This is a genomic window from Bacillus sp. JZ39, from assembly GCF_053903145.1.
The window spans coordinates 1,022,747-1,079,933 of record NZ_CP096389.1 but is presented as its reverse complement, the minus strand read 5'-3'; the positions used below and the strand labels follow the sequence as shown (position 1 = coordinate 1,079,933).

Below are 57,187 nucleotides of genomic sequence, written 5' to 3'. Positions count from 1 at the left end.
ATGAAGCGAAAAGACGGCCAGACTGTCAATATGCTGTTGCAGCCATCGGAAGCGGCGGCGGAATCGGACTGGCTTTATTATTTGAAGTTCTTGCATAGGCTTTTTCATAGGACACACGCTTTCGATTTAGTATAATAGCGATATGAATAAAGTCAGGAAGGGGATTTTATGACAGCCGTTTGTTTAGTAAGACATGGAGAAACCGATTGGAACCTGCAGCAAAAATGCCAAGGCAAAACCGATATCCCGCTAAACGCAACAGGTGAACGCCAAGCAAGAGAAACCGGAGAATATGTAAAGGACTTTTCTTGGGATATTATTGTGACGAGCCCGCTGAAAAGAGCGAAAAGAACCGCGGAAATTATTAATGAATATCTGCATCTTCCGATAGTCGAGATGGATGATTTTAAGGAACGCGATTACGGCGACGCGGAGGGCATGCCGCTGGAGGAACGGACAAAGCGCTATCCAGATAACATCTATCCGAATATGGAAACCTTAGAAGAACTCACTGACAGGCTGATGGGCGGTTTGGCAAAAGTGAACCAGGCGTATCCAAACAAGAAGGTGCTGATCGTGGCGCACGGTGCGGCAATTCACGCCCTGCTGACAGAAATATCCGGCGGTGACCCGGAGCTTCAAAGCACCCGTCTCGTCAACGCCTGCCTCAGCAACATTGAATTTGCAGAAGAAAAATGGCGGATAAAAGACTATAATATCAACAGCCACTTATCCGGCTTTATCAAATAAGAAAAAGACAGGCGTTTGCCTGTCTTTTCTTTTATTTCTTAGCAGCCGGCATCTCTTTTTGAAGCTCGTCCAAAATGGCATTCGCCCCGTCTACACTGCGGCGCAGAGACCACACCGCACGGTCCACGTGGTATACATGCCCGTTTTTCACTGCCTTCAGTTTTTTCCAAAGGACATTCTTTTCGATCGGGCGTTTACCGTCGGCGTCGAGGTCATCTGTTTTTCCTGTCATCAGGATGATCACATCCGGATCTGTTTTCAGCAGCTGCTCCAGTGTCATTTTCATATTCACAGAGTCGCCGCCATTGCTTGAATCGCTATTGCCTGACGTACTGATTGCATATCGATAGCCGACCTGTGTTAAAAGTCTCGATGTAAAGAAGTTTTCATCCCTGGCCATAATGGTATCATTTGTATTTCCGATCAAAAGCACGGACTGGCTGTTCGCGCTGATTTTCTGCTTTGTCTCGCTAAGCTTTTCTTCATGCGCCGTCAGCTTTTTCTCCATTTTCTTCTCCTTGCCGACTGCTTTTGCAATTGTAAGCGAAGCGTCAATTGTATCCTGATAATCAGCATTTAAATTATTAAGTGCAATCGTCGGCGCTATTTTTTTCAGCTGATCGTACACCTTCTTATGTCGGGTCGTGTCAGCAATAATTAAATCGGGTTTTAATGAAGCGATTTTTTCCATGCTTGGCTGTGAGCGAGTGCCGACAGATGTGTAGCCGTCAATTTTCTTCAGCACATCCTTGTTGATCAGCTGCTTCGCTTTGTTGTCATCGGCAACCCCGACAGGCGTAATGCCGAGATCAAGCAGTGTATCAATAAAACCTAGCTCAAGAACAACAACCCGCTCCGGATGCTCAGGTACATTTGTCTTCCCTAAATCATGTGTTACCGCCACTTTATGGTCTTTACTGTTTTGATTGCCGCTTGAAGACGAGCAAGCAGCCGTTAAGACAGAAAGAAGTAAAACTGTAAGAATAATCAGTGTTTTTTTCATATGTTCCAGTCTCTCCTGTTGGTAGTTTCTATGGTTAAGATGTCCAAGAGTAGTATAACACGGAATGAGAATCATTATCACCAATTATTTTTTAAATGAGAAGAGAAAGTTCGGCTTACAGGAAAATCTTGTTTCACGACACAGCAGTTCAGCAGCTGATCATCCTGTCCACAAAAAAGCTTGCAGAAAAATAACATTCTCTGCAAGCTGATCCTGTTAAAGCTTCACAATCACTCTTCCTTGAATGCGATTTTGCAAAATATCTTTTAACGCACCCGGCGTTTCTTCCAATGATACTTCCCTGTCCACGATGGTCAGCAGCTGATCAGGCTTGAGATCAGAAGACATGCGCTCCCAAACAGCGGCTCTGACGTCCATCGGACAGTATACTGAATCGATTCCGAGCAGGCTTACTCCGCGAAGAATAAAAGGATACACCGTTGCCGGAACTTCTCCTCCGCCGGTTAAGCCGCTCACTGCGACAGATCCGCCGTATTGAATTTTGCTTAAAAGCGAGGCAAGCTGTTTTCCGCCGACTGGATCAACCGCCCCCTGCCATTGCTGCTTGGACAGCGCCTTAAGCGTTCCGTCATAGACATCTTCCCTGCTGATTACTTCGCTTGCACCGAGCTGTTTCAAATAATCAGCCGCCTCCCGATTTCCGGTACTTGCCACCACATCATAGCCCCGCTTGTTCAGCATCGATACCGCAATTCCGCCGACACCGCCAGTTGCTCCTGTGACTAGCACGCTGCCTTTTTCCGGAGACAGACCGTTCTGTTCAAGCCGATGCACTGATAACGCCGCAGTAAATCCCGCCGTTCCGTACACCATCGCTTCTTTTAACGAAAGATTCTGTGGCAAAGGCACCAGCCAGTCACCAGGCACCGAAGCGTATTCACTTAATCCACCATCACGGGAGACACCGAGCTCATAGCTTGTCGCGATCACCTCATCCCCCTCCGCAAAACGCGGATCATTGGAAGAGACGACCGTACCCGCAGCATCAATGCCTAAAATAAGCGGATACTCTCTGACGATATTGCCTCCTGCTTTTCCGGCCAGACCATCTTTGTAATTGATGCCGGAATAAGCAACTTTAATCAGGACACCATCCTTCGGCAAATCCTCTGTTGATATGGTGTTCACATGGACTGAAACATCATCGGCATTTTTTTCTGCCTGCAATGCTTGAAATAACGTTGACATTCGGCACACTCCTTTTCATTTATATCGTAACCGAAGAACGTTCAAAAAACCAAATCATCAAGCCGCCATTTTCACTTCGCCGGCACATTGAGAGAATAATGGACAAATCCGGTATCCTCTTCATAGCCGTTTTGCTCATACAAGCTTCTTGCCTTCCGGTTGTGGTGCTCAGTCTGAAGTGTTAAACATTTTGCCCCGTTTTCCTCTGCATAATCCTTTGCGGCAGAAAGCAGCCGGCCGCCGGCTCCCTTTGTACGCGCATGAGGAACGACAAATAAGTCATTTAATATGTAGATCCTTTTCATTGACACAGAAGAAAACGTTGGATAGAGCTGGGTAAAGCCTATGAATTCTCCATTTTCTTCTGCTATCAAAATAACAGACTCGTGATTTTCCAAACGAGCTTTCAAAAAAGCCTCTGCCCCTTGCAAATCGGATGCCTGTCTATAAAATTCCCGATATTGGTTAAACAACGGCGCAATGGCGGCCGCATCTGATGTCTTTGCTTGGCGAATGTTCATCTTATTTCTTCCTCCCTCTCAATAATTTTTTCATTCTATACCTTTTCTGTAAAGTTTATTTTTCAGAATACTTTTATCATCATGCTTTGAAAAAATATCACGATAATATCCATTGTTCTCACGGAAGCACACGCAGGTCATTTGAACGAATTTTTTCGACAGAAATTTGCCGGGACTCAGGAGCATTTAACCTAAAAAAGCATGACATTTCAGCATAATGAACATTTACTCATGTCTATTTTCGTTCTTTTCTGTATGAAAATAGTTATTTCGAGTCTCTACGGAAATAGCGAGAGATGATATACCTAAATAGAGATAAAATCATCTCAAAAAAATGGGTCTACTAAAATATTATTCCATCTATTACAATAAATTCACAGAATAGTCTTTTAAGTAAGTCTACTCTGAATTTTTTAAAAGGAGAGGGTAAAGAGTGAGAAGCAAAAAATTGTGGATCAGCTTGTTGTTTGCGTTAACATTAATCTTTACGATGGCGTTCAGCAACATGTCTGCGCAGGCTGCCGGAAAAAGCAGTACAGAAAAGAAATACATTGTTGGATTTAAACAGACAATGAGTGCCATGAGTTCCGCCAAGAAAAAGGATGTTATTTCTGAAAAAGGCGGAAAGGTTCAAAAGCAATTTAAGTATGTTAACGCGGCCGCAGCAACATTGGATGAAAAAGCTGTAAAAGAATTGAAAAAAGATCCGAGCGTTGCATATGTGGAAGAAGATCATATTGCACATGAATATGCGCAATCTGTTCCTTATGGCATTTCTCAAATTAAAGCGCCGGCTCTTCACTCTCAAGGCTACACAGGCTCTAACGTAAAAGTAGCTGTTATTGACAGCGGAATTGACTCTTCTCATCCTGACTTAAACGTCAGAGGCGGAGCAAGCTTCGTACCTTCTGAAACAGACCCATACCAGGACGGCAGTTCTCACGGTACGCATGTAGCCGGTACGATTGCCGCTCTTAATAACTCAATCGGTGTTCTGGGCGTAGCGCCAAGCGCATCATTATATGCAGTAAAAGTGCTTGATTCAACAGGAAGCGGCCAATATAGCTGGATTATTAACGGCATTGAGTGGGCCATTTCCAACAATATGGATGTTATCAACATGAGCCTTGGCGGACCTACTGGTTCTACAGCGCTGAAAACAGTCGTTGATAAAGCCGTTTCCAGCGGTATCGTCGTTGCTGCCGCTGCCGGAAACGAAGGTTCGTCCGGAAGCTCAAGCACAGTCGGCTACCCTGCAAAATATCCTTCCACTATTGCGGTAGGTGCGGTAAACAGCAGCAACCAAAGAGCTTCATTCTCAAGCGCAGGTTCTGAGCTTGATGTGATGGCTCCTGGCGTATCCATCCAAAGCACACTTCCTGGTGGCACTTACGGTGCTTACAACGGAACATCCATGGCGACTCCTCACGTTGCCGGAGCAGCAGCATTAATTCTTTCTAAGCACCCGACTTGGACAAACGCGCAAGTCCGTGATCGTTTAGAAAGCACTGCAACATATCTTGGAAACTCTTTCTACTATGGAAAAGGGTTAATCAACGTACAAGCAGCTGCACAATAATAGTAAAAAGAAGCAGGTTCCTCCATACCTGCTTCTTTTTATTTGTCAGCATCCTGATGTTCCGGCGCATTCTCTTCTTTCTCCGCATGTTGAATCCGTTCCATGATCGAAGGATGGCTGCCTCTGAAAATCTTCACAAGCACCGGAGGATCAACCTGGCTCAGCCCCGTCACGGCCAAATCCTGAAACGTTTTAACAGCGGCTTCTCTGTTCTCTGTCAACTCGATCCCATACTGGTCAGCCTTATTCTCCTGATAACGCGAGACAGCATTAGAAAAAGGCGTCACCGCAAAGCTCAAAACGGAAAACAAAAGCAATAACAGCGGAAGTGCCGCAAGATCATGCCGCCCTTCTAAATGAAACATGCTGCGGGTTAGGCGAACCGCCCGCTTGTAAAGCTTATCAATGACATAAAATCCGGCGAGCGACACGAGCAAATAACCAGCCAGACCGATGTAAACGTGCTTCATGACATAATGGCCCATTTCGTGGCCCATAATAAACAGAATTTCTGAATCGTCAAGTTTGTTCAGTGTCGTATCCCACAATACAATCCGTTTATTGGCCCCAATACCTGTAACATAGGCATTCAGCGCATTTGTTTTTTCTGACATGTTCACTTCATATACATGATCAGCCGGAATATTGGCTTCATCCGCCAGCTCTAAAATTTTGCTTTCAAGCTCTTTGTTTTTCAGCGGATAAAATTCATTGTATAAAGGATCGATAATGACCGGCTGAATAAAAAACAGAAAAAGCGAAAACGGCACTGTTAACAACCAGGCGTATAACCACCATTTTTTTTCATGCCTTTTGATCAGCCAATAAAAAACGAGAACGCAAAGCGCAAAGATTGGGAAACTGATCCAAAAGCTGATAACCTGATCCTTAGCCCAGCTGGCCGTTGTCTGTGTGGAAATGTTATAGTCAAGCGATACTTGATAGCCTATCCAATCTAAAGGCAGCGTCACCAATGTTGTAATCAGCGAAAGCACAAACACAAAACCTACAGTCTGCAAAAACCGAAAAGGCACGGCCGCTTCCATCCATTTCTTGATTTTCTTTGAAACACCGCTGACCAGCAGAACAAAAAACAGAAACCAATCAAGTGGTACCCCGATAAAAAATAAAAAATTCTTGACGTTCGAATACTGCTCGGCCACTGCCAGCTCAGACGGCTTCATGAAAGAAGCCGGATCAGCCTGCGTCCCTTTCACGGTTTCCGGTATTGCAGAATCACCCGACAGGAAAAAATACCAATAAAAAAACAGCCCGTACAGCACGTAAGCAAGTCCTGCTGCCGCAATCCACTTGCGCATAACGCCTCACTCCTCACATCAACCCGTTACTTCTATTGTAATCATAAATTCAAATTCTTAGAACCAAGCTGTGTTCCGCACTTTTCCACCCTTTTAAGCATGGAAAGCCCGAACGCTGGGAAAACTAACAATGTTTGGAGTGATGCAAATGAAAAAAATAGTGGCAGCCATCGTGGTAATCGGTCTTGTGTTTATAGCATTTTTTTATCTTTACAGCCGATCAGGCGATGTGTATCAATCGGTAGACGCGGATTTGATCACACTGTCTTCAAGCGGCCAGGAAGATATCGAGATTGAAAAAAGACAGCACGTCAAAGATATGCTGGATATTATGAATCAGGGAAAACAGGTGAAGACAGAAAAAACATCAGCCCCTGATTACGAAGGGACAATCAAGTTTCATAAAGACCGGTATGACTCATTCAGACTATGGATTGACGGCAGCCAGCAAGCCGTTTTTTCGAAGGATGGCACATACTACAAATTGAGCAAAAATGATACAAAGGCGCTGCTAAATATTATTAAAAAAGAAGCAAAAGATTGAAAATGAAAAAGCGAAGCTAACCGCTTCGCTTTTTCATTTTATTGGGGCAAAATATCTCTCAGTGCCCGTCTGAGCATTTTCCCCGTCGCATTTTTCGGAATATCGTCAAGAAACGTAATGGCGGCAGGCCGCTTGTATTTTGCCAGATGCTTTTCGCAGTGCTGCATGATGTCCTCCTCTGTTACCCCAGAGCGTTTCGGCACCACATATCCCTTTACCGCTTCCCCGCTTTGGGGGTCCGGCACGCCGATGACAACCGCCTCCTTGACGTCCGGATGGCTGTACAGCACCTCCTCCACCTCCCGCGGATACACATTGTATCCTCCTACAATGATCATGTCTTTTTTCCGGTCAACAATGTAAAAATAGCCGTCCTCATCCCGTCTTGCCAAGTCCCCCGTATAAAGCCACCCGTCTTTTAATGCATGCTCTGTTTCCATCGGCATTTTATAATAGCCCTTCATCACATTGGGGCCTTTCACGATCAATTCGCCGACCTGGTGAGCGGGCAGCTCGCGTCCGAGCGGATCTACGACCTTGTTTTCGACATGTAAGATACTTGTCCCGATGGAGCCCGGCTTTCTGCCCCTGTCAAACGGGTTAAAGCACGTGACGGGTGATGCTTCCGAGAGCCCGTAGCCTTCCAAAATGGTAACACCGAATTTTTCTTCAAACGCCGTCAGCAACGCGACTGGCATGGCCGCGCCTCCCGAAATGCACAGCCGGATGGAAGAAAAATCATCTTTCTTTCCGTTTTCATGCTGAAACAAGTAGTTATACATTGTAGGCACACCGGCAAAAATGGTCGCCTGCTGCTGCTTGACAAGCTTAAAAACAGATGCCGGACTGAATTGAGGCTCAATCAAGACAGTTGCGCCGCTCATCAGCGGTGCATTCATACAGACGGTTAAACAAAACACGTGAAACATGGGAAGAGCGCAGACCACATTGTCCCTCTCATCCATTCCCAAATAGCCTGCAACATCGTTGGCATTGCTGTACAAATTCTGATGAGTCAGCATCGCGCCTTTCGGTTTTCCAGTCGTTCCTGACGTATATAAAATAACCGCGGTATCATCAGGGACAAGTTCTTGGTTTTGTTTAGCGGCAGATGTCGGCCGCAATATTTTTGCAAACGTTGTCATTTTCATCCTGACCTCTGGGTCCGCAGCTTCCGGCTCGGCCTCCCCCGTCTGGCATAAAATGACGAGCTCAACCTTTGGCAGCGACTCATGCATGCTCTCATAAAGCGGCAAAAGCTGGCTAACGCCCACGATTGCCTTTACATCGCCATTTGTCAGCATATAACCAATTTCTGTCGGCGTGTACAACGGATTGATGGGAACAACCACGATCCCAGCTTTTAAAGCGCCAAAAAACGCGATGATAAAATCAGGCGAATTGCCAAGCAGCAAAGCTAAATGGTCCCCTTTCTCCATACCGGCTTCCTGAAGGCCGTCCGCAAATCGCTGAATATATTCATTCAGCTCTTGATACGTCATCATGTGATCTTTAAACCTGCATGCGATGCTGTCGGGCTTCTCAGATGCTGTTTCTTCCAATTTTGAAACAAGATTCATTCTCCCACCCCTTAAAGTGAATGAATAGTCATTCATTATTGAAGCCAAGCTTTCTCCTCCATTATAGAGAAACAGAAAAAAACACTCAAGAGCAAAAAGCCCTGAGTGTCAGTACTGTCATAGTTTCTTCAATGCTTCGGCAATCGGCGTATCTCCTTCTGTCAGATCAAAGGCCCGATTTTCCGTATTCTTCTCATCTAAAGAGGCAATGACCGCTTTTGCAACGTCATCACGGGAAATAAATCCCCGCTCCAGATCCTTCGCTGCTGAAACAGTTCCCGTTCCAGGCTCATTGCGAAGGCCTCCCGGACGGATGATCGTATAGGTTAAACCGCTCGCTTCCAGAATTTTATCAGCATAATGCTTGGCCACATAATAAGGCTTGAGTGCCTCATTCCAATTTTCACGGTGATGGGCTTGCAGGGCGCTGACCATAATAAACCGTTTGATTCCGGCAATGTCCGCAGCTTCAATGGCTTTCGCCGCTCCATCGAGATCCACCAGCAGTGTTTTATCATAGCCTGTACTGCCGCCGGAACCAGCTGTGAAAATGATCGCGTCACAACCTTTTGCCGCAGCGGCGATTTCTTCCGGGCTGCCCTCCAGATTCGCAAGCACAGCTTCTGCACCGGCAGCTTCAAGAGACGCTTTCTGTTCTTCTTTTCTGACCATCGCTCTGATGGAATGATCAGGATTATCTTGGAATAAAGAGACAAGTCTTTGCCCGATTTGTCCGTTCGCTCCGATTAAAAACACTTTCATGTGAATCCCTCCTGCCTCCATTATTTCAAAAACACAACCGCTCTTTCAAACGATGTGTTTTGCCTTAATAAATCAGATCAAGGAAATCCTCTTTCGTAATGTTCCCAAAGTAATGCTTGAGATTCACACCTTCGAGCACATCAGCGATGACGCTGCGTTCGTATTGTTTTCCGACCAGCAGGTTTTCAATTTCAGATACATCACCGACACCGAAGAAATCTCCGAAGATTTTGCAGTCCTCGATTTTGCCTTTCTTGACTTCCAGGCGCAAATCGATCGATCCAACCGGATAACGCTTCGAATGATTAAGGTTAAATTTTGGTGAGCGGCCGTAGTTCCAATCCCAATTCTGATAGCGCTCTTTCGAAATTTGATGAATGGTCTCCCAATCTTTTTCCGTCAGCTTATACTCCGGCACGTTTCCAATGTCGTTTGTATTAAAAATATGGCGAAGCAAATGGCTGCGGAATGCTTCGGTGGTCATTTTATCATCGAGAAACTCACTGATGTTTGCCACTCGGCTTCTGATCGATTTGATGCCTTTTGATTCAATTTTATCCTTTTTCACCTTTAATGCTGATACAACATGATCAATGGCTGAATCAAACATGAGGGTGCCGTGGCTGAAAATACGGCCTTTCGTTGCAAACTGAGCGTTTCCGGATATTTTCCGGCCATCCACTACAATGTCGTTCCGGCCGCTTAATTCAGCTTCAACCCCAAGCTGATGTAACGCCTGAATCACCGGCTCAGTGAATTTTTTAAAGTTATGAAAGCTGTCCCCGTCATCCTTGGTAATAAAGCTGAAGTTCAAGTTCCCCAGATCATGGTACACAGCGCCCCCGCCTGATAAACGGCGGACGACGATAATCCCGTTTTCCTCAACATATTTTGTATTGATTTCTTCTATTGTATTTTGGTTTTTTCCAATGATAATAGACGGTTGATTCACATAAAAGAGCAAATATTGCTGTTCAGGGTCTAAATGCTTTACACAGTACTCCTCAATAGCAAGATTGATCCGCGGATCATTGATATTTTGATTGTCTATAAATAACATGGTGCTCCTCCTTTATCCTTCCCACACAAAACCTGATTTCGCAATATTCACTTCTCCGTTAAAAACGGTTTTCGCTTCTTTGCGAAGGTTGTCATGCACGCCAAAATGCGGCAAATGGGTCAGCAGCAGTTCTCCCGCTCCCGCTTCTTTTGCAATGCGCCCGGCTTCCAGGCTGTTCATATGGCCTGCACTTGTTCCGTCTTGATCGGCATAAAAATTGCATTCTGAGATCAATAAATCAGCATCTTTCGAAAACGGTATAAATGAATCCTGATAGCTGGAATCAGCAGTATAAACGACAGTGTGGCTGCCGTCAGTAATCCGCATGGCATAGCACGTCACCGGGTGAATCGTTTTTAAAAAGGTGATCGTAAACGGACCGGCAGTCAACGGCTGATCCGGCTGATAGGCGATCCCTTTTGTATGTGTTTTATATGTAAGCTTTTGAAACTGTTCTATATCAGCATCATGTCCGTAAATCGGAAGCGTATGCTCTCCTTTGCCGAGAAACGAACCGACTTGCTTGGCAAATTGCAGCGGTCCGATATCAGCGATATGGTCATGGTGATAATGAGACAGAACGACCGCATCCAGCTTTTCCGCCGGCACATATCCGAACAGCTTAGACAAAACGGCACTGCCGCAATCAACAAGCAGAGAGTAATCACCTGACTGAAACAAATAGCCTGACGTCGCTTCATTTGCGGCCGGAAAACCGCCATAGCATCCGATAACTGTAACTTTCATAATGTCCTCCTATCTTTTCAAAAAAATTGATCCTCCTTCAATATACCCATTTTTCTTGAAAAAAGCATGTTTTAAACATTGTATCAAAACAGTTATTGATTTTTGTAATCTGTTATATTACAATGAAATCACTACAAAGGGGAAAGAGGGATTGGTTATGCTGGGGAAAATCACAGAATTTTTTAGAAACCTGCCTTCGAAAAAGTGTGCGGAATGCGGAAAAAAGATAGAAGAGCAGCATGAGTGTTATGGTAATATCTGCAATGACTGTATAAAAGTAAACGATTTGTAATGAGCGAAAATCCCGCGCCTTATGCGTGGGATTTTCTTATTTTTTCACATATCTCTTAATTTTGAAATAATAGTCAGGTTAGGTCAAAGCTCACCTGTTTTTAGATAATTCTGGTGATTATCATAATGTCATTGAATATTCTTTATTTTCGAAATATAATTTACTATAGACGAATTGATTTCTTATCTATTATAATTTGATCTAATAGTGAGATTAAATATATGTCTATTCATGATATATGTTGATACTTTGTTTTTTGGGAGGTAATCTATGAAAAGAATTAAGTTTGGATTAGCCACACAAATATTCGTTGGACTTATTCTAGGTGTCATTGTTGGCGTCATTTGGTATGGCAACCCAGCATTGCCTACTTACCTGCAGCCAATCGGGGATCTCTTTTTACGCTTAATCAAAATGATAGTGATTCCTATTGTTGTCTCCAGCTTAATCATCGGTGTAGCCGGTGCAGGAAATGGAAAGCAAGTCGGTAAATTAGGCTTCAGAACGATTCTGTACTTCGAGATCATCACGACTTTTGCCATTATTCTCGGACTAGCCCTTGCAAACATCTTCCATCCGGGTACAGGAGTTAATATACACGAAGCTCAAAAATCGGACATCAGTCAATATGTTGAAACTGAAAAAGAACAAAGTAATAAATCAGTGGCAGAAACGTTCCTCCATATTGTGCCGACAAACTTCTTCCAGTCATTGGTCGAAGGGGATCTTCTAGCCATCATCTGCTTTACAGTACTATTTGCATTGGGTATTTCCGCAATCGGTGAAAGAGGCAAGCCTGTATTAGCCTTTTTTGAAGGTGTATCCCATGCCATGTTCCACGTTGTAAACCTTGTGATGAAAGTGGCGCCATTCGGCGTTTTCGCTCTTATCGGAGTGACTGTGTCTAAATTCGGACTCGGTTCTCTTATCTCTCTCGGAAAGCTCGTCGGATTGGTTTATGTCGCGCTTGCTTTCTTCTTAATTGTTATTTTCGGGATTGTCGCAAAAATTGCCGGCATCAGCATCTTCAAGTTCCTTGCTTACATGAAGGACGAAATCTTACTGGCGTTCAGTACGTCCAGCTCTGAAACGGTTCTTCCGCGTATCATGGAAAAAATGGAGAAAATCGGATGTCCAAAAGGCATTGTTTCATTTGTCATTCCGATCGGTTACACGTTTAACTTAGACGGTTCCGTTCTCTATCAATCTATTGCCGCACTCTTTTTAGCACAGGTATATGGCATTGATTTGACGATTTGGCACCAAATTACGCTTGTGCTCGTCTTAATGGTGACATCCAAAGGGATGGCTGCCGTGCCTGGTACTTCTTTTGTTGTCTTGCTTGCAACGCTTGGCACCATCGGCGTTCCGGCTGAAGGACTTGCCTTTATTGCCGGCGTAGACCGCATCATGGATATGGCACGTACAGTTGTCAACCTGACTGGTAACGCGCTTGCTGCCGTTGTGATGTCTAAATGGGAAGGCATGTTTAATCCTGCGAAAGCAGAAACTGTTATGTCCCAATCGAAAACAGAACAAAACGCAACCATTTCTGGTTAATGAAAAGCCTGCGGGGTTCTTGCCCCGCAGGCTTTTTTTAATCTTTAACAAGCACAAACAGTTCTGTAATCAAAACAGTATCCTCATTCAGCTCCAGTTCACCGCTTTTGATCAGTTCCGCCCATGCCATCCGATGATCCTCTTGAAACTCCTCAATTCGGTCTCCATTGCCCTCTCCTTTGACTAACCTCATATCAGGCGCACCAAAGGTGGTTTCAAAGACATCTGTCACTTTTATATTGCATCTTGGATTGTCATGTTTATCATAAACGGTAACAAGCTGACCCGCTGTTTGATAAACGTCCCTCAATTCATCTTTTGAATACAATGATTTCGGCGCGCACGTGGCGGTTTTTTCTCCGGCAAGGATCTGCTGAATCAGCTGTTCTCCCAACCCGTCATCACCTTCCCAGCCGAATGTGCTTTTCAGCTTATAAATCTTCATTGGTCCTCCCCCTTATACCATTGGTGACTGTACATAGTAATACAGAAGCTTAGCGGTATGGCGAAGAGATGATTTATGGGTGCGTTCAAATGCATGGGAAGCGTCAATTCCCGGCCCTATGAGGCCATGCACAATATCATGCCCGGATTTGATCGCTGCTGATGCATCAGATCCGTAGTACGGATATATATCAAGCTTATAGTCAATATGATGCTTCTCGGCTAATTGAACTAAATGCTTTCTGAGCTGATAATGATACGGCCCGCTCGCATCCTTCACACAGATTGATACTGAATATTCATCTGTCGCCTGCCCGTCACCGATAGCGCCCATATCAACCGCCAAATATTCAACTGTTTCAGGAGGAATATTCGAATTCCCGCCGTAACCGATTTCTTCATTATTGGAAATAAGAAAATGGGTTGTATACGGCAGCTCAATGTCTTCTGTTTGAATTTCATGAATTAAGCGGAGCAATAAGGCGACGCTTGCTTTGTCATCCAAATGGCGCGATTTAATAAATCCGCTTGATGTGATCTCGACACGTGGATCAAACGACACAAAGTCTCCGACGCCAATGCCAAGCTCCTCCGTATCTTTCCGGCAGTGAACAGGTTCATCTAGGCGGATCTCCATATTCTCTTGATTCCGCTCAGCCTTTCCCGCGTCTTTGTATACGTGCACAGACGTTTGATGCATTAAGATTGTGCCTGTGTACGTTTTTCCTGAGGCGGTTTCAATTTGGCAATACTCCCCCTCAATCGAGTTGTAGCGGAACCCGCCGATTAAATCGATTTTCAGCCGGCCGTCCGCTTTAATTTCCTTTACCATAGCGCCGAGGGTGTCAACGTGCGCAGTCAGCATGCGATGCCGGGATGTGTCGCGTCCTGGAAGCGTTGCAATTAAGCCGCCCTTGTGGTTCCGAACCGTTTCTACCTTCCATTCTTTTAAAAGGCTTTCAATATAATTGATCACCTCATATGTATTTCCGGTCGGGCTTGGGATCGATACCAGTTCTTTAATGAGCTCCATCGTTTTACGTACAGACGTCATAGGGCATTCCTCCTTTTATTTTCTACTTAAAATATACTCTTTTCCCGAGGGACCCGTCCAATCTTTTCCTATCAATCTCTCATATGCTGTAGAGAGCATGGGAAGAGGAGGGATTTCTATGTGCTGTCGTCATTCACATGAACAGAAATGTCGTTGTCACAATTGGTTCGATGATTTTTGGTTCTTTGACGAGTGGTTCGATAAAGATTTCCACGACCATTGCAAGAAAAAGAAAGAATGCCATGACCCTTGCGAGAAGAAGAAAAAGAAACACCATTGTTTCTCTTGTAAAAAACACAGACATTCTTGCTGTCATTGTAAAGACTGAATCAGAAATATTCTGATGACCCATGCTTAATGAATATTTCCATTCACATTTTTCCAAGCGGGCATTGCTGCTGCTTGGACCTTTTATTGAAACACCCTTTTTGCTTTTACAATCCAATAAACTGATAAAGCCGCTATAAGAGCAATAATGATTTCAACAGCTGCAGCATGCTCTATGATTCCTCTCTGATATAAAACCGCCGGTACATTAAACAGTGCATGTAAAAGAATAGAATACAACAAAAACAGCGGCCGGCGGCTTTTAACCGCGTACAAAACAAGCAGAGACAGCCCAATTTGGACGGCAATGGCACTGACTCTTTCTATTCCGCCCAGCATCCATTCATACGAAGGAGTATGCAGCAGCTGCTCCTGTATCGGCAAAAGCGCCTGTTTGACGTCGCCATTGACCAAAAGCTGTTCAAACGTCCCGCTATTGATTGCAAATGCGTATACAATAAGTGAGATAGAGGACAAGCCTGTAATCAGGATGGCTTCAAGCCCGCCATGGCCTGCCCCGAAAGCCAGACCATCCGCCCAAGTATGATGGCGCTTCATAAAAAATCGCATCATCATATACCTTCCGCACTCCTCAAAAATTCCGGCCATCAAGCAGCCGTAAATGCCATACCATAATGGATGTTGCATCGCTTCTTTCGTCATTTCATTCACTTGCAGTACATAAACATGAACGCCGCCTTCCAGCAGCTGAGCGAAGACAAAAAACGTGAGAGCGCCAATAAAAAACACTTTAAGCGAGGCGCCATACTTTCGCTTAAACCATACAATCAGCCCGATTGGCAACAGAAACGCAATAGCCCCGGATAATGCCAAAAAGACTACTGCTTCTTGACTGACCATTTTTCAGCCTCCTTTTTCTTTTTCATAGATTCCCTATTCTACACTTCTCTTTTTTTGTAAAAAAACCTTCTTTTTAGTACCAGATACTAATATCTAGTGTTATAATCTGACCATAAGGAGTGATTCATATGTCAAAAGCAAAAATTACAGCTATCGGCACCTATGCGCCGAGCAGACGTTTAACCAATGCAGATTTAGAAAAGATCGTTGATACCTCTGATGAATGGATCGTTCAGCGCACAGGAATGAGAGAACGCCGGATTGCAGATGAACATCAATTTACCTCTGATTTATGCATAGAAGCGGTGAAGAATCTCAAGAGCCGTTATAAAGGAACACTTGATGATGTCGATATGATCCTCGTTGCCACAACCACATCCGATTACGCCTTTCCGAGTACGGCATGCCGCGTACAGGAATATTTCGGCTGGGAAAGCACCGGCGCGCTGGATATTAATGCGACATGCGCCGGGCTGACTTACGGCCTCCATTTGGCAAATGGATTGATCACATCTGGCCTTCATCAAAAAATTCTCGTGATCGCCGGAGAGACGTTATCAAAGGTAACGGATTATACCGATCGAACGACATGCGTTCTGTTCGGCGATGCCGCTGGTGCGCTGTTAGTGGAACGAGATGAAGAGACGCCGGGATTTCTTGCGTCTGTACAAGGAACAAGCGGGAACGGCGGCGATATTTTGTATCGTGCCGGACTGCGAAATGAAATAAACGGTGTGCAGCTTGTCGGTTCTGGAAAAATGGTGCAAAACGGACGCGAGGTATATAAATGGGCCGCAAGAACCGTCCCTGGCGAATTTGAACGGCTTTTACATAAAGCAGGACTCAGCTCTGATGATCTCGATTGGTTTGTTCCTCACAGCGCCAACTTGCGCATGATCGAGTCAATTTGTGAAAAAACACCGTTCCCGATTGAAAAAACGCTCACTAGTGTTGAGCATTACGGAAACACGTCTTCGGTTTCAATTGTTTTGGCGCTCGATCTCGCAGTGAAAGCCGGGAAGCTGCAAAAAGATCAAATCGTTTTGCTTTTCGGGTTTGGCGGCGGATTAACCTATACAGGATTGATAATTAAATGGGGAATGTAACAAAAAAAGAACTTGTTTCCAAGGAAACAAGTTCTTTTTCTTTATGAAGCCGGCTGTTCTTCTGATGATTCTTCCTTCCGGCTTAACATTGTAAAGTAAGTAATGCTTAGTGCAATCATGACGAGGGCGATGCCGATTAAGACGCCGGCCATCTGCCACATGTAGTCAAAGTCACCGTTTGAAATGACCGCTCTGAATCCGTTAATGCTGTAGGTCATCGGCAATGCGCCGTGGATGACCTGATAGAAATTCGGAAGCAATTCAAGCGGGAAGGTTCCTCCGCTCGCTCCCAGCTGCAGCACTAAAATAATGACTGCGATAAAACGTCCAGGGTTGCCCATCGTTGTAGCCAAAAATTGAATCATCGCCAGGAAAGCGAGACTCGTAATGATCGTAAACACGTAAAATCTCCACGTGCTCTCTACCTCGAGACCAATTCCCAATAGAAGAACCGTCGCCACAATCAATGATTGAATGATTCCTACAAGCATCATGACATTGAATTTGCTGAAGAACCACTCAAAACCGTTTCTCGGACGTCCTGACGCTTCCTTCAGCGGGAAGACAACCGTCAGCATGATGCCGCCGACATACAAGCCCATTGACAGGATATAAGGTGTCAGCCCTGTTCCATAGTTAGGAACGGAATGAATGGCATCATCTTTGGTTTTAACCGGATCCGCAAACATGCCGTATGTTTGATCATCAGCATCGATATCTCCTGTTTGATCAGCCGCATCCTTCAGCTTACTAGACAGCTCTCCTGTGCCGTCCAATAGCTTGCCTAAACCTGTATCAAGTGATGCAGATCCGTCTGCAAGTTTTGATGATCCGCTTTGGACCTGTTTAGACCCGTCTAACAGCTTAAACAATCCGCCGGATACTTGGCTGCTTCCTGTCACCAATTGCTCTGAGCCCGCTTTTGCCTTTGCGAACTGCTTATTATATTCACCGATGCCGGCTGTCAGTTTAGTTTGGCCATCTGTCAGCTTCTGTGAACCATTGTATATCTTATCAGCTCCCTCAGTTAATCTGTCAATCGCATCTTGGATTGTTTTTGCGCCGTTATAAAGCTTAGATGTAGCTTCCGGCATGGCTTTCACCTGCGCCACCTGCGCTTTCACGTCTTCAAGAGAGCTTTTTATCGTTGCGATGTCAGGCAGCTGATCAGCTGAAGGAAGCCCACTTAAAATTTCATCAAAATCAGGCGCATCAACTTTCGGCAGCTGCTTTTCAACAGAGCTGATCAACTGGCTTTTTTGCTCCGCTGTTAAGAAATCACTCGAATTGATGAGATTTTTGAATGCCTGATCACGGTTTTTTAAGCTGTTTTCAAAGTCAGACAGCTGTTTTTTAAATTCCTTCATCGCAGTTTCTGATTTTTCCAGATTGTTTACAGCAGTTTCAAGCTTCGTTAAATCGAGCGCATTAATGAGCTTTTCCGCTTTTGCTGCTTTCTCAGAACCTTCTTGGGCTTTACTGTTGAGCTGATCCAGCCCGTTAGTAAGATTAGGCGCACCCTTCTGCACATTTTGAAGTCCAGCAAGAAGTTCATTCATCTTGCTTGTCAGCTCGCCTGATCCTGCTGCAAGCTGACTAGATTTATCATAAATCTGGTTGCTGCTGTCCTGGAATTTACCGAGCGAGCTGTCAAGTGATTGGATGCCGCTCGTCACCTGAGCCGCTCCATCTGCAAGCTGCGCTGTTTTGTCACTGATGGTAGCGGTGCTTTCCTTCAGCTTCGCCAGATTTTCTTTCAGCTGGGCGCTTCCGTTTTTCGCATCCTTTGTGCCGTCATCAATTTTTTTCGCGCCGCTGCTCGCGTCGCTCAAACCTTTTGCGATATCTTTAAAGTTATCAAAAATAACTTTCGTATATTGCTCGGTCACTTCTTTTGAAACAGAGGCTTTCAGTTTATCAATCGCTTTTTCGCCGATCGTTGCCCCTACATAGTTAGAGCCTGCATTTGTATGGTATTTCAGATCCAATTTTTTCGGATTTTTGTCTAATACAGTGCTGGCATTCTTAGAAAAATCCTCAGGAATCTCGACAACTAAATAATATTTTTGATTCAATAAGTCCTTTAACGATTGGTCGAGATCATTGGAAAAATGCCAATCAAAGTTGTTATTATCCTTTAATTCTTTGACCAGATCATCACCGATTTGAAGTTTTTCTCCTTCATACGTTGCTCCCTTGTCTTGGTTGACGACAACGACAGGCAGCTGGTCAACTGTGCCGTACGGGTCCCAATAAGCCTTTAAGAATACGCCGCTGTAAATAAGCGGGACAAACAAAATGGCGATGATGGGAATCAATAATTTTTTACTTGTTACGATGTCTTTCCACTGACTTCGTATTGTGTTCATCCTGATGCCTCCATTCTAAAACTGACTCATCATGAAAAATGGTCATTTTCTTGCAAAGAGAAAGGATTATCTAGTTCGCTGACAATCCTTTGACAACATACAATTCAAGCAGTCCCGCAATTGTCTCTTTATCAAGCGGGGGGTGTTGTTTTTCCCAGTCAAAAATGAGCGCGATATAAAGCTTCAGCATCACAAAGGCTGTCAGTTCAGGGTCGCACGGCTTGATTGCGCCGCTTTTGATCCCGTCTTCAATCTTACTTTTGATATAAGACAGTATGGCTCGCTCCATTTTCTGGATCACTTCCTGAACTGCCATTGTACCAATCTCGGCATTCTCTTGGAAAATTTTAATCGTCAGCTGATGTGTTTTCCTGAACTCCAGAATGGCAAACAATGCTCTGTGCACATTTTCATGGAACGGAAGGTTCGGCTCCATCGCTTCATCCGCTTTTTGCTTCATTTCCTTTAATAAAGTAGTGAAAATCTCGTCAAACAGCTCTTCTTTGTTTTTGAAAAAAGTATAAATGGTTCCCTTCCCCACGTTCGCAAGTTTTGCGACAAGATCCATTGTCGTCGCTTTATACCCGAACTGCGTGAAAGACTTTGTAGCCGCCTCCAAAATGAGCTTTTTTCGATCTATTGACATTGTATTCACCTCGAAACTGACCGTTTGAACATTTTAGTCATTAAGTACATATGCAAATGTATCATAACCTGCTGTTCAATTCAATCATTTTTTTACACAATATTGCCATTGAACATCAAAAAAACCTCCGCGATAAAGCGGAGGTTTTAGCTGAATAAATAGGTAAGCGCGTCAGACACGGCAGCTTTTCCTTGATCAATGCAGTCGGGAATGCCGACACCTTCGAAAGAAGCGCCTGTCATATAAACACCCGGATACGCAGATGCAAGTGCTTCACGCAGCTCCTTGATACGCTGCTTATGGCCGACATGGTACTGCGGCATGCTTTCATGCCATCGGGTGACACATGTCATTTCCGGCTCGCCGTTTATGTTCATGACTTTCTTTAAGTCTTCTAACACAATGTTGATAATGTCATTATCTGATAGATCGACAATGGATTCGTCTCCAGCTTTTCCGACATATGCCCGAAGCAGCGTTTTGCCTTCCGGCGCTGCGTGCGGCCATTTTTTATTCGTCCACGTACAGGCTGTGATCGCAAAGTCACTGTTTCTTGAAATGACAAAACCCGTGCCCTCATGCTCCATTTGGACGGAGCCTTCAGGGAAACCTAAAGCGACGTTTGCCACGGATGTGGAGTGCATATTTTTCAAATGAGAAATGGCAGGAAGCTCAGAAAGCATTCCCGCAGCCGCTTTATGCGGAGCAGTCACAATTACTGAATCAGCATCAAGTGTGACGCCGTTATCCAGTTCGAGCGAATAGCCAGAGCCGCTATGGCTGAGTTTGGTCACTTTTGTGCCTTTATACACCTTCGTCAGCTTTAACTGCTTTTCGATCTCTTCTACAAGGGTCTGCAAACCGGTTGACAGAGTCTGGAACTGCCCTTGTTTTTTTGCCGTCAGCTGCTGGCCTGAGCCTTGAGGCCTTGTTTTTTTCATGCCGAGAATCAGGCTTCTATGCTTTTGTTCCGTCTGATAAAATTGCGGGAATGTCGACATCAGGCTGAGCTTGTCAATGTCGCCTGCGTAGATCCCTGATAGAAGCGGCTCGATTAAGTTCTCGACCACTTCATCTCCGACACGTCTGCGGAAGAATTCTCCCAATGACTGATCATCCTTTGTTTTGCTAGCAGGCAGGATGAAATCCATAGCAGCTCTCGCCTTCCCGGACAAAGAAAACAGACCCGTAGAAACAAACGGCGCAATTTTTGTCGGTATCCCCATTACAGCGCCCTTCGGCATTGGATGCAGAGTGCGGTTTACAAGCACATAGGATTGTCCGGTCGCATTGTTGACAAGCAAATGCTCAAGACCTAAGTCTTTAACAAGCTGCGGGGCGCTTTTCTTTCGTTCCAGAAATGAGTCTGGCCCTCTTTCGATGATATAGCCGTCCTTCTTGACAGTCTGGATTTTTCCGCCGACTCTCGGACTTGCCTCAACAAGCGTCAGTTCAAGCGGCAGATTCTTTTCTTTGATTTCTTTTTCCATATAGAAGGCGGCGGCTAAACCGGTAATGCCGCCGCCGATGATGACTACATGTTTTTTGCCGTCACTCATGTTCATCGCCTTCTTTAACGTCCTAATTTTTTTAATACGACTGTTGCCAAAGCATCAATAAATTCAGGCTTGGCATTTGGCATTTCCGGCCGGTAATAGCTTGCGCCGATATCGTCAGTAACCACTTTGCATTCATAATCATTATCATAAAGCACTTCTAAGTGATCCGCGACAAATCCAACAGGAACATATACAAATGCTTGATAGCCTTTTTGTTCGAATAAATCACGTGTTAAATCCTGAACATCGGGTCCGAGCCAAGGATCAGGCGTGTTCCCTTCACTTTGCCAGCCGACAGCATATTCGGAAACGCCTGCGCCTTCAGCAATTAATTTCGCCGATTCATGCAGCTGGTCCGGATACGGGTCTCCAAATTCTTTAATTTTTTCCGGCAGGCTGTGTGCGGATACGATGAGCATCGCGTTTTCTCTTTCATCCTCAGGCATTGACGCATATGTTTCCTTCACTCGGTCAACCCAATATCTCACGAACTTCGGTTCATCGTACCAGCTTTCAACTGACGTAATCGTTAAGCCGCCGAGTTTTTCAGCCTCTTCTTTGGCGCGTTTGTTGTAGGACTGAACGCTGAACGTGGAGAAATGCGGCGCCAGCACGATGCTGACTGCTTCTGTAATGCCATCCTTATGCATCTCTGCTACGGCGTCTTCAATAAACGGCTCGATATGCTTCAATCCGATATACGCTTTAAACGTAATCTCATCCTGAATTTCATTCAAGTGCTGTTCCAGATTATGCGCCTGCTCTTCTGTGATTTTGGCAAGCGGTGAAATGCCGCCAATCGCTTCGTATCTGTCTTTCAAATCTTGAAGCATTTCAGGCTCAGGCTTTCTGCCTCTTCTGATATGTGTATAATAACGTTCAATATCTTCTTCCTTATAAGGCGTGCCGTACGCCATCACGAGAAGCCCCATTTTCTTTCTACTCACTGTTTACACCCTCTTTAATGATCTGATACAAACATTTTGACAGGATATCATTAAGATACCAAAAGATATGCTTAGGAATATTGACCCATTTTTTTGTTTTGTGAATATTCATGGACAAATGCTGTCAGTTTTTTCAAAACCTCGGGACTGACATCAGGAAATACCCCATGGCCAAGATTGAAAATGAAGCCGTCTGATTTCATACCTTGATTAAGTATTTCCTTCGTTTTCTGCTCAATGACTTCCCATGGCGCAAGCAAAATGGACGGGTCCAGGTTGCCCTGCACTGTTTTAGTAATTCCTTTTGATCTGGCTTCATCAATGCCGAGTCTCCAGTCAAGCCCGACAACATCGAGAGGAAGGTCATGCCAATCACCTGCAAGATGGCTTGCGCCAACGCCAAACATGATCAGCGGCACATTCTCCTTTGCGAGCTCTGAAAAAATCCGGTTCATTACGGGTTTGATGTATGTTCTGTAATCTGCCTGATTCAATGCGCCGACCCACGAATCAAAGATTTGAATCGCTTTTGCGCCTGCCTTAATCTGCGCTTTCACGTACACGATGATCATGTCGGCAAGCTTGGACATCAGCAGATTCCATGCATCCGGCATGCTGTACATGAAGGCTTTTGTTTTATTGTAGTTTTTCGACGGGCCGCCTTCGATCATATAGCTTGCAAGCGTAAAAGGCGCACCTGAGAAACCGATGAGCGGGACGTTCAGCTGCTCATTGACAAGCAGTTTAATTGTCTCAAGCACGTACGGCACGTCCTGTTCCGGATCAATTTGGCCGAGTTTTTCAATGTCCGCCAGAGACCGGATTGGCTGATCAATCACAGGACCGATCCCGTTTTTGATTTCAACATCCACACCGATTGACGGCAGCGGCGTCATGATATCTTTATAAAGGATTGCAGCATCGACTCCGTATTGCTCAACCGGCAGTCTTGTGACATACGCACAAAGTTCGGGCTGATGGGTAATCTCAAACAATCCGTACTTTTCCTTCAGCTTGCGGTATTCCGGCTGTGAGCGCCCTGCTTGCCTCATATACCACACAGGCGTGTGATCCGCTTTTTCTCCCCGCGCAGCTTTTAAAAACGTCTCGTTAAACGTTTCTCGTTTACTCATCTGATTTCCACCTTTCATACGGCAACCATACGTTCGTATTTCTTGACTTATTACACTATACCTTGTTTTAGGCAAATGGTATAGAAATGTAGCTCAAAGTTCAAAAAATCGCCGAATTCCATTAAGAGGAAAACAATTTTGGCTGAACGTAATCGGTTCCTTCCCCTTCTCTTTTTGTCTGTGTATTATAAGGCACAATTTTATAAGACGCGCCCGAAAATAAGTTGGCATAAGGAATTTCATAGCTTCCCTTCCCTTCAACCGAATCAAGAAGCGACTCCTCGCCGTCCTTGTTTACATAAATTCTGTATACGGCCCGATCATCCTCTTGAGCGTCCCACTTTAATTCAATAGTAAAGAGCCCCGCTGCTTTAAATGTGTAATCGGCTGTGAGTGTTTTGACCGGCTTCAGCTCAATCGGGCTTTCCAGTTCTTTAATGTTTTTAGGCTTTGTGAACACATGACCGGTTTCTCCTGCCTGTGTCAAAATATCCTTAAACAGCCGCGTCGGGTATGAGCTCCCGGCTTTCAAATAATGGTTTTGATCCGTTTTGTCATAACCCATCCAGACTGCCCCGGTTATTTTCGGCGTATAGCCTGCAAACCAAGCGTCCTTTGTCGCGCCGGAGACGCCTGTATAAGATGTAGAACCTGTTTTTCCCGCCAGGTCGCCGTGATAGGTGCCGGACGTAGCCGTTCCCTTTTTGACTACCTGCTGCAGCATTCTCGTCATATTCCAAGACGTCTGCTTGCTGAAAACCCGCTTTCCTTCTTCTTTATGATCGGCTATTGTTTCTCCGTCTTCATCTATTATGCTCGAAATAAAGAAGGGTTCCGTATACGTTCCATTCGCGGCAAATGTATGAAACGCGCCGGCAAGCTGGAGCGGCGAAACGCCTTTTTCCAAGCCGCCTAGAGCGAGAGCAAGGCCTTCATCAGGGATATCAATGCCGTTTGCTTTCAAATAAGATTTTCCTGTTTCAACGCCGATCTCATTCAGCGTCCAGACAGCCGGCGCGTTTTTGCTGTACGTAATGGCGTCAGACATAGTGACTTCGCCCTCATACCGGCTGTCGTAGTTTTTCGGCGTATAATCTCCGTAGGACTGCAACTCATCCTTCAATAGAGAATATGGCTTAAATTTCTTTTCCTGCATCGCCGGTCCGTATACAGCAAGCGGCTTAAATGTGGAACCCGGCTGGCGGACAGCTGTGACACGGTTATATCCTTTGGATGTGTAATCCCTTCCGCCGATGGCCGCTTCTACACCGCCTGTCTTGTTATTAATAAAGACCGCGCTTCCCTCGGCATTCTGATCTGTTCCGGGATAATAGCTTCCCTCTTTCATCACCTGGTAAGCCGTCTTCTGCAGCTTCGAATCGAGCGGCACCTTGATCGTGTATCCGCCTTGAAGAAGCTGCTCTCCGGAAATGGAATACTTGTCTTCCGCCTCTTTAATCACAAGGTCAATGTAGCTGTCTAACCAAGGTGTTTCCGACTGTTTCTTCACGTGCAGTCCAAGCGTTCGGCCCTGTGCGGTGACAGCCTCTTTCGCACTGATATAGCCTTGGTCATTCATCATACCTAGAATTGTATCACGCCGCTCCTTATTTTTATCAGGGTGCAAAATCGGAGAGTACGTAGAAGGCGCCTTCGGAATAGCGGCCAAAACAGCGCCTTCAGATACAGTCAAATCTTTTACTTCTTTATTAAAATAATAGTGGGACGCCGCTTGTATGCCGTAAACCCCGTGTCCGAAGTAAAGCTGGTTTAAATACATTTCAAGCAGCTTGTCCTTGCTGTAATCCCGTTCAAGATTAATCGCAATGATCACTTCTTTTGTTTTTCTTAGAAACGTTTTGTCATGTGTCAGAAAAATATTTTTGGCAAGCTGCTGGGTGATCGTGCTTCCGCCTTCCACCTTTCCGCCTGCTAATATATCGCGATACACTGCTCTTCCGACAGATTTTGCATCAATGCCGTGATGCTCATAGAACCTTTTATCCTCAACAGCGATAAACGCTTCTCTGACCTGCTTAGGAATCTCATTGATCGAGACCGGCTCGCGATTTTCTGTATACAGGCTTGCAACCTCATCTCCGTTTTGATCAACAATTTTTGAAGAAGCATGAAGAATAAGCTTTTTTTCATCTATGACATAATGGCCGAGAAAAATAATTGAAATATATCCTATTAAAGCGAGAAAAGCAGTTAACACTAAAATAATGATAGGTATAAAAAGTTTCTTTTTCTTTATCTTAAACATGAACTCACCTCGCCTTTCTAAAGGTAGTATGGGAAAAATTGTTTGGAATTATGTTCGAAGCACTCGCCAATAGAAACTTATACCATTGTTTTGATATACTAGCAAGCAGGAGGTGGCTGATATGAAGGTTTATATTACATATGGGACAGCCGATTTTTTAAAAACGATCGTACAGAAGCATCCCTCAGAAAATATCCTTTTGATGCAGGGGCAGGAAAACGCCATTTTAATTCATGAAACAAACGGAGATACCGTTTTCCAGGCACCACACGCTTATGAAGTCATTGACCAAGTCGGAGAGATCAAACATCCCGGTTTTGCAGTATTGAACAATATTGCCGTTACTCAGGAAGGGCGTCCGCTGTTTGAAAACAGATTTAAAAACAGAGCGGGAAAAGTCGAAAACGAGCCTGGCTTTGAAGCAATTCGAGTGCTCCGTCCGCTTGACAGTGACACCTATGTCATTCTGACCTTGTGGGAAACGGAAAGCGCCTTTCAAGACTGGCAGCAGTCCGGTTCTTACAAAGAAGCCCACAAAAAACGCGATACATCTGCCGGAATTGACACAACGTCGATCTTCTCCCGGCCTTCCTATGTCACCACATATTTCGCTGTCGAATAGCTGCCGGCATGTCCGGCAGCTTATTTTATTGGGAGGAAAGCAAAATGAAGCATACTTGCCCAGTCTGCGGGTTTAAGGGATTGGCTGAACCGCCATATGATCATGAAGGCAATCATTCTCATGAAATCTGCCCGTGCTGCGGTTTTCAGTTCGGATTTGATGATTACGAGATGCAGCACGAGGATGATTCATATTTAGAGCCATCGGAAAGCATCATCGCCTATAGAAAAAACTGGCTTGCTGAAGGGTGCGTCATTTTTTCTCCTGAATGCTTCCCAAAACATCTGCAAAAAGCGAATAGAGTATTAAGGCATCATCTGATTGAGCAGCTGAAACAGATCAATGTTCATCTTCCATCATAACCCTCCCCTCTGTCCCGGCACCTTCCGCCCGCCTATGAATAATCTGTAAGCGGAAGGAGTGATCGATGATGGAAGTCGGGATTTTGTCTGTCCATGTTCTGTATGTGTTTTTTATCGGTGCAATTATCCTATTTATGCTGCTGAGAAAAGACACGACATTTATTTCTCTATTCGGCATTTTTATCATATCGCTATGGGCCAGCCATTCACTTTCAGCTTCTGTCAGCAGTTTATTCCACAGCTTTATCTATGCGGCCGGCGAACTGCTGCCCACGATTTTCATCATTTGCTTTATCGTTTCAATGAGTGATTTGTTAACAAAAACAGGGATAAATGAAGCGATGATTTCTCCCTTTGCAAGCCTTGTGAGAGGGCCTGTGACTGCCTATTGGCTGATTGGGGGCCTGATGTTCGCCATTTCTCTCTTCTTCTGGCCTTCTCCGGGTGTCGCTTTAATCGGCGCCGTCCTGCTCCCCGCAGCCGCACGTGCCGGTTTGACGCCTCTTGCCGCGGCCATGGCCATGAACTTATTCGGACACGGTTTTGCCCTCTCAGGAGACTTTGTCATTCAGGCGGCGCCAAAGCTGACTGCAGATGCAGCAGGCATTCCAGTCGGTGATGTCGTCTCGGCCAGCATTCCGCTTGTGCTGATTATGGGTGTGACAACAACAACAGCTGCCTTTATCATGATTCAGCGCGAACGCAAAAAACAGGAGCATCCCGCTTCTTTTTCCCCCGTTCTTTCCGGCGAACAAGACAACTCGCTGTACTTGCCAAAACGCCTGCGATCCATACTGGCTTTTTTGATTCCGCTTGCCTTTCTTGCAGATATCGCCTGCATGCTCTTGTTTAACCTACAAGGAAATGATGCCACCGCGTTAATTGGCGGGTCTGCAATCTGTATCCTCCTTACCGTTCATTTTTTCGTGTATAAGCATAAAGGGCTTGAAAAAATCACCGGCTATTTTATTGACGGATTTAAGTTCGGTTTTAAGGTTTTCGGCCCCGTCATCCCGATTGCCGCTTTCTTTTATCTTGGCGACTCAGGCTATGAAAGCATACTGGGCACTTCACTCCCTAAAGGTTCCCACGGCATTGTCAACGATCTTGGCATTGCTTTATCTCATATGATGCCTATGTCAAAGGAACTTGCCGCCGCTGCATTAACTGCCGCTGGAGCCATAACAGGCCTTGACGGCTCAGGATTTTCTGGCATTTCTCTCGCCGGCTCCATCGCAAAGCTCTTTTCGTCCGCTCTCCATGCCGATCCCGCCGTTCTGACCGCGCTCGGACAAATCTCTGCCATCTGGGTGGGCGGAGGAACACTGGTCCCATGGGCGTTGATTCCCGCGGCGGCCATTTGCAAAGTTGATCCTTTTGAGCTTGCCAGAAAAAACTTCATTCCCGTCGCGATTGGCCTTTTGGTGACAACCCTCGCAGCTGTGATGATGCTTTAAAACAGCACGAGTTGAAATATTCAGACTTTTTCTATACAATCATGGAAAACATAGAAAAGGGGGAAGCGGCTTTGTCCATATCCACACTGCAGAAAGAGATAAACAAACAGCTCGACAGCTGTTTTGAAGAAATGGTTGAGATCAGGCGCCATTTTCATATGTATCCTGAGCTTTCATTTCAAGAAGAAAAAACCGCCGCATTTATTGCTTCCTATTATGAATCGTTAGGAGTCCCAATCCGCACAAACGTTGGCGGCAGAGGGGTTTTAGCATATATAGAAGGAAGCGAACCCGGCCCTACAGTCGCTTTGAGGGCCGACTTTGACGCTCTCCCCATTCAAGATGAAAAAGATGTCCCTTACGCCTCCAAAGTGCCTGGTGTCATGCATGCATGCGGCCACGACGGCCACACCGCAGCTCTTCTCGCAGTGGCCAAGGTCCTTCACCAAAACAGACATGAACTGAAGGGAACATTTGTGATGATCCACCAGCATGCAGAAGAATATTATCCGGGAGGCGCAAAGCCAATGATTGATGACGGCTGCCTCGAAAACGCGGATGTGATATTCGGCACTCATCTTTGGGCAACTGAGCCGCTCGGAACTATTCTCTGCCGCCCCGGCGCCGTAATGGCGGCGGCGGACCGATTTACGATTAAAGTTTTCGGAAAGGGCGGCCACGGCGCTCATCCGCATGATACAAAAGACGCCGTCCTGATCGGTTCGCAAATCGTTTCCTCTTTGCAGCACATTGTCAGCCGCAAAGTCAATCCGATTCAATCCGCCGTCATTTCGACCGGCTCCTTCATCGCAGACAATCCGTTTAATGTCATCGCAGACCAAGCAGTACTCATCGGCACAGCGCGTTCTTTTGATGAAAATGTCCGGGACATTCTGGAGAAAGAAATTGAAGCGGTTGTAAAAGGAATATGCAGCATGCACGGCGCGTCCTATGAGTACACCTATGAACAGGGTTATCCGGCGGTTGTGAACCATCCTGCCGAAACGAGCCACTTGGTGAGCACCGCAAAGAATACCGAGGGCGTTCAGCAGGTCATTGACGGTGAACCGCAAATGGGCGGCGAGGATTTTGCTTATTACTTACAAAACGTGAAAGGCACTTTTTTCTTTACAGGTGCCGCTCCCGAACAGCCAGATCGAGTTTATTCCCACCACCATCCGAAATTTGATATCAACGAAAAAGCCATGCTGACAGCGGCCAAGGTCCTTGCCGGCGCTGCGATCACCTATCATCAGCTATAAAAAAACAGCCGGAGTGTTTATTCTCCGGCTGTTTCCTTTAATATCCTCAGATGAAAAACATGTCTTGCCGTTTCTCCAAGCTGAGCAAGCAGCTTATAATTGGCAATTCCGCCGACTGCCGCTCCTACGCCCGGCAAAAGCTGAAAAAGCTTCACGACGTCGATATAATCGCGATATTCCTGCTGGAACACTCTCCAGTCGATGCTCTTTTTCTCCGTCTCCCAATTTTCGATGACAGAAAAAAGCGATTTACGGCCATCATCACTCGAAAACGCAAGCTGAAACACGAGCAGCAAAAACATTCTTTCTTGTGCATCCTTGACATCAAAGCCGTAAATGGAAGACAAGGTAAATAAACACTTCATCTTAATTGAAAGCAGCAGCGGAAAATCAGCAATGCCTAAAAAAATGCCGCCCGCTCCGGTTCCGACTCCCTCAGCAGCCGCCACCTTCTGATAAGAAATAATCGTTTTTTTCGCCAATTCGTTTTTTTCACTGAGCGACAGTGCACTTGTATCCTTTTTATAAGTGATGATATTGGAGCCGGCCATTGTCGCTTCTACCATTTTTCTTACACTCTCGGTGACGACCGTATGGATTTTTTCAGGAATCCGTTCATTCACCTTCGTCTGGACACGCTTCGAAAAGCGTTCAAACATGGAATCCTTTCGCAAAAAATGCATTTTCCATTCCAAAGCTTCCTGCATCAGCAGCTGATTATCTGTCATTTGATTACCTCTTTTCAGTTCACAGCTTTCCGTGCTTTTTCAGCCTGGTTGTCATATAAGCAGGCAAAACAACAAAAATCAGAACGGCAGAACCGATTAGCGCGTACAGAAAACCGGTCAAGCCGGCTGCATAGGCAGATGCAACAGACATTAGCAGCGCTTGAATACTAAGTGCAGTTTTTAATAGAGAGAAATAGCTTTTCAGCTTTGTTTCTTTTTGCACAGGGTACAGCTCTTGAAGCGCCAGATGGTCAAAGTGGCCGAAGAGCGGCAGAAGCTGAATGCCCGTAATGAAAATGGCAAACACAGTCAAAACCGCTGCAATCAGCGGGCTAGCTGAGACATACATAATGATCAGCGCGAAAACGATCGTTAATCTGACAAGAATGCCCAAATAATCACTCGAACGCAAAAAGGCGCGGGTGAACATATAGGCAAATGTTTTGCGCTGTTCAAACGGCACAAGCCGCAGCAAAAAGTCGAGATAAGCTCTGCGTTTGGCTTGCTTTCGCAAATGCGGCACATCAGTAAACAGGTTGGCAATCCGATAGAAACGCTGCTTTCGTCTCAATTCGGACTCAATATGGCTCTCCCATTTAAATGTTTTCCGTTTTGCTGCGGAAGACATATACAGATAAAGAACAGCCATAATGACATAGACGAGAAGCGCATACATATAAACAGATTGGAAAACAAAATAAAGAACGAGTGTATTCGCCGCAAAGCGAATGATGACGTCCATCCGTTTCATGCTGCGGTCGTTTTGGAAAGTCGTTCGCCATTCCATTACCTGATTCCACGCTTTCAGCAGCAACAGTTGGACAAAGACCGCGGCATACGATACGAGCGAAGCCCCCGGTGTGACTGCGAAATAAAGCGGCATCGCAACGATGCTCAGCGCAATAAGCGGAAACAGCTGAGACACATAGCTGTAGACAAACGCCTGCTTCAAGTAAGGCTCCATTTTTGCTTCAAGAGGCAATAAGAAAACAAGGTCAGCCTCCTTCAAAAGCGTTCGCACATAAGAGCTTGTCAACACGAGCGAAAACAGCACGGCCATCACCCAAAAGGATGGAAAGTGAGCGGGAATGTCCCGTATCCATTTGCTGTACCAGCTTGCAGCGCCCGCTAGAAAAAAAATCAAAACAATGACGAGGTGATCATTGAGCATATATTTCATGTATGTTCTTGTTTCTTTGATATGCTCCTGCAGCCGCGACTGCCAAATATCAAGCATATTATTCATGGCCAGCGTCTTCCTTTGTAAGCTCAAGATACAAATCGTCCAGCGCCGCGTCCTTCATTCCAAACTGCTCTCTGAGCTCTGACAGCGTGCCGCGCGCCCGCACCTCGCCGTTATGTAAAATAATAAACGAATCGCAATAGCGTTCTGCCGTTGCCAAAATGTGCGTTGACATCAGCACGCTTGCCCCGCCTTTTTTCGCTTCATTCATCCGTTCAAGCAGCGCGTTAATGGCAAGCGGATCAAGCCCTAGAAAAGGCTCATCAATAATGTAGAGCGCAGGCTCTGCCAAAAAGGCGCACATAATCATAACCTTCTGCTTCATTCCTTTAGAAAAATGGGCCGGGAACCACTTCAGCCTCTTTTCCATTCGGAATTCCTTTAAAAGCGGAGGCAGCCTTTTCTCCATCGTTTCTTTTGACAGTCCATATGCCATGGCTGTTAGTTCAAGATGCTCCATCAGCGTCAATTCTTCGTATAAAACAGGTGTTTCAGGTATATAGGTAAATTGTGAACGGTAGCCTTCCGGATCCTCAGCAAACGTTTTACCGTTTAATTCGATTGAACCTTTATGCGGGTCCATCAGCCCGATGATATGTCTGATTGTTGTACTTTTACCAGCACCATTCAGCCCGATTAAGCCGACAATTTGATTCGGTTCAAGGGTGAATGATACGTTTTTTAAAACCGGATTCCTTGTATATCCGCCGGTTAAGTCTTTTACCGATAGCAGAGACATAGTTTCTCCCCTTATAGTGTTTTTCTTCATAGTACCAAAAACAAGGCCTGATTTGAAACAATTCCCTTTTAACAAATGATGAATTTGCTGTCATAAAGAGACAGGGTTCTGGACATCATAATAGTTGTAGAGGAAAAGCATATCAACTGAAAAATGAGGTGTTTGTCAAAGACGTCTTAGAAACAGTTGGATAGAAAATAAACATGTCCAATGCTCAAACCATTTCTCTTCACTGAATTGATGAATTCTTCATGTATGAAGCAAATTGTCAAATGAGGTGTTTATCGCAGGAATCGTTAGGCATTAAACAAGTCTTCATTTTATTGACAAATGAGGTGCTTACCAAAGGCATAACACATTTTCTTCATATAAGCTCTTCCTCTGCATTCAGGGTGAACGCTCGCCGTTCATCCTGTTTTCTATTTTCTGCATTTCTGTGGTACGATGAATGTATACATACTAAACAATTTCATAAGGAGGAACCCTCATGCATTGTGCAGAGAATTGTATCTTTTGTAAAATTATTGCCGGCGACATTCCATCCGCGAAGGTGTATGAAGATGAACATGTACTTGCCTTTCTTGATATCAGCCAAGTGACAAAAGGCCATACGCTTGTCATTCCGAAAACACATATTGAGAATGTATATGAATTTACAGATGAATTAGCAAAACAATATTTCCATGCTGTTCCGAAAATCGCCCGCGCTATCCGGGATGAATTTGAACCGATCGGCTTAAATACGCTGAACAATAACGGCGAAAAAGCTGGACAATCTGTGTTCCACTACCATATGCATATTATCCCTCGCTACGGAAAAGGAGATGGATTCGGAGCGGTTTGGAAAACGCATGCTGATGATTATAAACCGGAGGATCTGCAGAACATCTCTTCCTCTATCGCAAAACGCCTGGCCTCATCATAAGATGAGGTTATTTTATTTTGTGAACATTTCGCAAACATCCGTCAATTTCTTTTGATAATTCTAATTTTTTATCAAAAAACTGAATTTTTGTGATAGGATAATTGTATTATTTTATACATTAACGTGGAAAACAGGGAGAGATCATAATGGAACGTACAACGAATTTTAACGCAGGTCCTGCAGCGCTGCCACTGGAAGTTCTGCAAAAAGCACAGAAAGAATTTATTGATTTTAACGAATCCGGCATGTCTGTTATGGAGCTTTCCCACCGCAGCAAAGAGTATGAAGCGGTGCACCAAAAAGCGAAAAGCCTCTTAATCGAACTGATGGGCATTCCGGAAGATTACGATATCTTGTTTCTTCAAGGCGGGGCAAGCCTTCAATTCTCAATGCTTCCAATGAACTTTTTAACACCTGAAAAAACCGCACATTTTGTCATGACAGGCGCTTGGTCTGAAAAAGCACTGGCAGAAACGAAATTGTTCGGGAACACGTCTATCACCGCTACAAGTGAAACAGACAATTACAGCTATATTCCTGAGGTTGACCTTACGGATGTAAAAGACGGCGCATATTTACATATCACATCCAACAATACAATTTTCGGCACTCAGTGGCAGGAGTTTCCGAATTCTCCAATTCCGCTCGTAGCCGACATGTCCAGCGATATTTTAAGCAGAAAAATCGATGTGTCCAAATTTGATGTGATCTACGGAGGCGCCCAAAAGAACCTCGGCCCTTCCGGCGTGACTGTAGTCATCATGAAAAAAAACTGGCTGAAAAATGAAAATGCGAACGTCCCAAAAATCCTGAAATATTCCACACATGTCAAAGCGGATTCACTCTACAACACTCCGCCGACATTTGCGATTTATATGCTGAGCCTCGTTCTGGAATGGCTCAAGGAAAACGGCGGTGTGGAAGCTGTTGAACAGCGCAATGAACAAAAAGCGCAGGTTCTCTACAGCTGTATTGATGAAAGCAACGGCTTCTATAAAGGACATGCCAGAAAGGACAGCCGCTCACGCATGAATGTCACCTTCACGCTTCGGGATGACGAATTAACGAAAACATTCGTCCAGAAAGCAAAAGATGCGAAGATGATCGGCCTTGGCGGACACCGTTCGGTGGGAGGCTGCCGCGCTTCTATTTATAACGCGGTCTCTCTCGAAGACTGTGAAAAATTAGCTGCGTTCATGAAGAAATTCCAGCAGGAAAATGAGTAAAAAGTCTGGCTATGCAAACCGTCCGTTTGGTATACTGTTTGCATAACACATTCTGTAAAGCCTTCGCAATAAATGATGAGCATATTATTGGAGGGCAAAAAGCTTAGCAGAGGAGAGCATAGTTATGAAAACAAAAGAGTTAGTCATTATGGCTCTGTTTGCCGCAATCGGCGCAGCGCTTCATTCCATTATTCCGCCCTTTTTAGGCGGCATGAAACCAGATATGATGCTGATCATGATGTTCATGGGCATTCTGCTGTTCCCGCGAGTGCAAAATGTACTCGTCATCGGGATCGTGACCGGAATCATTTCTGCGCTTACAACCGCGTTTCCAGCTGGACAGATCCCTAACATCATTGATAAACCGGTATCAGCGTTTCTGTTCTTCTCCCTGTTTCTTTTGTTCAGAAAGAGCCAAAAAACAGGTGCAGCCGCTGTGCTGACAGTGATCGGGACCATCTTATCAGGAATTGTGTTTCTATCGTCAGCTTTATTGATCGTCGGTTTGCCGGGCGGTTTCGCCGCATTGTTCGCGGCTGTTGTTCTGCCGGCCGCTGTGCTGAATACAATCTCAATGATCATTATTTATCCGATTGTGCAAACCATTTTAAGACGTTCAAGCTTTATGGAAGCTGCTAAATAATTGTCACACAAAACCTCTTCCGCTTCCGGGAGAGGTTTTTTTGAACAGAGCGCTCGCAGCATGTCAGCATGTTTTAAGCGAGGAGTTTTGTGAAAAAGATAAGACATAGTGTAAAGGCGGTTCCGGTTGAACAAACAAGCGCTTTCTGCCGGATGACTTTCTTGGGCGGATAAGAAGCAGCCTGGCTGAGAAGTCTGATATAGTAAACAGCGCCTGAAGCGAAGGCAAGGGTGATGCAGGATAACACAATCAAAAAGACAGACAACCTTCTCCCTCCTTTTCACTTAAAAAATATGCTAAAATAAAGCAAGCTATGTATAGAAGTTCAGGCTTTCAACAAAAATGAAAAATGCTGAATGAATCCTATTTGAAGAAAAAGACGGGGTGATTGTAATGGCGAGCGGACGTTCTCTATTAACAGGACTATTCGTAGGCGGCATCATCGGAGGAGCAGCGGTTCTTCTTACTGCACCTTCCTCAGGAAAGCAGCTGCGTGAAAAAATGAAAACCAATTATGATTCTTTTGAAGAAACAATCAAACGCTTAAAGTCAGACGGGCTTGCATTAAAAGACCAGCTGATCAAAGCGGCAAAAGAAAGCACGGATGTTATTAAAGACGTGGGCGGCGAGCTCCAAACGTCAATTAAAAAATGGCAGGAAGAGATCAAGCCTCACCAGCAGGATTTGCAAAAAGAAATTGCCGATATCGAAGAGAAAATCAGACAGCTGGAGAAAACCTTACAAAACTAATATCCTATTCAAAAGAAAAAAATGCGGGCCAAAATTGGACCCGTATTTTTTTTGGCCGAAAAACCCTTCCGCCGCAATGGTTTGTGAATTTATTAAAAAATTCTTACATTTTCATCTTTATTAATCTTTATTTTATTGGCATAATAGAGAAAAAGAAAAAGAGAAGCAGGTGACGTAATGAATCGAGTGGAACCGCCCTATGATGTGAAAGAAGCTCTGGTCTTCACCCAGAAAATGGCTCAGCTTAGCAAGGCGCTTTGGAAATCAATCGAGAAGGATTGGCAGCAATGGCTCAAACCGTATGACCTGAATATTAATGAGCATCATATTTTATGGATTGCGTATCAATTGAATGGAGCTTCCATTTCTGAAATCGCGAAGTTCGGGGTCATGCACGTATCAACCGCATTCAACTTTTCAAAAAAGCTGGAAGAACGGGGTTATTTAAGGTTCTCCAAACGGCTGAATGATAAAAGGAACACATATGTCCAATTGACTGAGGAAGGTACCGAGGTATTCTGGAGCTTGCTTGAGGAATTTGATCCGACACGCAACGCTGTTTTTAAAGGGTCACAGCCTTTGTATCATTTATTCGGAAAATTTCCTGAAGTGGCAGAAATGATGTGTATGATACGCCATATCTACGGCGATGATTTTATGGAAATTTTCGAAACGTCACTCACCAATATTGACAATGACTTTGAAAGCGTAAACGGAAAATTGAAGAAAAAAGCAAAGGACAATGCGGCGGATGAACCGGCTGAAGAGCTCGAACCTGTAAACAGTTAATCAAAATGCTTCATGATGTCGATAAAGACTTCCATCAGCTCTTGATAAAGCCCCTGCTCATACAGGGCAAAAATCGTTTCATGAACATCTAATTTTTCATTCAGCTGTCCGGCAAAAAGCGCAAGGAGCTTATCAAAGGTTACAAATCCTTGCGCTTTTTGTGTTGCCAGCTCTTCCGACAATTCATCGCATATCCTCATAACCGCTTCCCCTTCTTCCTTGCTCAGCCCTTTGTCAATGAGAAGCGCATAGAAGGGGTACCTGTCCATATCTACTGTTTTCACTAATAATTGTATGTAATATTCTAATCGCTCAATGCGATGATCCATCGAATCCATCCACACCACTTCTTTCTATCTTTAATCTTATTTTAGCTGATAATTCACTGAGAAGAAAGTTCTAACCCCATATTTCGCAGTTTGTTTGCTTGTTTCAAAAAAATACCTGCCGGATGATATTTTTTCTTAAAAAAGCATTGATTTTTTCTCTTGGGAGGAGTAAATTATTTTGAGATTCTATTCAAGATGTATGGAAGGATGACTTTGATGAATTGCTGGAAGACCATAAATCTCATGAAGGATTATGGCGCCGTTCGCATAATATTAACTGCTGTATGTTTTATGATTTTGGTTTTTATATCTACCTTTTTAGCTTTTGAGCTGCTGCGGCCTGGCACAAGCTTAAGCGATGAATATGTATCTTTATTCGGCGGTTTGCTCGTCGTTATTTTATTTGTACATAAAGTCATCCATGTCCTGCCAATCATCTGCAAAAAAAGAAAAATAGAAAAAAAGTTTTACATATTGCGCATGCGCACATGGAAACGTATACCAAAAACAACAATGCTGATTTCACTCGTCAGCCCGTTCTTGCTGATTACACCGGTATTGTTTTACGCAGCACTGGCATTTCCGAATCACGCTCATTATTTTTGCATGATCTCGGGCATTCACGCCGGCTACTGTCTGCCTGATTTCCTGCTGGCTCTCAAGCTGATAAAAGCACCGAAAACCGCTTTTATTGATCAGGAAGCTGACGGCTTGGATATTCTTGTTGAAAAGTAGTCAAACCCTGGTGCTGGTGGCGATTTTTCAATTTGCATTCTATCTTTTTTAATAAATATTTGGTAATGTAATATGGGACAGTTCAGAGAGAGGGGGAATCTCCCATCATTTTATTCTATTTTATCGTGGCTGCCGTGTTTATTTTATATTTCATAAACAGGCTCACCAATACATTATGCCTTGTCAGAGAGATTCCTGAAGAGCGGCAAGATAAGGTATTCCGATTTATTAATGTATCTATATTAATTTTACTGATCTCTTCGTTTGTGGAGATCTCCTTTACAGTGTAAATACGAAAGAAAGCATAGCTGCTGATTAAGCAGCTATGCTTTTTTATGTTGATTAGTACAGCCAAGAAGCGCCGATGATAATCAATAAAATAAATAACACAACCAATAAAGCGAATCCGCCTGCAAATACTTCACCCATCTTAAAAAGCACCTCCTGTAATAAGCTTTATTTACCAATTACATGTTATGCAATTCATGTTTGAAACGATTAGGCGCTAGTGAAAATAAAGGATCGCTTATGTTGCAAGCGATCCTCGGTCTGCTTAGTAGATGTAAGCTGCACCTACGATGATAAGCAAAATGAACAGTACTACGAGCAACGCGAATCCGTTAGAGTATCCTCCGCTCATGTTACATACCTCCTTTTCTTGATCAATATATAAGTATGTCATCAGCAAAAGTTTGACTAGACGAATGCCCTTTATTTAAAATCTTTTTACAGAAAGCCACAATATGTTATGATACGCATAGGTAATTTAATTTGGAATGATTAGGAGTGTTTGAAAACAATGAAGAAAATCGCAATAGCAGCTATCACTGCTACAAGCATCCTCGCTCTCAGTGCATGCAGCAGCGGCGACAAAGAAGTCATCGCAAAAACTGACGCAGGCGATGTCACAAAAGGCGAGCTTTACACAAACATGAAGAAAACAGCTGGCGCAAGCGTACTGACACAGCTAGTGCAAGAAAAAGTATTGGACAAGAAGTATAAAGTTTCGGATAAAGAAATTGACAACAAGCTGAAAGAATACAAAACGCAGCTTGGCGATCAATATACTGCCCTCGAAAAGCAATATGGCAAAGATTACCTGAAAGAACAAGTAAAATATGAATTGCTGACACAAAAAGCGGCTAAAGATAACATCAAAGTAACAGACGCCGATATCAAAGAGTACTGGGAAGGCTTAAAAGGCAAAATCCGTGCAAGCCACATCCTTGTTGCTGATAAAAAGACAGCTGAAGAAGTAGAGAAAAAGCTGAAAAAAGGCGAGAAGTTTGAAGACCTTGCGAAAGAATACTCAACAGACAGCTCTGCTTCAAAAGGCGGGGATCTTGGCTGGTTCGCAAAAGAAGGCCAAATGGACGAAACATTCAGCAAAGCTGCATTCAAATTAAAAACAGGTGAAGTCAGTGACCCTGTCAAAACGCAATACGGCTACCATATCATTAAAAAGACAGAAGAACGCGGCAAATACGATGATATGAAAAAAGAACTGAAATCTGAAGTGCTTGAACAAAAATTAAATGACAACGCAGCTGTTCAGGAAGCTGTTCAAAAAGTCATGAAGAAAGCTGACATCGAAGTAAAAGATAAAGATCTGAAAGACACATTTAATACATCTTCAACAAGCAACAGCACTTCTTCGTCTTCAAGCAGTTCTAAATAATAAAAAAGCTGTGCGGCTCATTGAGCCGCACAGCTTTTTTTATGCGATGGAATGGTTTTGATTTTCTTCTTCATGCTGCTGAGAACTGCGGCGTTCTCGCTCCTTTTCCATCCTCTCCATATAAATCTGTCCTTCTTTTTCAATAAAAGCCTGGTCTACTTTTTCTTCCTCTTTGGCTGCCGCCACAAGTTTATATGCGCTGAAAATAATGCCTACAATACAAAGATACACCCACCACGGAAAAAATAACACGGGCTCCTCCCCCTTTGCATAGATTCTTTATTCTTAACCATATGCGGGAATGAGACGAGTTATGTGCGGGAAAGACGCATCAAAAAGGACTGAGCTGAATATGTCAGCATCAGTCCTTTTTACGTTATTTATGAAATGTCGGTTTATAAAAGGAACGGTTTTCCAGTGCGAATACACGTTCAGTATACTCGCCAGGCTTCACGCGCTCAAGCGCTCTGTCCATCATATTCATTTTTGCATCCAGATTGTCTATATAGTGAAGAATTTCCGCTTCTTTCACCATCGGCGGTTTCGGGCTGCCCCATTCTGCTTTGCCGTGGTGACTCAAAATCAAATGCTGAAGAATTAACACCTCTTCAGAATCGATTTGAAGCTCCTCAGCCGCTTTTGAAAGCTCTGTCACCATGATGGAAATATGGCCGAGCAAATTGCCTTCAACCGTATATGAAGTGGAAACAGGGCCGGACAGCTCCTTCACTTTTCCAAGATCATGCAGGATAACACCGGCGTAAAGCAGATCACGATCAAGAGAAGGATATAAATCTGCTATTGCCTTCGCCAGGTTCAGCATAGAGACAACATGATACGCCAAACCTGAGACAAACTCATGGTGGTTTTTCGTAGCCGCCGGATAATCCATAAACTCAGCTTCGTGTTTTTTAACCAAAAACCTTGTGATTCGCTGGATATTCGGATTTTTCATTTCAAATATATATTGAGTGATGGTATCCATCATTTCATTTTTTGGAATCGGCGCGGTTTCTAAAAAATCATCAATATTGACGTTTTCTTGCTCGCTTACCGGTCTGATATTTCTTAGCTTCAGCTGGGTGCGTCCGCGATAATGATGAACATCGCCGACGACCTTGACAATCGTCTGCGGCGCATAGGTCACTTCATCACTTTGCTTGGCATCCCACAGCTTCGCTTCAATATCGCCTGACTGGTCTTGCAGCATCAGCGTCAAAAACGGTTTTCCATTGCTTGCAATCCCTTTCGTCGAGGATTTAATCAATAGATACTGGTCCACCTGTTCGCCAACCTCATGTAGCATAATCCCTTTAGCCATTCTATTAAAGCTCCCTCCGTATCTTACATAATACCAGTATATCACATACCGATTTTCAGCTATAGAACCTCTTTTATGAGACCAAATGGATGATTTGGCTGCTATGAAATGCATCTTTTACGTGCTCATGGCATGTAAAATACAAAATCTGCCTACCGCCTTCAGATAAATCATACAGAACATGTAATACACGTTTCAGCCTTTCCTGATCAAAATGAACAAAACTGTCGTCAAGCTGGAACGGAAGCTTTGACCCACCCTGGCGCGTAACGGCCAAAGCAAATCGGATCGCTGTATACAGCTGTTCACACGTCCCTTGTGACAGCTCTTCCGCATGATAGACAGTTCCATCGCGATGCATAACCATGATCGAATCATCCGTTTCGGAAAAATAAATGGTTTGGTAGTTTCCGTCAGTCAGAGGGCGGAAGAATTCTCCTGCCGACTCTAGAAGGCGCGGAAGCTCGATTTTTTTATGCCGCTCCAATTTGTTTCTGATCACCTGTTTGACCATTTGTATCGAGGCCCATTTTTTAGCCGTTTCTTTTACACGTTCTTTTTGCATTTCGGTTTGAAGCTTGAGGTCTGAGACCAATCCCGAAGCCTCTAATTGTTCCTGTTTGACTGAGAGCAGTGCGATTTGGCTGCGGAGCTGCTCGATCTCCTCAGTCAGCCGCTCTTTTCTTTCATTCTCAACAAATTGCTTATCTTTCAATTCAGAAAGCGTATTGGAATCCGCCAGTTCAAGTTCCTCCGGGTACCCGCCTTGAAGCTGTGCGTTTACGTGATGAAGCTTGTTCTCCGTATCCTTCAATTGCCTGCTGATGTCGGCTATGGCAAAAAACGCATCTCTGTCTTTTGCAGCAGCCGCGGCAAATAACTGTTCAATCTGTGCGTGGAAATACTGTATTTCTTGCTCAAGTTCAAGCATCTGTTCCTTTGTATAATGAATATCTGTTTCAATTTCCTTTTTTTGCTTCTCAATTTCTTTTTCACGTTCAATGTTTTTCCGCAATGTGTGAAGGGCGTCCGAAATGGAGATATCCTGACTCTGATTCACGGGAAGAAGCATACTGACGCGTTCTTCGAATGTTCTCCGGTGCTTTTTCAGCCTGCCTGCTTCAATGGTCAGCTCATGCTTTTTCTTCACTTCTTTTTTAACATCCTTCATTAAGCTGTATGCATCAAGCAAAAATGATGGATCTTCCTTAAATCCGAGCTCATTCATAAAACGCTCAACCTGTGTAAAGGACGGCGCCATTTCGGCTTCCCACTGTTCAAACTGCTGGATGACCCTTTCATACGCCGCCTCCTTTTGCTGGAGCGCTGCACGCTGTGTGAGAAGGTGCTGCTTATTGCGGTCATCCTCCCATAACGCTTCTCTAAGCATTTCAGCTTCTGCTGGTGAAATATCCGTCATGGGCTGTCTTGTCTCTCGGCTGTTTCGAGAAGACGATTTTCCTGATACAAGCCAATACACAATAAGTGCAGCGCCGAAACTTATGGCGGGAATCCATTGCTGCAGCAGAGAAAAGAGTACGATGAACAACATACCAGCTGCAATGACAGTCTTTTTCTGTTTAGCCTGCTGTCTTTCAAAAAACGTTAGCTGTTCTCTGAGCTTCGCTTGCTCTTGGTGCTGCCCCTGTGTTTCATCATATGCTCTAAGAGCAGCTTCTTTATCTTTTCTTTGGCTATCTTCAAGAATCGCGGACGAAGCGGCACGAACGGCCTTTTCCGTGTCTTCCAGCTCTTGCCGGGCAAGTTCAAATGTCTCGTCAAGCTGCCGTTTTCTGTCTCTTGCCTGTACATATTGCTGCACCGCTTGCTGAAGCTGCCATTCATAATCATATGAGGTGTTCATATTCAGGAGCTCATTTTCATCCGTTTTATTGAGCTGTTCCAGCCCTGCCGCTGTCTGCGCAGACGCCTGGCGCAGCTGTGCCTGAATGGCTGCCAGCTGTTCTCCACAGGATTGGTACATATGAAACGCTGCCGAAAGCTCTTGTATCAGCGTTTCTTTCGCCAATAGTTCTTTATCGGGGATAAGCTTTTGCCTCTGTTTGTCCAACTCCGCCATCTTCACCCGAAGCGCCTCAAGCTGTGCTGATTTCGGGTGAAGATGGGATTCATATTTTTCCAGCTGATGCAGTCCGTCAGCAGGAAATTGTCCTGCATGTTCCGGAAATTCTGCAATCACCTGTTCGAGTGTCGCTTTTTCATTTAACAATGGTTTTCGCTCAATCGCTCCCTCAATCATTCGGATATGTCCCGCCGTCTCTTTCAATTCGGTTTCCGCGGCTGCAAGGCGGGCTTCAAGCATTCGTTTTTCCCCGAGAAGCTGATGATAGCCCGCTTCCTCTGCTTCAGCCTGTTTTAGCTTCACTGCCAGCTGCTTAAGCGTTTCCAGTTCCTGATTCAATTGAGGGTTTCGCCCATTTGGTTTATAGAGCCTTTCGCTTTCCTTCGTCAGCCTTGAATCAAGCTTCGATACGGCTTCAGCACCAAACAAGCTGGAAAAGAGCAAAAATTCCCCTATCTTGTCCCGATTAAAGGCGTGAATTTCCTGCAGCCCGAATACGTCGAACGAATATATGGCTTTGTACAACGACCTGTCTGTGCCCTGGAACAGCTGCTTTAAAACATCTCCCTGCTTTACTTCGCCCTTTTCTGTGTACACGCTTAGTTTTTCGGCAGTCCCTTTCGTCCGTTCGATCTTCAGCACCCCATACTCAGGATGTTCAGCTTCAAGAACACCGCCGTAGACACCGCCTGTTTTCGGTTCATATTTTTTCGTTTTCGGAAAACCGAACAGCATACTTTCAATGAATGACATCATCGTCGTTTTTCCTGCCTCATTTAATCCGTAGATGACTTGGACAGGAGAGGCGGAAAAGTGAAAGGTCCGATTGGAAAATTTTCCGTATTGGTAGATATGTAAAGATATAATTCGCAAAGCTGTCACCGCCTCATGTATCAAGCACCTTAAGCTGTCTTTTCAATAATATCTGTGCCTGCTCTTTTATTTCCTTTACCTCCTCTTGGCTAAACCGGTCCGCGTGCCTTCTATACACTGGATGCCGCTCAAGCCCTTCCAGCACGTCTGACAGATCGCTGCGATCAATGTCTTCAAATAAACCACCAAAAAAAGGATCAAGGTTTGTTAGGTTTGCTTCGTTTTCTGTCTCATCGTCCAATCTAAGAGGCCAAACGAAATGTTCCTCTTCCGCTTCTTGTTCCTGAAGAGCTTCAAGAAACTCATCCAAGGTGCCTTTTGGCGCCTCCAGCAGCCATTCCGGCGCCGTCCCTTGTAAAACAAGCCTTACACAAACAGGGCTCCCCTTTTTCCGCAGCTTCGAAAACGTGTCCTCCACCATTTGGAAGAGGGCTGTCATATTCTTTGCCTCCGTCACATCAACCGCCGCTTTTTCCCACAGGACATCATGCGCTCTCTGAAATTCATAAGATATATCTCCGTTTGTCACATGAACGAGATAATAGCCTTTATCTCCCGCCTCCTTTATATGGCGTGCTTGCGTGTTTCCCGGGTAAATGACTGCCGGATGCTCGGCAGATAGAACCTGGCGTTTATGTATATGGCCAAGCGCCCAATAATCCATCCCGCTTTTCACGAGGTCGTCATGTGTAAACGGGCAATACGGATCGTGTCCTTCAGATCCTGACAGCGTGCCGTGGAGCATGCCGATATGAAACGGTGCGTCAGTTGATCTCCGATAGCGGGCGGCTTGGTTTTCCGTCACTGCTCTGGCTTGATAGCTGAAGCCGTAAATGCTTGCTATGCGCCTGCCTTCTTTAAAAAACGATTTTTCTTCTGGAACAGCGGACGAAAAAATATGGACATTCTCAGGCCATTCAATCGGTGTCCACTCCCCGCCAAGATGATCGTGATTCCCAAAGATGACGTATACCGAAATCCCGCACTCTCTGAGTCTTTCAAACTGTTTTTTCAAAAAGAGCTGAGCCTTTAAGCTTCGATTGGCTTCATCAAACAGATCTCCCGCCAGCAAAATGAAATCAACGTGCTCTCTCACTGCGGCGTCTATCATATGTCTCACGCTTGCAAACGTGCTTTCTTTAATCCGGGCAAAAATCGGCTCCGGCAGATGCGATATCCCGTAAAACGGGCTGTCAAGATGAAGATCTGCCGCATGAATAAAGGTTAGATCAGTCAACATTCTGCTCCTTTCCAGGATGAAGTACCCTTATTTTAGCACCGAATTCTTGCGAATGCACGTTCTGTCAAAAAAGAAACAGCCTGAGAATCCCCAGGCTGTTTTCCAATCAGTTTTTCGCTAAACGTAGCGCTTGTTTGATCGCTTTGAACGCGCTTGAATTGCCGTAAATTAATACACCGCCTTTATAAATTCTGGCGCCGATAACGGCCAGTATGACAATGGTGAGCAGTGTGATTCCGATTCCGACAGCCGCCTGCCAGAACGGAATATCAAGCATGCCGACGCGCAGGAACATAATCATTGGCGTAAAGAACGGAATAAACGAAGTTACCGTAATAAATCCTGCGTCAGGCGCATTCAAACCGAACATCGCGATCATAAAACCGGCGACAACCAAAAGCGTCATCGGCGTGATCGTTTGCTGCACGTCCTCTATTCTGCTGACGACACTGCCAAGAAACGCGGCAAGTGTCGCGTACAAAAAGTATCCGAGCAAAAAGAAAATGACAGCATAGATGACAGTGGTTGCAGATACGTCGGTCAAATTAAGGAATCCGCCGACAGATGAAGCCGTTTCGCTCTTTTGGTTCAGCTTAAGCGACAGAGAGCCGGCTCCTATAATAATAGCAAGCTGTGTGATCCCGACAAGCCCAATACCAAGCAGCTTTGCAAACATTTGCTGGATCGGCGGCATACTTGAGATCAGGATTTCCATAACTCGCGAAGATTTTTCTGTAGCGACCTCCATCGCAATCATGCTGGCATACATAATCACCGAAAAATAAATGACGAACAGCATAATGTAAACAAGCCCTACCGTCTGGCCAAGCTCTTCCTCAGACTTTGCCCCTTCTTTCAGCGCCTTCTGCCCCACAGTAACGGGCGCATAAAGGCTGCTAATCGTTTCCTGCGACACGCCGAGCTCCGCTGTTCCGACAGCTGTTTTGGTTTGCGTCAGCGCCTGCTGCAGCGTTTGATACGTGCTTTCATCAGAAATCGTTAACGCTTTATATGTTCCTGAAATGGTCCCTTTTTCATCTCGTTTGATGATGAGCATGCCATCGAGTGATTCATCTTTGACTTGCTTTGTGACCTCATCCTCCGATTGCTTCGACAGCTTCACATCAAGATCGCCGTCAGTATCCACCGCTTTCAGCTGCTTTGAAAAAACCGGATATAATTCGTTTGTTTCATCAACAACGGCGATTTTTTCTTTCGCATCGTCACCTTGAAACAAAGAAATGATCGACTCCAGATTCGTTACAACTAAAACAAGCAGCACCGTGATGACAGTCGAAATAATAAAGGATTTTGCCATAATCTTATTTTTGTATGTATGAGAAAGCATGATCCAAAATTTATTCATAGACGGCCCCCACCTTTTCTATAAAAATATCATGCAGTGACGGCTCTTCAAGCTCAAACTTTCTGATAAACCCTTTTCCCTGTAGCATCGCAAAAATCTCTTGAGAAATGTCTTCATTGGCAATCTGCAGCTTGACGCCGTCGGCCGTCTCCTTCCATTGTAGAATGCCTTCATGAGACTGCAAAAAGCTTAGATCGTCATCGGAGTGAATGGTGACGTTCTTTTTGCCAAAGGAGCGCTTGATCTCCTTCAGCTTGCCTTGCACGACCGGTCTTCCTTTCTGCAATATGCAAAGGTTCTCACAAAGCTCCTCCACATGTTCCATCCGGTGGCTTGAAAATAAAATAGAAACGCCGCTGTTTTTCAGCGAGATCACAGCCTCTTTTAGCAGCTCAACATTGACAGGGTCCAGGCCGCTGAAAGGTTCATCAAGAATAAGCAGCTCCGGCTTATGCAAAACTGCCGAAATGAATTGGATTTTTTGCTGATTCCCCTTTGAAAGCTCTTCCACCTTCTTATTCTCGTAATCTGTAATATTGAAGCGTTCAAGCCATGTCCCGAGCTCTTTTACAGCCTCCCGCTTCTCCATCCCTTTTAATCTGGCGAGATAGACAAGCTGATCCTTTACCTTCATTTTCGGATAAAGGCCCCGCTCTTCCGGCAAATAACCGATTTTGTTGCTGATATGATAATTCACAGGTCGGCCCTTCCAGCTGATTGAGCCCTCCGTAATGCTTAATAATCCTAGGATCATGCGAAACGTCGTCGTTTTTCCCGCTCCATTTGCGCCTAACAGACCGAACATTTGCTGTTCCGGAATATCTAAGTCCAATCCGTCAACGGCTTTATAATCTCCAAATGTCTTCGTTACGTGATCAATTGTAAGCACTGAATCTCCTCCTTCCCTGACCCATTATATACTAATTTTGGATAAAGCATAATAAAGGATTTTGATTTCCTTTTTAGAATATAAATGAAGAAAGACTGATAAACCTTAAAATGGAGGAGAAACCTGATGGCTGATTATTTCCTTACCGTATTTGATCCTTCGGGGAACACGCTGGTAAACGAGCGATTCGAGGCAGAACATGAAGAAGCGGCAAAAACGCATGGTGAAGCCCTCTTAAAAGAAAAAGAGCTTCATAGTCATACTCATCGTTTAGTCAATGCAGCCGGAAAGCTGATTTTGTTTCACAGATGATCAGCTTTCCGGCTGATCTGTTACGCTTGAAACTTCGGCTCCCGTTTTTCTAAAAATGCACGGATTCCTTCTTGGTGATCCTTGGTCCTTCTCATTCTCTCTTGGGCGCTGCGCTCAAGGGATAGCACTTTTTTCAGTTCTTCAATCTGGAGGCTTTGAAAAATAGCTTTCGTTTCGATCATCGCCAAAAGAGGGGAGGCCAACAGGGTTTCGATAATGGGTCTTGCGCCTTCGGCAGGGTCTCCGGCAAATGTCCCATCAAGAAGCCCCATATCGGCAGCTTCTGAGGCAGATAGTTTTTTTCCGCTCCAAATCAGTTTTTTCGCTTTTGCTTCACCGATTCTTTTCTTCAGCAAATAATGTCCTCCGCCGTCCGGAACAAGCCCAATGCCGATAAAATTCATCGCGAGGACGGCGTTTTTTTCAGCGAGCACAATGTCCGCACAAAGCGCCAAACTCAGGCCCAGTCCCGCAGCAGCGCCATGAATGGCTGCAATTGTCACTTTCTTCATCTGATATAAATTCAGGGTGACAGCCTCAATCGTATCCATCAGCCGTTTAAATTGATCAGAGTCATGCTCTGATGTCATCATCCTGATATCACCGCCGGCCGAAAAGCCTTTCCCGCTTCCTCTCAGGAGAACGATGAGCGCCTCGCTTGCAGCCGCCATTTCGACTGCCTCCTTCAATTCAGACAGCATCTGTTCATTCAGGGCGTGATGGGCATCAGGCCGATTCAGGATAATCTCTGCAACAGCCCCATTACATGCATATTGAACAAACTCCATATAAAGCACCTCCATGTATGCGCTTACTTTTTTTCTTTCTCATATACATTCCCCGCCATCCTCAAATAAACCTTTTTATTTTTCAAGGTCAATAGATACTGAAAAATGCATATTGTTTGAATGGAAACATAAAGTTTTATATAGTGAAAAAGAAGGGATATCTTGATGAGAAGGGAGGAAAGGAACATGGATAAATTGCTGATCAGTTTTCTATTAAGTTTATTTATGGTGTACTTTCCCCCTTCGGACGTGGTTCTGCCTTCCCAGTTTGAAGCAAGCACTGACAGCTATGTGCCTATGACTTCATATCCGCAGGAAACACAATCGGCAAAAACGCCGTCGCCGGGCAGCATGCACCCGGCTGAGCTGATCAAAGAGTACAGCCCGCTGGCGCAGTCTGTCAGGCAGCTCTCTGTCAAACCACTTGACGAACCGCTAATAAACAGGCTGGAAAAGGCTTTGGCCGTCCCTGTCAAATACCAGTCTAATTACCTCCGAATATAATTTGCTCAAGTTTTATTTGTAACTCACCCCATACTGCCAACACTACATTCGGAGGGATTTTCATTGAATATTAAAGAAAACGATCTGCCGGGCATCGGCAAAAAGTTTGAAATCGAAACAAGAAGCCACGAAAAAATGACGATTATCATTCATGATGACGGAAGAAGGGAAATTTACCGGTTTAATGACCGGGACCCGGATGAGCTTCTTTCAAATATTTCATTGGATGATTCTGAAGCAAGGCAAATTGCAGCTATTCTCGGGGGCATGGTCTATAAACCGCAAGCTCTGGAGTCCATCGAAATGGCCTTCAGCGATCTTATTATTGAATGGTTTAAGGTCGAAAAAGGCGCCAAATCGATTGGGCGCACACTCGGAGAGCTTGATGTTCGCCAGAATTACGATGTCACTGTGATTGCCATTATCAAACACAACCAGGAAAAACTCCTAAATCCCGGAGCCGATTCGATTATTGAAGAAAATGACACCCTTGTCCTCTCAGGTGAGAGAAAGCATCTGAAGAAACTGATTCACGATTTTCTTTCTGGAGAGGGCGTGTGAGCCCCGATGGACCATCTTGTATTTGAAGTCGGAACTGCACTTGTCCTTGTAGCAATCGCCAGTGTGATCGCCAATAAAATTAAATTTTCGATTATTCCGTTTCTGATTGTGCTGGGAATGCTTGTTGGACCGCACGCGCCGAAAATGGGGATTATTGATCTAACATTTATTCAAAGCAGTGAAATCATCGAGTTTTTCGGGCGAATGGGCGTACTGTTCCTCCTCTTCTATCTCGGACTCGAATTCTCTGTCGGGAAGTTAATCAAATCAGGAAAATCAATCGCGGTCGGCGGGACGATTTATATTTTGATTAACTTCAGCCTCGGACTGCTTTACGGGTTTATCACCGGATTTTCCTTTCTGGAAGTCCTCATCCTCGCAGGAGTCATCACAATCTCGTCAAGTGCGATTGTCGCAAAAGTGCTCGTTGATTTAAAAAGGACCGCCAACCCGGAAACCGAATTGATTCTCGGCATCATCATGTTTGAAGATATTTTCCTTGCCGTATATCTGTCCGTTGTTTCCGGCCTTATACTAGGTGATGCGACATCCGTAGGGAGTGCACTCTTGTCCATTTTGATCGCCTTCGGTTATATGCTGCTGTTTTTTATCGCAGCAAGAAAACTCCCGCCGCTGTTGAACAAACTGTTGGACATTCGCTCAAACGAAGTGTTTATTATCGTCATTTTCGCAGCACTCTTTTTTATCGCCGGGTTTTCCGAGACGATTCATGTAGCAGAAGCAATCGGCGCGCTGCTGCTCGGTTTGGTCTTTTCAGAAACAGAGCATTCCGATAGGATTGAACACCTCGTTGTTCCGTTTCGCGACTTCTTCGGTGCGATGTTCTTTTTCAGCTTCGGCCTCAGTATCGATCCGTTTTCGCTTGGTGAAGCGGTTTGGCTTGCGTTGGGGGCAGTGATTTTGACCATTCTGGGAAATTTTATCGCCGGAATGGTGGCAGGACGACGCGCAGGGCTTTCTCATAAGGCTTCATCGAATATCGGGCTGACGATCGTATCGCGGGGAGAATTTTCGATTATCGTTGCGAATCTCGGAATAGCCGGCGGACTGTCAGCCACATTAAAGCCGTTTGCCGCATTATATGTCCTCATTCTGGCGATTTTGGGACCGCTTGTCACAAAGGAATCAAAACGAATTTACCGCTTGCTGAACAAGGTATTTAAATGGAAGCCTGAGGTTCAGCCCGCAAAAAAACAGGGATAAAAAAAGCAGCACTGTAATCAGTGCTGCTTTGTCGTTTTTTCAAAAATCTGCTCTAAATATTTGATTTTTTCGTCCGTGTAGTGCTCGAAGCGCTCATTGTACGATTTCGGATCTTTCGGATTCGCAAAATGCGTAATTTTCCCTGTATCCCGATCAATAAATTTACTAGCAGCGCCGCAGCCGATGCCAATAATCGTCTGCACCTCTTCCATAATCATAATGTTGTAGATGCTTTCTTGTCCCGGCAAAGAGTATCCGACGTTTTCAAGGTTTCCAAGAATGTTTTTCTGGCGGTATAAATAATAAGGCACGTACCCATGCTCTTTCGTCCAGGCTACCGCGTCTTCCATCATTTGAGAAACCTCTTCCCTGCCGGCAACTTTGTACTTATGTTTGTTTCTCGTCATTTCTGACGCCCGTTTAAATGAAAGAGTATGAACGGTAAGGGATTCCGGCATCAGTTTTTCTGTTTCTGAAAGACTGTGCCTGAACTCCTTCACGCCTTCCCCAGGCAAACCAATAATCAAGTCCATGTTGATATTATTCATGCCATGCTGGCGTGACAGATGATATTTCTCAATGGTCTCTTCAACCGTATGGTGCCGCCCGATCGCCTTTAGCGTTTCGTTTTCATAGGATTGCGGATTGATGCTGATCCGATCAATGTCATATTTGTTTAAAACGGCGAGTTTTTCTTCTGTAATCGTATCAGGACGACCGGCCTCCACCGTAATCTCACGAATGTTTTTCACATCCGGGAAGGAGCGGACCATTTCTTCATACAGCAGATCCATCTCCTCCGCTGTAATGCTTGTCGGCGTCCCGCCGCCAAAGTAAATGGTTGTAACCTTAACATCATGCTCCTTCAGCCATTCACCGATCTTCTGCATTTCGTAATGCAGTCCCCATAGGAATGAGCCGACTCTGCCTGCCTGTCCCTGGATGGCATACGCAGGGAATGTGCAATACGCGCATTTTGTCGGGCAGAACGGAATGCCGATATAAATGCTGACTTCATCCTTTACTCGGTACAAATCCGGCACTGCCGCCAGCTGACGGTCAACAATTTCCTGCATTAGCATGATTTTTTCATCATGAATTAAATAGTCTTTTTTCAACTCAGCATGCGCTTGCTCCTTGGACATTCCGCTTTGCAGTTTTTTATGAAGCAGCTTTGTGGGCCGGATTCCTGTGAGGATTCCCCACTTCTGCGTAATGCCCGTATGCGCCTGAAGAAGATTGAGATACACATAAGAAATTGTGTTTTTCACTTGCTTAAAAGCTTCTTTTTCATTCATGCCGGGAGAAAAGAATTTTGTATGCTGTTCCTTTATGCCAGTACCCTTCACTTCTCCCGAAACCGTCACATGCTCATCAGTTTGTGACAACGCTAAAGAAATGACAAAATCTGCGGGCTCCTCTCCGCCATACGCAAGCTCGCACTCTTCATAAAACAAATTTGCAATATTTTGCAGAGGCCGATGCAGGCGGTCATCATGTATGCCTTCTATTTTAATTTGCAACTTCATCACCTAATTTATCAGATTCAAAACTTTCTTTAGTGTACAGAAATAAACTGCTAAAATCAATCCGGCAAAAAAGCCGCCGCACCTGTCAGGGCGCGAGCGGCTTTTTTACACACGTTTCATGTGGAACTTATCAAGAAATCCTTTTCGCTGCTGCATTCGGAAATATTCCTTCATCATATAAGCGACACCTTGCTCGTCATTGGACCTTGTAACCCAATCTGCCTTTCTCTTAATTTCCGGAACGGCATTCCCCATCGCTACCCCAAGACCGGCAAGTTCGATCATCGGCAGATCGTCATACTGATGCCCAATGGCCACGACATCATCCATACTCAGGCCCAGCTCTGAAGCGACGAGGGCCAAACCCGCTTCCTTCGAGACACCTTTCGGGACGATATTCAGCTTCTCATCGTTTACGCGAATCACGTCCACCGCAGGGAAGGCTTTTGTAATCGTTTCTGTAATGTCATGCTGAATGTCGTGATCCGTGTACACCTCGATGACGGGTGCACTCACCGGCTCATCCATGAGGAGATCGCTTAATGATTCAACGAACTGGACCGGATAAAAGATCGGGTCAGACGGATGAATGAGTGCTTTCCCCAATAAATTCGAATTCACCTTTTTCTTGTTTCCGATGGAATACTTTTCGTGAAGAAGCCGAATATTGCATTGATAGCTCTCCAGCACTTGAACAATGTTAAAGGTATGATCATCAGAAATTCTTTTTTCAAAAAACGGGGCGTCAATTTTCTCAGCGATATATGCCCCGCTATGGGTGATCAGCTTGGCATCAAGCTTTAGCGATTTCGCTATTTTCTGTGCTGAGCGAAAATGACGGTTGGTCACAAGTGTGACGTAAATCCCTTTTTTCTTTACATATTCAATCGCGTCTTTCGTTGCCTGATGAATCTTCCCGTTCGACCGAAGCAGCGCTCCATCTATATTTAAGGCAAGCAATTGTTTTGACACAGAGATGTCCCCCTCCTTGATGACTGTACTTGTGTATAGGATATGACCCTGTCTCTGTGTTTAGAACAACCTTTTCTTAAAGCAAAAAAAGCCTGGCTCAGCAGACTTTATGTATGGCTTGTTGATAGGATACGATCGAAGCAGCCATTCTCCCTAATATCGTTATTTCGATTTACGAAAAATCATGTATCAGGAACCCCTTGTTTGACCAATGATGCGCTCCGAACACTTACTCTCTGTTGCTTATCCCCTCTATATAACGGCATGATATGCGACCGTATCCATTTGAAATAGGTAAGTGTAGGCGCTTTCAATGTTATTATCTCAGTTTTCCTTTCCGATGACAAGGGTTTTTTTAACTAAAAAAAGTAACCAACTTTTGTATATCCGTGGTAGGATCAGTTGTTAATTTTTAGGACTATACACTTGATCCAGAACGTACATTCCCATACAATATAAATAATAAACGAAAAAGCGGTGTTTATATGGCTGATTTAAAAGAAATATATAATGAAGAACTGATATCTCAGTTGATCCATCATGTAAGGTCATCCTATCCTGATTTTAACAAAAACAGATTCTTGGGTACATTACGGCTGGAGGACTGGCCTGAACTCACTTTAAAAGAGCGGATGCGCCGCGTGACAGTTTCTTTATACGAAACTTTGCCAAAACAATACGTTGAAGCGCTCACAATTTTACGGGATACAGCCCCTCATTTTAAAGGACTCAGCGGAATTTTATTTCCAGATTATGTGGAACAGTACGGGTTAGCGCATTGGGAAGAATCAATAAAGGCATTGGAATACTTTACGCAATATTCGACCTCAGAATTTGCTGTAAGGCCTTTTTTGCTGTTAGATCAAGAAAAGATGATTGCACAATTGCTTGCATGGTCTGAGCATAAAAATGAACACGTGAGAAGACTTGCGAGCGAAGGCAGCAGGCCCCGCCTGCCATGGGGAAAATCGATACCGGCTTTGAAATCGGACCCTTCCCCTGTATTGCCGATCCTTGAGAAGCTGATGCAGGACGAGTCCTTATATGTAAGGAAAAGCGTGGCCAACAACCTTAATGATATATCAAAAACGCATCCTCATTTACTGAGAAAAGTCGCAGATCAATGGTACGGAACACATCCCCATACAGACTGGATTATCAAACACGCCTATCGGACCTTATTAAAAAAGGGTGATAAACAGGCCTTAGCGCTTTTTGGTTATGAAAATGCTGATTCGATACAACTACATGATTTAACATGCCAGCCCAAACGTATAGTTATTGGCGAAAGCCTTGAATTTTCTTTCTATATTCATTCAGACAGGGATCAAAAAGTAAGAATTGAGTACGCAATTGATTTTGTAAAAGCAAGAGGCCAGCGTCATCAGAAAGTATTTAAAATAACAGAAACAAATATACGAAAAAACGAAACGAAGTCATACACAAGAATCCAATCCTTTAAGGATTTAACCACCAGAAAGCATTACAAAGGAATTCATACATTATCAGTCATCATCAATGGAGAGGTAAAAGATTCATTGGATTTCCAAGTTTGCTGAATGAATAAAAAATCCCTTCTTATCCAAGAAGGGATTTTGCTTATTAGCCTTCAACACTGCCGTAAAGCTCTTCTAAAGGCTTCATAATGATTTTGTTCAATTCACCAATCAGCATGCTCATGCGCTGCTCCGCTTCCATCAGCTGAGAAATTTTTTCGTGCTGCTGTACAAGCGCAACTGTTTTTTGAGCCTGCGTCACTTCTTCTTGTGTAATCTCTTCTCCTGCCATTTGTTTTTGCTGGAGTCTAAGCTGTACATCACGGAAGTTTTCGAACATGCGCTTCGCTGATTCATCTGCGTTAACTTCGTCGTAAAGGTTTTTTAAACGGGTGAACTCTTCGCTCCCGCGTAATGCATTTTCCAGATCATACGCTACATCATAAAAATTAACAGCCATTGTAAATAGCTCCTTTCATCATTGCCGTTTGACATACCACTCCACTATAACAGACTATGGAGATCCTTTCATTAATCAAAACCCATTTCTTCTTAAAAAAGGATGACAAACAGTGCTTGAATCGCGCCTATAATTCCGCCGAGAAGCCCCCCCAAATAGGTAATCATTTTAAATTCTTTTTTTGAAATGGACAGCACCATTTCTTCAAGACGCTCCACCGGGAACTGATCCACCTGCTCCTTGACGATTTCCTCAAGACGCAACCGTTTTAAGACACTTTCAAGGTTGGACGAAATCCCTTCAAGCAATTTGTCTAACAGTGCCGGCAGCATTTGCTGGGTCAGCTCAGATTCATAGCGGACGGTAAGCGTGCCAATCGTATTGTTGAAGAAAGGGGCAGTCGAAAATGCTTGCAGCATTCTTCGTTTCAAACTGAAAATGAGCGCCTTTGCATTCCATTTTTCGTCTGCTTCATTAAACGTATACTCCCTCAGCTTGCCCCATTCGTTTTTTAAGAGATCAGAAAGCAATTTATTTGTTTCCTCATTCCGCAAGAATTTCAGCAGCTCCGGCAGCACGCGATCCGCAAGGCTTGAATTGCCAAGAAACATTTGCACCATGCTTCCAAGCATGCCGCGCTCTTTTAAAAAGTCATCAATCATATTGCCAAGACGGATTTTTCCTTCATCACTTTCAAAATAACGGACACTCCGTGACAATATATATCCTGAAATCATCGGAATTTTTTCCTCAAGCTTTTCCTGCACCTCTATAGGCACCAGCTCTTTTAACGATTGGTCCCCGTATTGGCGGAAAAGCTCATTCAGCTTATCATCGGTCCAGCTGCTGATCCATGCATCAGCAGCTTTTTCGGGGCGCTTCATCCCGGCTTTTTCAAGCGCTTCTTTTACTGTCACTTCAGAAAGTGACAGCTTTTGAATCAGCTGTTCCCCCACTCGAAGAGCCTGCGTTTTGGCTGCATCAGAGACGAGCCGCTTTTTAATGCCTTCAGGGGTTAAGAGATGATTGACTACCATCAGTCCCATTTGTTTTGCAAGTTCATCTCGCCGTCTTGGAATCAGCCCGGGCGTAAAAGGAACTCGCTTCCCAAACAAATAGTACGCTTTATACGGCCTAAACAGCATTTGAATTGCTAAATGATTGGTCACCGCTCCAATGGCAGCGCCGATCACGATCATAAAAATAAAGGTTCCTGCAATACCCATTCCTATTCATCTTCCTCCATCTGTGCTTCAGCTTTTTTCATATAGATTATGTACCTATACGTATTATAGAGGCTCATGCAATCACTTAGCAAACGAGGAGACAAATTCCTGTTCTTAGAAAATCAGCTTGTTCTTTTGGAATAGGGCAAGGTGAAGAATCGTATTCTGTAAAGTAGAATACCGTCAGCTGCGTTCGTCTTACATGTATTTAGTGTAAAGCTGCGGACACCCGCCGGCAGCTTTTGAATAAAAGGGGGAGTCTCACCATGATAACACTCGGTTTTATGTCCTTATCCCGCCAGCATGAAGCGGATTATTCCGCAGAACTGGCCAAAAGAGCACCCGAATTCGGCATACGTTTCATCCGGTTTACACCATTTGATATTTTACCTGACACTTTGCGTGTCAAAGCATCGGTCTATCATTCGGCCAGCAGCACATGGAACGAAACTGAAATGGCGATTCCAGATTATATTTATGATCGCTGTTTTTACGGCAAGGATTCACATTCCCAAAAAGCAAAACCAATCGTTGAGTGGCTCAAAAAATATCCGAAAACGGAATTCATCGGGCGGGGTCTTCCCGATAAGTGGACCGTCCTTCACGATTTGCAGCAGCACTCTGTAATCAATCCCTATATTCCCGAAACGATAAAGGTGAACCGCTACGAACAAATTCAATCCTTTTTATCCAAAGAAAAAGCCTGCATCCTTAAACCGGCATTCGGCGCGGGAGGCAGAGGCGTGATTCTTTTGAAGCTGGGCAAGAAAAACATCACTGCTACTTATCACATCGGAAAGGATAAGCAGACAAAAACGTTTTCCAACCAGACTTCTTTTAAAACATGGTGCAAAAAAGTGCTTCAGCATCAATATTTGCTTCAGCCTTACTTAAACATTCAAGATAAGGAACAATACCCTTGTGATATTCGTCTGTTTATGGAAAAAAACGAAGCAGGTGAATGGAATACAGTCGGAAAGGCAGTAAGACGCGGATACAAACACGGGCTGCTGGCCAATTTGTCAGGCGGATCTGATGCGCTGACATTTGACTCCTGGTTTGAAGATATACCGAAAAAACAGCAAGTGGTTTTACTAGATGATGTGTTTTCGATTACCCAATCGGTTCCGTATTATCTTGACGAGCGCTACGGGCCGTTGTTTGAACTCGGTCTTGATATATGTCTTGCTAAGGACGGGAGAATTTGGATTTTAGAT

The 57,187-nt window shown here is 44.5% G+C and carries 60 protein-coding genes and 1 pseudogene (2 of these 61 cut by a window edge); 25 read left to right on the top strand and 36 right to left on the bottom strand.

The annotated features are described in order from the left end of the window. Both M1D65_RS05600 and phoE read left to right on the top strand, forming a co-directional pair. Positions 1-98, top strand: the 3' end of a protein-coding gene (locus tag M1D65_RS05600; RefSeq protein ID WP_064671199.1) for an acetyl-CoA C-acyltransferase. The gene continues 997 nt to the left of window position 1, outside the view; the window shows 98 of its 1,095 coding nt (coding positions 998-1,095); the start codon falls outside the window, past its left edge; its stop codon occupies positions 96-98. A 70-nt stretch (positions 99-168) separates the two neighbouring features. Beyond that, positions 169-750, top strand: coding sequence for a phosphatase PhoE (gene phoE / locus M1D65_RS05595; protein ID WP_003233157.1), 582 nt, complete (start codon positions 169-171; stop codon positions 748-750). 31 nt (positions 751-781) lie between these two features. On the opposite strand, the gene M1D65_RS05590 is transcribed toward phoE, so the two are convergent. The 3 genes from M1D65_RS05590 to M1D65_RS05580 all read right to left on the bottom strand — a co-directional run bounded on the left by M1D65_RS05590 (position 782) and on the right by M1D65_RS05580 (position 3,483). Next, positions 782-1,753: an ABC transporter substrate-binding protein gene (locus tag M1D65_RS05590; RefSeq protein WP_064671198.1), complete on the bottom strand. Its 972-nt coding sequence runs from the start codon at positions 1,751-1,753 to the stop codon at positions 782-784. 216 nt (positions 1,754-1,969) lie between these two features. After that, on the bottom strand, positions 1,970-2,962 hold the full coding sequence (locus M1D65_RS05585) for an NADPH:quinone oxidoreductase family protein (RefSeq protein ID WP_033883076.1): 993 nt from the start codon (positions 2,960-2,962) through the stop codon (positions 1,970-1,972). Between the two features lie 71 nt (positions 2,963-3,033). Further along, positions 3,034-3,483 carry a GNAT family N-acetyltransferase gene (locus tag M1D65_RS05580; RefSeq protein ID WP_064671197.1) on the bottom strand — a complete coding sequence of 150 codons (450 nt, stop codon included), beginning with the start codon at positions 3,481-3,483 and terminating at the stop codon, positions 3,034-3,036. Between the two features lie 433 nt (positions 3,484-3,916). On the opposite strand from M1D65_RS05580, the gene aprE reads away from it, so the two are divergent. Then, the gene (gene aprE / locus M1D65_RS05575; protein ID WP_456270803.1) at positions 3,917-5,062 is read left to right on the top strand and encodes a subtilisin AprE; all 1,146 of its coding nucleotides are present in this window, start codon (positions 3,917-3,919) and stop codon (positions 5,060-5,062) included. 38 nt (positions 5,063-5,100) lie between these two features. On the opposite strand, the gene M1D65_RS05570 is transcribed toward aprE, so the two are convergent. Further along, positions 5,101-6,381, bottom strand: a complete 1,281-nt coding sequence (locus M1D65_RS05570) for a M48 family metallopeptidase (protein ID WP_064671196.1) — start codon at positions 6,379-6,381, stop codon at positions 5,101-5,103. A gap of 148 nt (positions 6,382-6,529) precedes the next feature. On the opposite strand from M1D65_RS05570, the gene M1D65_RS05565 reads away from it, so the two are divergent. Then, positions 6,530-6,925: a hypothetical protein gene (locus tag M1D65_RS05565; protein WP_014479359.1), complete on the top strand. Its 396-nt coding sequence runs from the start codon at positions 6,530-6,532 to the stop codon at positions 6,923-6,925. A 38-nt stretch (positions 6,926-6,963) separates the two neighbouring features. Here M1D65_RS05565 and lcfB read toward each other — a convergent pair whose 3' ends face one another. The 4 genes from lcfB to M1D65_RS05545 form a co-directional block, all read right to left on the bottom strand. Next, positions 6,964-8,505: a long-chain-fatty-acid--CoA ligase LcfB gene (gene lcfB / locus M1D65_RS05560; RefSeq protein ID WP_064671195.1), complete on the bottom strand. Its 1,542-nt coding sequence runs from the start codon at positions 8,503-8,505 to the stop codon at positions 6,964-6,966. A 117-nt stretch (positions 8,506-8,622) separates the two neighbouring features. Beyond that, entirely contained in the window at positions 8,623-9,267 is a 645-nt protein-coding gene (locus M1D65_RS05555; RefSeq protein ID WP_038829134.1) for an SDR family oxidoreductase, read from the bottom strand. Between the two features lie 64 nt (positions 9,268-9,331). Next, positions 9,332-10,327, bottom strand: a complete 996-nt coding sequence (lplJ, locus tag M1D65_RS05550) for a lipoate--protein ligase LplJ (protein WP_064671194.1) — start codon at positions 10,325-10,327, stop codon at positions 9,332-9,334. Positions 10,328-10,339: 12 nt separating this feature from the next. Continuing rightward, positions 10,340-11,074, bottom strand: a complete 735-nt coding sequence (locus tag M1D65_RS05545) for an MBL fold metallo-hydrolase (protein WP_003233185.1) — start codon at positions 11,072-11,074, stop codon at positions 10,340-10,342. Positions 11,075-11,231: 157 nt separating this feature from the next. On the opposite strand from M1D65_RS05545, the gene yhfH reads away from it, so the two are divergent. Next, positions 11,232-11,366, top strand: coding sequence for a protein YhfH (yhfH, locus tag M1D65_RS05540; RefSeq protein WP_003244802.1), 135 nt, complete (start codon positions 11,232-11,234; stop codon positions 11,364-11,366). Between the two features lie 270 nt (positions 11,367-11,636). Beyond that, on the top strand, positions 11,637-12,926 hold the full coding sequence (gene gltT / locus M1D65_RS05535) for a glutamate/proton symporter GltT (protein WP_003245579.1): 1,290 nt from the start codon (positions 11,637-11,639) through the stop codon (positions 12,924-12,926). 37 nt (positions 12,927-12,963) lie between these two features. On the opposite strand, the gene M1D65_RS05530 is transcribed toward gltT, so the two are convergent. The 4 genes from M1D65_RS05530 to M1D65_RS05515 all read right to left on the bottom strand — a co-directional run bounded on the left by M1D65_RS05530 (position 12,964) and on the right by M1D65_RS05515 (position 15,612). Then, positions 12,964-13,371, bottom strand: coding sequence for an ASCH domain-containing protein (locus M1D65_RS05530; RefSeq protein ID WP_003233192.1), 408 nt, complete (start codon positions 13,369-13,371; stop codon positions 12,964-12,966). Between the two features lie 12 nt (positions 13,372-13,383). Next, complete coding sequence (locus M1D65_RS05525) at positions 13,384-14,424, bottom strand: M42 family metallopeptidase (protein WP_014479351.1); 1,041 nt, start codon at positions 14,422-14,424, stop codon at positions 13,384-13,386. Positions 14,425-14,557: 133 nt separating this feature from the next. Then, positions 14,558-14,776 (bottom strand): hypothetical protein, encoded by a 219-nt coding sequence (locus M1D65_RS05520; protein ID WP_170948348.1) that lies wholly within the window; start codon positions 14,774-14,776, stop codon positions 14,558-14,560. A 59-nt stretch (positions 14,777-14,835) separates the two neighbouring features. Continuing rightward, positions 14,836-15,612: a YhfC family intramembrane metalloprotease gene (locus M1D65_RS05515; RefSeq protein ID WP_021479628.1), complete on the bottom strand. Its 777-nt coding sequence runs from the start codon at positions 15,610-15,612 to the stop codon at positions 14,836-14,838. 128 nt (positions 15,613-15,740) lie between these two features. Here M1D65_RS05515 and fabHB point away from each other — a divergent pair, with 128 nt between their 5' ends. Next, positions 15,741-16,718, top strand: a complete 978-nt coding sequence (gene fabHB, locus M1D65_RS05510) for a beta-ketoacyl-ACP synthase III FabHB (protein ID WP_029317561.1) — start codon at positions 15,741-15,743, stop codon at positions 16,716-16,718. A gap of 41 nt (positions 16,719-16,759) precedes the next feature. On the opposite strand, the gene M1D65_RS05505 is transcribed toward fabHB, so the two are convergent. From M1D65_RS05505 to M1D65_RS05480, 6 genes are all read right to left on the bottom strand, one after another. Then, on the bottom strand, positions 16,760-19,087 hold the full coding sequence (locus M1D65_RS05505) for a YhgE/Pip domain-containing protein (protein ID WP_064671193.1): 2,328 nt from the start codon (positions 19,085-19,087) through the stop codon (positions 16,760-16,762). A 70-nt stretch (positions 19,088-19,157) separates the two neighbouring features. Then, on the bottom strand, positions 19,158-19,733 hold the full coding sequence (locus tag M1D65_RS05500; RefSeq protein ID WP_014479348.1) for a TetR/AcrR family transcriptional regulator: 576 nt from the start codon (positions 19,731-19,733) through the stop codon (positions 19,158-19,160). A gap of 146 nt (positions 19,734-19,879) precedes the next feature. Next, positions 19,880-21,292, bottom strand: a complete 1,413-nt coding sequence (hemY, locus tag M1D65_RS05495; protein WP_032725328.1) for a protoporphyrinogen oxidase — start codon at positions 21,290-21,292, stop codon at positions 19,880-19,882. 14 nt (positions 21,293-21,306) lie between these two features. Continuing rightward, the gene (gene hemH / locus M1D65_RS05490; RefSeq protein ID WP_456270802.1) at positions 21,307-22,239 is read right to left on the bottom strand and encodes a ferrochelatase; all 933 of its coding nucleotides are present in this window, start codon (positions 22,237-22,239) and stop codon (positions 21,307-21,309) included. Between the two features lie 71 nt (positions 22,240-22,310). Next, complete coding sequence (hemE, locus tag M1D65_RS05485; RefSeq protein ID WP_029726308.1) at positions 22,311-23,372, bottom strand: uroporphyrinogen decarboxylase; 1,062 nt, start codon at positions 23,370-23,372, stop codon at positions 22,311-22,313. Positions 23,373-23,493: 121 nt separating this feature from the next. Next, complete coding sequence (locus tag M1D65_RS05480) at positions 23,494-25,638, bottom strand: transglycosylase domain-containing protein (protein ID WP_032725327.1); 2,145 nt, start codon at positions 25,636-25,638, stop codon at positions 23,494-23,496. Between the two features lie 121 nt (positions 25,639-25,759). Between M1D65_RS05480 and hmoB the strand changes: the two genes are divergently transcribed. The 4 genes and pseudogenes from hmoB to sndC all read left to right on the top strand — a co-directional run bounded on the left by hmoB (position 25,760) and on the right by sndC (position 29,341). Continuing rightward, positions 25,760-26,260, top strand: coding sequence for a heme-degrading oxygenase HmoB (gene hmoB, locus M1D65_RS05475; protein WP_003244748.1), 501 nt, complete (start codon positions 25,760-25,762; stop codon positions 26,258-26,260). A 44-nt stretch (positions 26,261-26,304) separates the two neighbouring features. Further along, positions 26,305-26,622, top strand: a pseudogene (locus M1D65_RS05470) (hypothetical protein). Between the two features lie 65 nt (positions 26,623-26,687). After that, positions 26,688-28,079: a hypothetical protein gene (locus tag M1D65_RS05465; protein WP_080286179.1), complete on the top strand. Its 1,392-nt coding sequence runs from the start codon at positions 26,688-26,690 to the stop codon at positions 28,077-28,079. Between the two features lie 71 nt (positions 28,080-28,150). After that, positions 28,151-29,341 carry an N-acetyl amino acid acetylase SndC gene (sndC, locus tag M1D65_RS05460; protein WP_072173864.1) on the top strand — a complete coding sequence of 397 codons (1,191 nt, stop codon included), beginning with the start codon at positions 28,151-28,153 and terminating at the stop codon, positions 29,339-29,341. 17 nt (positions 29,342-29,358) lie between these two features. Here the strand turns inward: sndC and M1D65_RS05455 are convergent, their stop codons facing one another. Genes M1D65_RS05455 through ecsA form a run of 3 tightly spaced genes read right to left on the bottom strand, consistent with a single transcriptional unit; the run spans position 29,359 to position 32,051 of the window. Then, on the bottom strand, positions 29,359-30,069 hold the full coding sequence (locus M1D65_RS05455; RefSeq protein ID WP_283857229.1) for an EcsC family protein: 711 nt from the start codon (positions 30,067-30,069) through the stop codon (positions 29,359-29,361). Between the two features lie 19 nt (positions 30,070-30,088). Continuing rightward, positions 30,089-31,315, bottom strand: a complete 1,227-nt coding sequence (gene ecsB / locus M1D65_RS05450; protein ID WP_003245169.1) for an ABC transporter permease EcsB — start codon at positions 31,313-31,315, stop codon at positions 30,089-30,091. Next, positions 31,308-32,051, bottom strand: coding sequence for an ABC transporter ATP-binding protein EcsA (ecsA, locus tag M1D65_RS05445; protein ID WP_003233230.1), 744 nt, complete (start codon positions 32,049-32,051; stop codon positions 31,308-31,310). Before ecsA ends, ecsB begins: the two co-directional genes overlap by 8 nt. 487 nt (positions 32,052-32,538) lie before the next feature. Between ecsA and M1D65_RS05440 the strand changes: the two genes are divergently transcribed. The 3 genes from M1D65_RS05440 (at position 32,539) to trpP (ending at position 34,845) form a co-directional block, all read left to right on the top strand. Further along, positions 32,539-32,976, top strand: coding sequence for an HIT family protein (locus M1D65_RS05440; RefSeq protein ID WP_003233231.1), 438 nt, complete (start codon positions 32,539-32,541; stop codon positions 32,974-32,976). A gap of 146 nt (positions 32,977-33,122) precedes the next feature. Then, on the top strand, positions 33,123-34,202 hold the full coding sequence (gene serC, locus M1D65_RS05435; protein ID WP_024571663.1) for a 3-phosphoserine/phosphohydroxythreonine transaminase: 1,080 nt from the start codon (positions 33,123-33,125) through the stop codon (positions 34,200-34,202). Between the two features lie 124 nt (positions 34,203-34,326). Beyond that, the gene (gene trpP, locus M1D65_RS05430) at positions 34,327-34,845 is read left to right on the top strand and encodes a tryptophan transporter TrpP (RefSeq protein ID WP_049140672.1); all 519 of its coding nucleotides are present in this window, start codon (positions 34,327-34,329) and stop codon (positions 34,843-34,845) included. Between the two features lie 73 nt (positions 34,846-34,918). Here the strand turns inward: trpP and M1D65_RS05425 are convergent, their stop codons facing one another. After that, positions 34,919-35,110 carry a hypothetical protein gene (locus M1D65_RS05425; RefSeq protein ID WP_014476318.1) on the bottom strand — a complete coding sequence of 64 codons (192 nt, stop codon included), beginning with the start codon at positions 35,108-35,110 and terminating at the stop codon, positions 34,919-34,921. 128 nt (positions 35,111-35,238) lie between these two features. Here M1D65_RS05425 and M1D65_RS05420 point away from each other — a divergent pair, with 128 nt between their 5' ends. Beyond that, positions 35,239-35,595, top strand: coding sequence for a YtxH domain-containing protein (locus tag M1D65_RS05420; protein WP_003245875.1), 357 nt, complete (start codon positions 35,239-35,241; stop codon positions 35,593-35,595). A gap of 177 nt (positions 35,596-35,772) precedes the next feature. Beyond that, positions 35,773-36,384 (top strand): HTH-type transcriptional regulator Hpr, encoded by a 612-nt coding sequence (locus M1D65_RS05415; protein WP_456270801.1) that lies wholly within the window; start codon positions 35,773-35,775, stop codon positions 36,382-36,384. On the opposite strand, the gene M1D65_RS05410 is transcribed toward M1D65_RS05415, so the two are convergent. Beyond that, positions 36,381-36,722 carry a YhaI family protein gene (locus M1D65_RS05410; RefSeq protein ID WP_009966921.1) on the bottom strand — a complete coding sequence of 114 codons (342 nt, stop codon included), beginning with the start codon at positions 36,720-36,722 and terminating at the stop codon, positions 36,381-36,383. The genes M1D65_RS05415 and M1D65_RS05410 overlap by 4 nt on opposite strands. A gap of 207 nt (positions 36,723-36,929) precedes the next feature. On the opposite strand from M1D65_RS05410, the gene M1D65_RS05405 reads away from it, so the two are divergent. Together M1D65_RS05405 and M1D65_RS05400 are read left to right on the top strand one after the other, a co-directional pair. Then, on the top strand, positions 36,930-37,448 hold the full coding sequence (locus tag M1D65_RS05405) for a DUF3267 domain-containing protein (RefSeq protein ID WP_003245590.1): 519 nt from the start codon (positions 36,930-36,932) through the stop codon (positions 37,446-37,448). Between the two features lie 107 nt (positions 37,449-37,555). Next, positions 37,556-37,738: a hypothetical protein gene (locus M1D65_RS05400; RefSeq protein ID WP_024571667.1), complete on the top strand. Its 183-nt coding sequence runs from the start codon at positions 37,556-37,558 to the stop codon at positions 37,736-37,738. A 52-nt stretch (positions 37,739-37,790) separates the two neighbouring features. Here the strand turns inward: M1D65_RS05400 and yhzE2 are convergent, their stop codons facing one another. Continuing rightward, positions 37,791-37,877 carry a sporulation protein YhzE2 gene (gene yhzE2, locus M1D65_RS05395; protein WP_003155248.1) on the bottom strand — a complete coding sequence of 29 codons (87 nt, stop codon included), beginning with the start codon at positions 37,875-37,877 and terminating at the stop codon, positions 37,791-37,793. Between the two features lie 124 nt (positions 37,878-38,001). Further along, positions 38,002-38,088: a sporulation protein YhzE1 gene (yhzE1, locus tag M1D65_RS05390; RefSeq protein WP_003327753.1), complete on the bottom strand. Its 87-nt coding sequence runs from the start codon at positions 38,086-38,088 to the stop codon at positions 38,002-38,004. Between the two features lie 159 nt (positions 38,089-38,247). Between yhzE1 and prsA the strand changes: the two genes are divergently transcribed. Continuing rightward, positions 38,248-39,126 (top strand): peptidylprolyl isomerase PrsA, encoded by an 879-nt coding sequence (prsA, locus tag M1D65_RS05385; protein ID WP_014476317.1) that lies wholly within the window; start codon positions 38,248-38,250, stop codon positions 39,124-39,126. Between the two features lie 39 nt (positions 39,127-39,165). On the opposite strand, the gene yhaL is transcribed toward prsA, so the two are convergent. The 6 genes from yhaL to M1D65_RS05355 form a co-directional block, all read right to left on the bottom strand. Beyond that, entirely contained in the window at positions 39,166-39,378 is a 213-nt protein-coding gene (gene yhaL, locus M1D65_RS05380; protein ID WP_003233252.1) for a sporulation protein YhaL, read from the bottom strand. A gap of 124 nt (positions 39,379-39,502) precedes the next feature. Next, positions 39,503-40,447, bottom strand: coding sequence for a 3'-5' exoribonuclease YhaM (gene yhaM / locus M1D65_RS05375; RefSeq protein ID WP_003245698.1), 945 nt, complete (start codon positions 40,445-40,447; stop codon positions 39,503-39,505). Between the two features lie 73 nt (positions 40,448-40,520). Next, positions 40,521-43,412: a DNA repair/recombination ATPase SbcE gene (sbcE, locus tag M1D65_RS05370; protein ID WP_276353869.1), complete on the bottom strand. Its 2,892-nt coding sequence runs from the start codon at positions 43,410-43,412 to the stop codon at positions 40,521-40,523. Positions 43,413-43,416: 4 nt separating this feature from the next. Further along, complete coding sequence (locus tag M1D65_RS05365) at positions 43,417-44,643, bottom strand: metallophosphoesterase family protein (RefSeq protein ID WP_038829285.1); 1,227 nt, start codon at positions 44,641-44,643, stop codon at positions 43,417-43,419. A 106-nt stretch (positions 44,644-44,749) separates the two neighbouring features. Then, positions 44,750-46,009, bottom strand: coding sequence for an ABC transporter permease (locus M1D65_RS05360; protein ID WP_003244912.1), 1,260 nt, complete (start codon positions 46,007-46,009; stop codon positions 44,750-44,752). Further along, complete coding sequence (locus M1D65_RS05355) at positions 46,002-46,898, bottom strand: ABC transporter ATP-binding protein (RefSeq protein ID WP_032725309.1); 897 nt, start codon at positions 46,896-46,898, stop codon at positions 46,002-46,004. Before M1D65_RS05355 ends, M1D65_RS05360 begins: the two co-directional genes overlap by 8 nt. A 126-nt stretch (positions 46,899-47,024) precedes the next feature. On the opposite strand from M1D65_RS05355, the gene M1D65_RS05350 reads away from it, so the two are divergent. Next, positions 47,025-47,210, top strand: coding sequence for a YhzD family protein (locus tag M1D65_RS05350; protein WP_015715596.1), 186 nt, complete (start codon positions 47,025-47,027; stop codon positions 47,208-47,210). 20 nt (positions 47,211-47,230) lie between these two features. On the opposite strand, the gene M1D65_RS05345 is transcribed toward M1D65_RS05350, so the two are convergent. Further along, complete coding sequence (locus tag M1D65_RS05345; RefSeq protein WP_124059656.1) at positions 47,231-47,998, bottom strand: enoyl-CoA hydratase; 768 nt, start codon at positions 47,996-47,998, stop codon at positions 47,231-47,233. Between the two features lie 165 nt (positions 47,999-48,163). Between M1D65_RS05345 and khtS the strand changes: the two genes are divergently transcribed. The 3 genes from khtS (at position 48,164) to khtU (ending at position 50,287) form a co-directional block, all read left to right on the top strand. Continuing rightward, positions 48,164-48,502, top strand: a complete 339-nt coding sequence (khtS, locus tag M1D65_RS05340) for a K(+)/H(+) antiporter modulator KhtS (RefSeq protein ID WP_077670575.1) — start codon at positions 48,164-48,166, stop codon at positions 48,500-48,502. A gap of 63 nt (positions 48,503-48,565) precedes the next feature. Continuing rightward, on the top strand, positions 48,566-49,063 hold the full coding sequence (khtT, locus tag M1D65_RS05335; protein WP_003233269.1) for a K(+)/H(+) antiporter subunit KhtT: 498 nt from the start codon (positions 48,566-48,568) through the stop codon (positions 49,061-49,063). Positions 49,064-49,069: 6 nt separating this feature from the next. Beyond that, positions 49,070-50,287 (top strand): K(+)/H(+) antiporter subunit KhtU, encoded by a 1,218-nt coding sequence (gene khtU, locus M1D65_RS05330; protein WP_003233272.1) that lies wholly within the window; start codon positions 49,070-49,072, stop codon positions 50,285-50,287. Between the two features lie 17 nt (positions 50,288-50,304). Here khtU and M1D65_RS05325 read toward each other — a convergent pair whose 3' ends face one another. Next, positions 50,305-51,810: a coproporphyrinogen III oxidase gene (locus M1D65_RS05325; RefSeq protein ID WP_014479327.1), complete on the bottom strand. Its 1,506-nt coding sequence runs from the start codon at positions 51,808-51,810 to the stop codon at positions 50,305-50,307. Positions 51,811-51,921: 111 nt separating this feature from the next. After that, a complete protein-coding gene (locus M1D65_RS05320; RefSeq protein WP_072175902.1) occupies positions 51,922-52,788 on the bottom strand; it encodes a Cof-type HAD-IIB family hydrolase in 867 nt (288 codons plus the stop codon). Between the two features lie 485 nt (positions 52,789-53,273). Here M1D65_RS05320 and M1D65_RS05315 point away from each other — a divergent pair, with 485 nt between their 5' ends. Continuing rightward, a complete protein-coding gene (locus M1D65_RS05315; protein ID WP_003233279.1) occupies positions 53,274-54,347 on the top strand; it encodes a DNA alkylation repair protein in 1,074 nt (357 codons plus the stop codon). Positions 54,348-54,390: 43 nt separating this feature from the next. On the opposite strand, the gene M1D65_RS05310 is transcribed toward M1D65_RS05315, so the two are convergent. Both M1D65_RS05310 and M1D65_RS05305 read right to left on the bottom strand, forming a co-directional pair. Beyond that, positions 54,391-54,744, bottom strand: coding sequence for a YlbF family regulator (locus tag M1D65_RS05310; RefSeq protein WP_003224239.1), 354 nt, complete (start codon positions 54,742-54,744; stop codon positions 54,391-54,393). 92 nt (positions 54,745-54,836) lie between these two features. Continuing rightward, positions 54,837-55,970, bottom strand: coding sequence for a DUF445 domain-containing protein (locus M1D65_RS05305; RefSeq protein WP_021479649.1), 1,134 nt, complete (start codon positions 55,968-55,970; stop codon positions 54,837-54,839). A 266-nt stretch (positions 55,971-56,236) separates the two neighbouring features. Between M1D65_RS05305 and spaC the strand changes: the two genes are divergently transcribed. Next, positions 56,237-57,187, top strand: partial view of a spore coat associated protein SpaC gene (gene spaC / locus M1D65_RS05300; RefSeq protein ID WP_032725304.1) — the 5' portion only. Its footprint extends 141 nt past the window's final position; the window shows 951 of its 1,092 coding nt (coding positions 1-951); it begins with the start codon at positions 56,237-56,239; the stop codon falls past the right edge of the window.

Bases quoted from the DNA above. Each gene is read 5' to 3' on its own strand.
- phoE (WP_003233157.1), top strand. From the start codon at position 169: ATGACAGCCGTTTGTTTAGTAAGACATGGAGAAACCGATTGGAACCTG.
- M1D65_RS05590 (WP_064671198.1), bottom strand. From the start codon at position 1,753: ATGAAAAAAACACTGATTATTCTTACAGTTTTACTTCTTTCTGTCTTA.
- M1D65_RS05585 (WP_033883076.1), bottom strand. From the start codon at position 2,962: ATGTCAACGTTATTTCAAGCATTGCAGGCAGAAAAAAATGCCGATGAT.
- M1D65_RS05580 (WP_064671197.1), bottom strand. From the start codon at position 3,483: ATGAACATTCGCCAAGCAAAGACATCAGATGCGGCCGCCATTGCGCCG.
- M1D65_RS05570 (WP_064671196.1), bottom strand. From the start codon at position 6,381: ATGCGCAAGTGGATTGCGGCAGCAGGACTTGCTTACGTGCTGTACGGG.
- M1D65_RS05565 (WP_014479359.1), top strand. From the start codon at position 6,530: ATGAAAAAAATAGTGGCAGCCATCGTGGTAATCGGTCTTGTGTTTATA.
- lcfB (WP_064671195.1), bottom strand. From the start codon at position 8,505: ATGAATCTTGTTTCAAAATTGGAAGAAACAGCATCTGAGAAGCCCGAC.
- M1D65_RS05555 (WP_038829134.1), bottom strand. From the start codon at position 9,267: ATGAAAGTGTTTTTAATCGGAGCGAACGGACAAATCGGGCAAAGACTT.
- lplJ (WP_064671194.1), bottom strand. From the start codon at position 10,327: ATGTTATTTATAGACAATCAAAATATCAATGATCCGCGGATCAATCTT.
- M1D65_RS05545 (WP_003233185.1), bottom strand. From the start codon at position 11,074: ATGAAAGTTACAGTTATCGGATGCTATGGCGGTTTTCCGGCCGCAAAT.
- yhfH (WP_003244802.1), top strand. From the start codon at position 11,232: ATGCTGGGGAAAATCACAGAATTTTTTAGAAACCTGCCTTCGAAAAAG.
- gltT (WP_003245579.1), top strand. From the start codon at position 11,637: ATGAAAAGAATTAAGTTTGGATTAGCCACACAAATATTCGTTGGACTT.
- M1D65_RS05530 (WP_003233192.1), bottom strand. From the start codon at position 13,371: ATGAAGATTTATAAGCTGAAAAGCACATTCGGCTGGGAAGGTGATGAC.
- M1D65_RS05525 (WP_014479351.1), bottom strand. From the start codon at position 14,424: ATGACGTCTGTACGTAAAACGATGGAGCTCATTAAAGAACTGGTATCG.
- M1D65_RS05520 (WP_170948348.1), bottom strand. From the start codon at position 14,776: ATGGGTCATCAGAATATTTCTGATTCAGTCTTTACAATGACAGCAAGA.
- M1D65_RS05515 (WP_021479628.1), bottom strand. From the start codon at position 15,612: ATGGTCAGTCAAGAAGCAGTAGTCTTTTTGGCATTATCCGGGGCTATT.
- fabHB (WP_029317561.1), top strand. From the start codon at position 15,741: ATGTCAAAAGCAAAAATTACAGCTATCGGCACCTATGCGCCGAGCAGA.
- M1D65_RS05505 (WP_064671193.1), bottom strand. From the start codon at position 19,087: ATGAACACAATACGAAGTCAGTGGAAAGACATCGTAACAAGTAAAAAA.
- M1D65_RS05500 (WP_014479348.1), bottom strand. From the start codon at position 19,733: ATGTCAATAGATCGAAAAAAGCTCATTTTGGAGGCGGCTACAAAGTCT.
- hemY (WP_032725328.1), bottom strand. From the start codon at position 21,292: ATGAGTGACGGCAAAAAACATGTAGTCATCATCGGCGGCGGCATTACC.
- hemE (WP_029726308.1), bottom strand. From the start codon at position 23,372: ATGAGTAAACGAGAAACGTTTAACGAGACGTTTTTAAAAGCTGCGCGG.
- M1D65_RS05480 (WP_032725327.1), bottom strand. From the start codon at position 25,638: ATGTTTAAGATAAAGAAAAAGAAACTTTTTATACCTATCATTATTTTA.
- hmoB (WP_003244748.1), top strand. From the start codon at position 25,760: ATGAAGGTTTATATTACATATGGGACAGCCGATTTTTTAAAAACGATC.
- M1D65_RS05465 (WP_080286179.1), top strand. From the start codon at position 26,688: ATGATGGAAGTCGGGATTTTGTCTGTCCATGTTCTGTATGTGTTTTTT.
- M1D65_RS05455 (WP_283857229.1), bottom strand. From the start codon at position 30,069: ATGACAGATAATCAGCTGCTGATGCAGGAAGCTTTGGAATGGAAAATG.
- ecsB (WP_003245169.1), bottom strand. From the start codon at position 31,315: ATGAATAATATGCTTGATATTTGGCAGTCGCGGCTGCAGGAGCATATC.
- ecsA (WP_003233230.1), bottom strand. From the start codon at position 32,051: ATGTCTCTGCTATCGGTAAAAGACTTAACCGGCGGATATACAAGGAAT.
- M1D65_RS05440 (WP_003233231.1), top strand. From the start codon at position 32,539: ATGCATTGTGCAGAGAATTGTATCTTTTGTAAAATTATTGCCGGCGAC.
- serC (WP_024571663.1), top strand. From the start codon at position 33,123: ATGGAACGTACAACGAATTTTAACGCAGGTCCTGCAGCGCTGCCACTG.
- trpP (WP_049140672.1), top strand. From the start codon at position 34,327: ATGAAAACAAAAGAGTTAGTCATTATGGCTCTGTTTGCCGCAATCGGC.
- M1D65_RS05420 (WP_003245875.1), top strand. From the start codon at position 35,239: ATGGCGAGCGGACGTTCTCTATTAACAGGACTATTCGTAGGCGGCATC.
- M1D65_RS05415 (WP_456270801.1), top strand. From the start codon at position 35,773: ATGAATCGAGTGGAACCGCCCTATGATGTGAAAGAAGCTCTGGTCTTC.
- M1D65_RS05410 (WP_009966921.1), bottom strand. From the start codon at position 36,722: ATGGATTCGATGGATCATCGCATTGAGCGATTAGAATATTACATACAA.
- M1D65_RS05405 (WP_003245590.1), top strand. From the start codon at position 36,930: ATGAATTGCTGGAAGACCATAAATCTCATGAAGGATTATGGCGCCGTT.
- yhzE2 (WP_003155248.1), bottom strand. From the start codon at position 37,877: ATGGGTGAAGTATTTGCAGGCGGATTCGCTTTATTGGTTGTGTTATTT.
- yhzE1 (WP_003327753.1), bottom strand. From the start codon at position 38,088: ATGAGCGGAGGATACTCTAACGGATTCGCGTTGCTCGTAGTACTGTTC.
- prsA (WP_014476317.1), top strand. From the start codon at position 38,248: ATGAAGAAAATCGCAATAGCAGCTATCACTGCTACAAGCATCCTCGCT.
- yhaM (WP_003245698.1), bottom strand. From the start codon at position 40,447: ATGGCTAAAGGGATTATGCTACATGAGGTTGGCGAACAGGTGGACCAG.
- M1D65_RS05365 (WP_038829285.1), bottom strand. From the start codon at position 44,643: ATGTTGACTGATCTAACCTTTATTCATGCGGCAGATCTTCATCTTGAC.
- M1D65_RS05360 (WP_003244912.1), bottom strand. From the start codon at position 46,009: ATGAATAAATTTTGGATCATGCTTTCTCATACATACAAAAATAAGATT.
- M1D65_RS05350 (WP_015715596.1), top strand. From the start codon at position 47,025: ATGGCTGATTATTTCCTTACCGTATTTGATCCTTCGGGGAACACGCTG.
- M1D65_RS05345 (WP_124059656.1), bottom strand. From the start codon at position 47,998: ATGGAGTTTGTTCAATATGCATGTAATGGGGCTGTTGCAGAGATTATC.
- khtS (WP_077670575.1), top strand. From the start codon at position 48,164: ATGAGAAGGGAGGAAAGGAACATGGATAAATTGCTGATCAGTTTTCTA.
- khtU (WP_003233272.1), top strand. From the start codon at position 49,070: ATGGACCATCTTGTATTTGAAGTCGGAACTGCACTTGTCCTTGTAGCA.
- M1D65_RS05315 (WP_003233279.1), top strand. From the start codon at position 53,274: ATGGCTGATTTAAAAGAAATATATAATGAAGAACTGATATCTCAGTTG.
- M1D65_RS05310 (WP_003224239.1), bottom strand. From the start codon at position 54,744: ATGGCTGTTAATTTTTATGATGTAGCGTATGATCTGGAAAATGCATTA.
- M1D65_RS05305 (WP_021479649.1), bottom strand. From the start codon at position 55,970: ATGGGTATTGCAGGAACCTTTATTTTTATGATCGTGATCGGCGCTGCC.